This window comes from Kutzneria kofuensis (genome assembly GCF_014203355.1).
Taxonomy (GTDB): domain Bacteria; phylum Actinomycetota; class Actinomycetes; order Mycobacteriales; family Pseudonocardiaceae; genus Kutzneria; species Kutzneria kofuensis.
Window position 1 is genome coordinate 2746551 of sequence record NZ_JACHIR010000001.1, and the last position, 57671, is coordinate 2804221.

Consider the following 57671-nt stretch of genomic DNA (forward strand, 5'->3'; position numbering starts at 1 on the left):
CCGTTCGCGCAGCTCGCCGAACGCGCCGGCGTGCACTGGCGGGCGCATGGTGTACATCGAGTAGCCGCCGACGGCGGTGATGAGCCGCTTGAGCTCCGGCAGCACCTGTTCCCGCACCGACACCAGGAAGAAGTCCGTGTCCAGGTAGCCGGAGATGTCGTAGTACTCGTCACGTTCGGCCAGCTCGCACAGGAAGCGGTCCAGCTCGGCCCGCGGCGTGCGCATGAACGAGTGCGTGACCACGTCCTGGTGGTGGTTCTCGAAGAACTCCCGTTCCTGCCGGGCCATCTCGGCGGTCATCAGCAGCGCGTCGCCGAACTCCATGGCGCCGGAGTACACCGCCGCCGCCTTCTGCCCGAAGCTCATGCCCACGCACACCGCCGGCTCGGCCCCGCACTGGTCGACCGCCCGGTCGGCCAGGGCCAGCGAGTTGACCAGGAACGCCAGCTGGGTGTGCTCGGAGTAGTCGTCGACGGCCTCGAAGAGCCGGTCCAGCAGGCTGTGACCGAGCACCTCGTCGGCCTCGGCGACGCGGCGCCGCGCGAACGGGTCGAAAACCATGAACTTGCCCACCGCGGAAAAGCTGGACGGCCCCATTCCCGGAAACACGATCGCGGTTTCGCCAGACATGAACATCCCCCTGTTTTCTCTCCCCCGTACCGCCACGTCAGCACTGTCGACCCTAGGGACAGCGGCGTATCGGCCCCACCCCTAGCGGCCCCTCACTCCGACTCGGCCAGCTGGGCCGGGCTGACCTCGCGCAACGGCAGTTCCCGCATGGTCATCGCGTACAAGGTCGTGAGCAGCATCAGGACGCCGCCGACGAGGAACACCAGGCCGGTGGCCGAGCTGAAACCCTGCTCGAACGGCCAGGCCAGGCGTGGATCGAGGCGGTCCAGGAACGAGCTGTCCGACAGCATCGCCCGTGACCCGCGTAGGAACTGGAAGAACGCGGCGTTGTCCGGGTTGTTCACGACGGCGGTGTCATGCGTGGCGATCACGAAGTCCGGTCGCCCGGCGGCCTGCGGGAGGGCGTCGGTCACGGCCCCCGGCAGCGCGCCGAACAGTGCCGACAGCGCCGCGCCGACGCCGAGCGTGCCGGCGATCTGGCGGAAGAACATCACCGCCGCGGTCGCGGTGCCGATGTCCTGCAGCGGCACGGCGTTCTGCGCGGCCACGGTCAGCGTCTGGGTGCAGTTGCCCAGGCCGATGCCCAGCACGAACAGCAGCACCGCCGGCACCCACAGCGGCGTGTCCAGCGTGACCACGGCAAACCCGAACATGCCGACGGCGGTACACGCGCAGCCGATCACCGGCAGCATCTTGTACCGGCCGCTACGGGCGATCACCTTGCCGGACAACGCCGTCGACACGACCATGCCCAGCATCATCGGCAGCATCAGCAAGCCAGATCCGGTCGGTGACACGCCCTTGGCCAGCTGCGCGAACAGCGGCGCCGCCGACATGGCGCCGAACATGCCGGCGCCGACGGCCATCGACACGATCACGGACACCCGGAAGGTCTGCACGCCGAACAACCGCAACGGAATCAGCGCCTGCTCACCCAGCCTCCGTCCGAAGTAGACGAAAGCAGCCAACCCCAGCGCGGCGACCAGATAACACGCCAGCGCGGCCGGCGAGGCCCACCCCCACTGCTGCCCCTGCTCGGCGATCAGCAGCAGCGGCACGGTCGCCACGACCATCGCCAGCGCGCCGCCGTAGTCGATCCGCGCGACGCCATCCCGACCCGGCCGGGGCAGCCGCAGCAACTTCACCACCAGCGCCAGCGCCACCACACCGATCGGCAGGTTGACCAGGAACACCCAGCGCCAGCCGGTGATGCCGACGATGTCCCCCGAGCCGACGAGGATGCCGCCCAGCACCGGTCCCAGCAGGCTGGACGAGATCCACACGAGCAGGAACCAGCTCTGGTACCGGGCCCGTTCCCGCGGCGGGATCAGGTCGGCCGTGATGGCGAAGGCCAGTGTCATCAGGCCGCCGGCGCCGAGCCCCTGCAGCGCACGGAGCGCGGCCAGCTGGTACATCGACTGCGCGAAGGTGCAGGCCGCGCTGCCGACCAGGAAGAGCAGGATCGCCGCCAGGTACAGCGGTTTGCGGCCGTACAGGTCGGAAAGCTTGCCGTACAACGGCGTCGACACGGTCGACGTGATCAGGTACGCCGTCGCCACCCACGCCTGGAGGGCCAGGCCGTGCAGGTCGTCGGCGATCGTACGCATCGACGTGGCCACCACGGTCTGGTCCAATGCGGACAGGAACATGCCCATCAGCAGGGCCGGCAGGATCATGAGCACCAGTCGGTGCCGCCGCCGCGCCTCGTCGTCGGTGGTCACGGCCGCGCCGGCGGCTTCGTCCTGCGCGGTCATAGCGGGGCCACTCCTCGCCGTCGGGTGCATCGGGTCCACGGCGCAGCCTTGCCAGCGGCCCCCGGGCCCGACAACCCCAACTGCCTCCTACACGCGGTCACGCGGGCGGAAAACGGCGTAGGGGCGGGCAGGGGTGTCGGTCCGTCCCCGGCTGTCGAAGTATTTCCGTGCCGGATACCGGCCGTCGGCGCGCACCTGTCGTTGCGACCCACGACGGCCAGGTCAGACCTCGGGAGGCAGCGGGCACTCGCCTTGGTGGCTGCCTGTCGGTCACACAACAACTAGGCGGTCCTCGTGCACTCCTACCGTGTCGCCGTGATCGGCGCCGGCTACGTCGGGCTCACCGCGGCGGCGTGTTTCGCCTCGCTGGGCCATCACGTGGTCTGCGCCGACGTCGACGAGTCCAAGATAGCCAGACTGCGCCGCGGGCTGATCGACATCGTCGAGCCCGAGCTGGCCGAGCTGGTCGCCGAGTCGGTCGCGGCCGGCCGGCTCACCTTCGTCTACGGCGCGCCCGCCGCGGTGGTCGACGCCGAGGCGGTTTTCCTGTGCGTGCCGACGCCGATGGGCGAGGGCGGCATGGCCGACCTGGCCGCCGTCGAGTCGGTCACCGACCAGGTGCGTGACCTGCTGCCGGCCGGAACGGTGCTGGTGAACAAGTCCACGGTGCCGGTGGGCACCGCGGCCCGGCTGGCGGCCCTGGTCGGCCGGCCCGATGTCGCCGTCGTGTCCAACCCGGAGTTCCTGCGCGAGGGCAGCGCGGTCCGGGACTTCCTCAACCCGGACCGGATCGTCGTCGGCTCGGACGACCGGGTCGCCGCCGAGCGCATCACCGCTCTGTACGCCCGGCTCGGCGCGCCGACGGTGCTCACCGACGCGGCCAGCGCCGAGATGGTCAAGTACGCCGCGAACTGCTTCCTGGCCATGAAGCTGTCCTACATCAACGCGATCGCCGAGCTGTGCGAACGCCTGGGCGCGGACATCGGCGACGTCACGGCGGGCATGGGCTACGACCGCCGGATCGGGCCGTCCTTCCTGCGCCCCGGCCCGGGTTGGGGCGGTTCGTGCCTGCCCAAGGACGTGCACGCGCTGCTGCGCGTCGCCGACGCGACCGGCTTCGACTTCGACCTGCTCGACGCCACGCTCAAGGTCAACGACCGGCAGGTGGAGCGGGTGCTGGACAAGGTGTGCGCCGCCTGCGGCATCGCACCGGGCGGGTCGCTCGACGGCGTCCGGCTCGGGCTGCTCGGGCTCACCTTCAAGGCCAACACCAACGACCTTCGCGACTCCCCCGCGCTGGCCGTGGCCCGCGCGTTGCGGGAGCGCGGCGCGGAGCTGGTCGCCTACGACCCCAGCCAGGTCAACACCGACCCGGCCGTGTTCGGCGAGCTGCTGACGCTGGTCGGCGACCCGTACCAGGCGGCCAAGGACGTGACGGCGGTCGTGCTGCTCACCGAGTGGCAGGAGTTCCGGACCCTGGACTGGGGGCAGATCGCCGACTCGCTGGCCGAGCCGGTCGTGGTCGACACCCGCAACCACGTGGACCCGGACGTGCTGAGCCGAGTGGGCATCAACTGGTACGGCGTCGGCACCGCGCCGCGTCTCGTCGACACAGTGCCGGCGGTGACCCGATGAGCAACCCCGTTTTCGGTTTGCTGCCGGGGGATCGGGCCCTCGTGGTGGCCCCGCACCCCGACGACGAGACCATCGGTCCCGGCGGCACGATCGCCCGGCTGGCCGCCGAGGGCGTCGAGGTGCACGTGCTCTGCGTGACCGTGCGCACGGCCAAGATGTACGGCAGCGAAAGCGTCACCTCGGTCCGGGCCGAGGAATTCGCCAAGGCCTGTGCCGCGCTCGGTGTCACCGACAGCGTCATCGCCTGGCCGGACGAGACCGGCGAGCTGGACATCTGCAACCGGCAGCGGGCGCTGGTTGACCTGATCGAACGACACGAGCAGGTGTCGCTGGCCACGGTCCGGCCGAAGGCGCTGTTCATCCCGTCCGCGGGCGGATTCCACCAGGACCACCAGGCCGTGCACCGCGCGGCGTTCGCGGCCGCCCGGATGCACGGCCCCGGCGGCAAGCCGACCCCGAGCATCGTGCTCGGGTACCGCGGCGTCGAGGACCGGTGGTCGGCGTTGTCCGAGGAGTGGTGGGCGCACGTGGACACGTCCGCGCACTGGGAGACCAAGCAGGAAGCCCTGCGCGCCTACGGCACCCAGATGCGGGCCAGCGGCCCCCGCTCCGTCGAGCAGGTCCGCCTCATCGACGCCGCCGCCGGTTCCTCGCTGGCCGTCGACCACGCCGAGACGTTCGTCCCCTACCGGCTCGCCTACTGAACCAACTCTCACGTGAGGAGCTGTCACATGGACAGCCAGCATGTCGTCATGGTCGGCATCGGATATGCCGGCCTGCCCCTGGCCGTGGCACTCGCTCGCGCCGGCAACCAGGTGACGGGCCTGGACATCGACGCCGAGCGCGTCCGGCTGGTCAACGCCGGCGTCTCGCCGGTGGACACCGTGCGCGACGAGGACATCCGGGAACTGGCCGGGAACCTGCGCGCCACCACGGACTCCGTCGTCATCGCCGACTGCGACGTGGTCGTGGTGTGCGCGCCGACGCCGGTGGTGGGCAACACCCCGGACCTCGGCCCGCTCACCGCCGCGATCACCACCGTCCGCGACCGGCTGCGCCCGGGCCAGCTCGTCGTCGTGGAGTCCACCACCCATCCCAGCACCACCGACGGCCTGCTGCTGCCGATCCTGGAGCAGTCCGGGCTGCGGGCCGGGGTGGACTTCAACCTCGCCTACTCGCCGGAGCGCATCGACCCCGGCAACCAGCGGTTCGGCATCACCACCACGCCCCGCGTGGTCGGCGGCCTCACCGCGGTGTGCACGGAGCGCGCGGCCGCGCTGTACCGCCAGGTGACCGAGGTGCACGTGGCCAAGGGCATCCGCGAGGCGGAGGCCGCCAAGATCCTGGAGAACACCTACCGCCAGGTCAACATCGCGCTGGTCAACGAGTTCGCCCAGCTGTGCCACGGCATGGACATCGACGTGTGGGACGTGATCGAGGCGGCGTCGACCAAGCCGTACGGGTTCAAGACGTTCTGGCCCGGCGCGGGCGTCGGCGGCCACTGCATCCCGGCCGACCCGCTGTACCTGGTGCACCACGCCGCCTCGCTCGGCCTGTCCTTCCAGCTGGCCGAGATCGCCCACCAGGTCAACGAGAGCATGCCGGTCTGGGTCGCCGACCGGATCGTCAAGGACCTGTCCGACCGCGGCCTGCGGGTGGACGGGGCGACCGTGCTGCTGGTGGGCGTCGCGTACAAGCCGGACACCGCCGACACCCGGCACAGCCCGGCCGGCCCGATCGCCCGGTTCCTGCAGGAACGGGGCGTGCGGGTGGTGTTCCACGACCCGCTGGTCGACGAGTTCTCCTGGCCGGGCGGGCGCATCGAGCCGGTGGCCGACCTGGCCGCCGCGCTGGCCGAGGCCGACACGACCGCGCTGCTGCAACGGCACCAGGTGCTCGACCTGGACCTCGTCTGCGACCACGCGCGGCGGCTGTTCGACACCACCGGCGCCGCCACGACCGCCGCGATCAAGCTCTGACCAGGAAGGTCACCATGCGCGTCCTGTGCACCGTGCTCGGCTCCGTCGGGCACGCCAACGCCGTGCTGCCCATCACCCGCGCGCTGGTCGCGGCCGGGCACGAAGTCCTCTACGCCACCACTCGAGAGCTGTCCTCGCGTTTCGCCGACGAGGAGGGCGAGGTCGTCGCCGTGCTGCCCGGCGCGATGGAGCAGCTGGCGCCGCTGCTGCAGTACCTGCGGACCGGCGCCGGGATGTCCCGCGAGGTCGCCACCCAGTTCGGGGACCCGGCCTTCGACATGGCCTGGACGGCCACCGGCGAGCACCTGATCACGTCCTTCCAGGCGCTGCTGCCGATCGCCAAGGAGTTCGGCCCCGACCTGGTGCTGCGGGACGGCCCGGAGTACGCGGGCTGCCTGGTCGCCGAGGCGCTGGGCGTGCCGCACGTGTCGGCGCCGTCCGGCGACGGCAACATCCTCGACCCGCTACGGGTGATCGGTCCGCTGAACGAGCGGCGGGCCGCGGTCGGCCTGCCGGAGCAGGCCGACCCGCTGGCCATCTACCGGCACGGGCGGATCGACTGCGTGCCGGCGTCGTGCTCGTTCGCCGCCTTCCCGATCCCGGACGCCGTGGCGTACCAGCAGCCCGCGGCCGGCGCCGCCCAGCAGCAGAGCCTGCCCCGGGAGATCGGCGAGCTGTCCGCCGACCGGCCGCTGGTGCTGGTCACCGTGGGCAGCGAGTTCCAGGACGCCAAGGAGCTGATCGACACCGGCGGCCCGCAGCTGGCCAAGGGCATGTCCGACCCGGCCGACACCGTTCGCGCGCTGGTGGCGGCGATGGCCGAGCTGGACTGCCACGCGGTGGTCTCCACCGGCGGGCTGGACGTGCCGGACCTCGCGCCGGCCGACAACGTGCTGGTGTACCCCTGGATCCCGCAGTCGGTGCTGCTGCGCTGTGCCCAGTTGTTCGTCACCCACGGCGGCTACAACAGCATTCGGGAGTCGCTGCTCACCGGCACGCCGATGGTGGTGCTGCCGCAGTACGGCGACAACATCGCCAACGCGCGCCGCGTCGGCGAGCTGGGTGTGGGCGTCGGGCTGTCGGATGGTCCGGCCCGGGTGGAGGCGATCGTGGCGGCGTGCCGCCAGGTGCTGTCCGAGCCCGCTTTCACGGCCCGGACCAGGCAGGCTCAGCGCGCGATGCTGGCCCTGCCGGGCGTCGGGACCGTGGTCACGCACCTGGAGTCGCTGGCCTCGGTATGACGGCCGGGTCCACCCGGAATCCACCTGGGTTCCACCCGGCAAAGTGCCTGTTCGGGGGCCTGGAGCTAGTAGCGTTCATTGCATCGGAACACCGATAACAACGGACCGGTGAATCGGCGAAAGAAAGGTGGAGACGATGATTCTGGCCGGCGGTCTCGAAGCCTACATGACATACATGCTCATCAGGTTCGGCATCATCGCCCTCGGTGTCGCGGTCCTGGTCATCATCGGCTTCACGCTCCTGATGGTGCTCAAGCGGCGCGGGAAGATGCGGCAGACGAGGGATTTCATCGAGCCGCTGGCCCGGCGGCTGATGGACCAGCAGGACCGCAACAACAACCGATACGACGACGACCGGTACGACAACCGGTACAACAGCTCGTACAACCGGTCGAACCGCCCGGTGCGCAACAATATCAAGCGCAGCGCGGCCAAGGCCGTCGTGAATTACCTCAACCAGCAGGCCGACGACGAGCGTGGACGCAGGTGAACAAACGATGATCAACGCCCTGCTCGCCGACGGCGGCAGCGACTACCTGTCGATGCTGGTGACGGATTTCCTGTGGAAAGCGGCCATCGTCGCGGTGCTCGTCATCATCGTGCTGGTTTCCATGGTGATCATCTACAAGAAGGTCGGGAACCGGAAGTAGCACCCCGACGACGGACGGGACGCAGATGACAGCCCCGGTTTCGCGGCAGCACATCGTCGACCGGCTCGCTCCCAGCTGGCTGGTCATCCAGCTGCTGGGCTCCGGCATCATGATCGGCACCCTGGCCACGGCTACCGTGAGTAGTCCGTGGCTCTGGGTCGTCTACGGGGCGAGCCTGTTCTGCTGGGTGCTTTTTGTCGTGGTGGACCCGCGGATGCCCCGGCTCGGCGCCACCATGGTCGCGATCAGCGGGCTGCTGCCCGCGTTCGTCACCGGCCTGTCCACCGACGGCACCGCCAGCATCCTGGTCACGCTGGTGGTGGGCCGGTTCGTCATCCTCACGATCGTTCCCGGCTCGGTGCTGCTCGGCTACGTCGTCGCATGCGTCGCCGCCACCATGGGCAGCTGCGCGGTGCTGGACCGGCCGCCGGCCGAGCTGTTCGGCTATCCCGCGGTGATCCTGCTGCTGTTCCTGCTCGGCCTCAACCGCCGTGAGCAGGGATTGCGCACCGAGCAGGCCGAGCGGCTGCTGAGCCAGATCGCGCTCACCGAACGCGAGCGCAGCCGGGCGGCCGCGCTGGACGAACGCACCCGGATCGCCCAGGAGATCCAGGACGTGCTCGCGCACTCGCTCGGCGCGCTGAGCGTGCAGCTCAAGCTGGCCGAGGCGCTGATCGAGGGGCGGGACCGCCCCGGCGCGCTGCGCACGCTGCACCGCTCGGACCGGCTCGTCGACGAGGGGCTGCGCGAGGCCCGCAATGCGGTGGCCGCCCTGCGGGCCGGTTATCCGTCCCTGCCCGAAGCGCTGGCCCAGCTCGTCCAGGAGCACCAGAACGAGCACAGCGGCACGGTGGACCTGCGCACCGAAGGCGAGCTTCGCGCGACTTCACCGGCCGCCACCGTCTCCCTCGTACGCACCGCGCGCGAGGCGCTGACCAACGCCGCCAAGCACGCGCCGTCCGCGCCGGTCACGATGACCCTCGCCTACGACCGTGACAAGGTGCGGTTGGACGTGGTGAATGCGGTCAGAACCGACGATCAGCCGCCGGACGAGCGGTCGCCGGGATACGGACTGGCCGGCATGCGGGAACGCCTGGCCCTGTTCGGCGGCACGCTGGTGGCGGGGCACCACGACGAGGGCACGAGTTGGCGGGTCACCGCCGAGGTCTCGGAATAGCCCGTCAAAACCGGCGGCTCTCCCGCCGACGCCTGCGCGCGATCAGCCCGTCCACAGTGGAATTCCGTTTCCCACAGTAGGGGGCCCCTGGGGTTGTTGACCCTTCCGACCCGCTCATAAATTGGTTCGGCCGCTCACGGAATGCGCAGTGTCCTCCACGGCAAGGGACATCGCTTCTCCGCACTGTCCACCCTGGATTGGAATTGGCGGCCGAACCAGAGAGCGAGTTGACGCATGTCTCAGTACATGGCCATCTACGAGCGTGGGCTGTCGGACTCCACCCTGCGCCGGCGGGACTTCCTCGAGGTCGGCCGGCACGCCGGCCGCTTCCCGGCGGCGACCACCAGCGGCCGGCAGGACGAGGACGGCGAGATCAGCGTCTGGTGCAGCAACGACTACCTCGGCATGGGACAGAACCCGAGCGTGCTGGAGGCCATGAAGCAGGCCATCGACGAGCACGGCGCGGGCGCCGGCGGCTCCCGCAACATCGCCGGCACCAACCACTACCACGTCGCCCTGGAACGGGAACTGGCCCAGCTGCACGGCAAGCAGGACGCGCTGCTGTTCACCTCCGGCTACACCGCCAACGACGGCGCGCTGACCGTCCTGGCCGCCCGGCTGGACAACTGCGTCGTCTTCTCCGACGCGCACAACCACGCCTCCATCATCGACGGCCTGCGGCACAGCGGCGCCGAGAAGCGCGTGTTCCGGCACAACGACGTCGAGCACCTCGAGGAGCTGCTCGCGGCCGCGGATCCCGACCGCCCCAAGCTGATCGTCTTCGAGTCGGTCTACTCGATGGGCGGCGACGTGGCGCCCCTGGCGGAGTTCGCCGAGCTGGCCCGCCGCTACGACGCGATGACCTACGTCGACGAGGTGCACGCCGTCGGCATGTACGGCCCGCAGGGCGCCGGCATCGCCGCCCGTGAGGGCATCGCCGACCAGTTCACCGTGGTGATGGGCACGCTGGCCAAGGGCTTCGGCACCATCGGCGGCTACGTCGCCGGCCCGTCGGTGCTGATCGACACCATCCGCACGCACGCCCGCTCGTTCGTGTTCACCACCGCGCTGCCGCCGGCCGTGGCCGCCGCCGGCCTGGCCGCGGTCCGCCACCTGCGCTCCTCGGACGTGGAACGGGCCGTGCTGCACGAGAACGCGGCGCTGCTGCACCGGCTGCTGCGCGAGCGGCGGATCCCGTTCCTGTCCGACGAGTCGCACATCGTCTCGATCTTCGTCGGCGACGACGACCGCTGCAAGCAGGCGTTCCAGCTGCTGCTGGAGCGGCACGGCATCTACATCCAGTCGATCAACGCCCCCAGCGTCCGGGTGGGCGAGGAGATCCTGCGCTCGGCGCCGTCGGCCGCGCACACCACCACCGACGTGGAGAAGATGGTCGAGGCGCTGGACCAGGTCTGGTGGGACCTCGACCTGCCCCGGTCCTGACCGGCCGAGACCAGGCAGGAGAAGCCATGTCCGTCTCGCTGGCCGCCGTGCTGGCCGACTCGGCGCAGCGGCACGCGGACCGCACGGCCGTCGTGTTCAACGACGAGCGAGTGTCCTATCGCGACCTTTGGGCGGGCGCCCGGCGCTACGCGGCGGCGCTGCGGGAGCACGGTGTCGGACCGGGTGACCCGGTCGCCGTGGCGCTGCCCAACTCGCCGGTGTTTCCCATGGTGTACTTCGGGGTGCTCGCGCTGGGCGCGGTGATGGTCCCGGTGCACACGCTGCTGGTGGCCGACGAAGTCGCGTACATCCTCCGTGACTGCGAGGCGAAGGCGTTGGTGTGTGACGCCTCGCTGCTCGGCACCGCGGGCAAGGCCGCCGACCTGGCCGGGACGGCGCTGCTCACCGTCGGCGAGCAGCGGGACACCGGGCTGCCGCGGTTGGACGTGCTCGCCGGCAAGGTCGCGCCGGTCGACGGGTACCTGCCACGCGAACCCGACGAGCTCGCGGTGATCCTGTACACCTCGGGCACCACGGGGCGGCCGAAGGGGGCCATGCTCACGCAGCTCAACGTCGTCATGAACGTGAGCACAACCATGTTGTCCCCCTTCGACTTCAGCGTCGACGACGTCCTGCTCGGCTGCCTGCCGCTGTCGCACACCTTCGGCCAGACCTGCGGGATGAACACCTGCTTCCGGGCCGGCGCGACGATGGTGCTGATGGACCGCTTCGACGCCGCCCGGGCGATGGATCTCATGGTGGACCACGGCTGCACGCTGTTCCAGGGCGTGCCGACGATGTACACCGCGCTGCTGGACGTCGCCGCCTCCGACCCGAGGCGGCCGCCGCTGAACCGCGCCTACTCCGGCGGCTCGTCGCTGCCGGTGGTGGTGCTGGAGAGGTTCCAGGACACCTTCGGCTGCCCCATCTACGAGGGCTACGGGCTGACCGAGACCTCGCCGGTGGTGGCGTACAACCAGAAGGACTGGCCGTGCCGGCCGGGCACCGTCGGCCGGCCGATCTGGGGCGTGGACGTGGAAATCGCCCGCGCCGACGTCGAGGACCGCGTCGAACTGCTGTCCGCCGGCGAGCGCGGCGAGATCGTCATCCGCGGTCACAACGTGATGGCCGGCTACCTCAACCAGCCGGAAGCGACCGCGCAGGTGATCGTGGACAGCTGGCTGCGCTCCGGCGACATCGGCGTCAAGGACGCCGACGGCTATCTGTCCATTGTGGACCGTAAGAAGGACATGGTGCTGCGCGGCGGGTACAACGTGTACCCGCGCGAGGTGGAAGAGGTGCTGGCGCGCCACCCGGCGGTGGCCCAGGTCGCCGTCATCGGCCTGCCGGACGAGCGCCTCGGCGAAGAGGTCTGCGCGGTCCTGGTTCTCCGGGACGGCCACCAGGCCGGCGAGGCGCTCGCGGCCGAGATCATCTCGTGGTGCAAGGAAAGGCTGGCCGCCTACCGCTACCCGCGCGTGGTGAAGTTCGTCGACGCGATGCCGCTGGGCAACAGCGGCAAGGTGCTCAAGCGCGAGCTGCGCGACCACTTCACCGCCCGCTGAACAACTCCGGCCGCCGGTCGGTCAGATAGGTGGTCTCGGCCCTGGCCTTGGCCAGCACGGTCGGATCGACGTCGGCGACCAGGAGCTCCTCCTGGTCGCCGGCGTCGACGAGCACCTGGCCGTCCGGCGCGACGACGCGGCTGAGCCCGCAGTAGCGCAGCGTCCCCTCGCCACCGATCCTGTTGGTGTACGCGATGAACAGCTGGCTCTCGAACGCCCGCGCCCGCACCAGCAGCTCGGCGACGATCTCCCACGGCCGCATCAGCGCCGTCGGCACCACGAGCAGTTGCGTGCCGGCGAGCGCGTGGGCGCGGACCGCTTCGGGGAACTCGACGTCGTAACAGATCAGCAGGCCGACCGTGAGCCCGTTCAGCTCGGCCTGCACGACACCGCGCTCGCCCGGCGTGAATGCCTTGTCGGCGGCGCCGTACAAGTGGGTCTTGCGGTACGTGGCCAGCGCCGCGCCATTGCTGTCGACCAGTTGCACGCTGTTGTACACGGCGTCGCCCACGGCCTCCGGCCAGCCGAACACCACGGCTATGCCGCGCCGCTGGGCGATCTCTGCCACCGCGCGGCACATCGGCCCGTCGGCCGGCTCCGCGCTGCGCAGCAGCCGGCTGCGGCCGATCTGGTAGCCCGTCAGCGACATCTCCGGCGTCACCAACAACTGCGCGCCCTGCGCCGCGGCCCGTTCGGCGACGCGGTCGAGCGCGTCCAGGCCGGCGTCGACATTCTCCGCGCCATTGCTTTGCCAGCAGGCGATCCTGACCGTGCGTTCCCCCATGCCCTAACTGTACGGGGCGAACCCGCCGCTCAGGTGGAACTTGTAGGCGAGGTCCCGGCTGCTGCGCACGTCGAGCTTGCGATAGACGGCGGCCAGGCACGCCTCCACCGCGCGCACGGCGATGGCGAGCTGGTCGGCGATGCGCTGATCGGTGTGGCCGAGCGCGGCCAGCGCCGCCACCTGGCATTCGACCGCACTTAACGACGTGATTTCGGTGTCGCGCCAGCGGATCCCCATTCCCACGAAAAGAACGTAGCATTGCGACGGTTCGAGCCGAGTTTGATAGCGAGGTTGTCTCAGGTGGATGGAGCCGCCTCCACCTGACGTCAACCTGAGATCCACCCCGAGGTTGGCGAGTTGGCTCGCCGCCGGCTTTATGGTCGAACGGTAATCGATTGTGGAGGGTGAACGAGACCGACGACCGGCCGCCGGCGGGCGGGAATTCGCGATTGCTCGTCGATCGAACTTGGGGGGAAGTCAAGGTGCCGACTGCTGTCGGGAGGCGCTCCGGTGCGGCGAGGCTGTGGTCTCGTGTCGTGCGAAGGCGCGGCGCGGTGGCCATGACGCTGGCCGGCGTCGCGGTGAGCACGGCGTGCTCGGTGCTGGCGCCGCTGATCGGCCAGCGGGTCATCGACCGGGTGATCGTCGCCCATCTCGATCCGCTCACGCCCTACATCGTGCTGCTGGTGCTGGCCGGCGTGATCCGGTTCGCGGCCGCGGCGACCCGCCAGTACTTCGGCGGCCGGCTCGCCCTCGACGTGCAGCGCGAACTGCGCGCGGACGTGTTCGCCGCGACGCAGCGGCTCGACAGCGCGCGCCGGGACGAGATGTCCAGCGGCCAGCTGCTCAGCCGTGCGTGCACCGACGTCAGCCTGGTGCAGGGCCTGCTGGACGGCCTGCCGATGGCGGCGGGCACCGTGCTGCTCTTCGGCGGCTACCTGATCGTCATGCTCTGGCTGTCGCCGCTGCTCACCGCCGTCGCGCTATTGGTCGGTCCCGGTTTGGCCATCGCCGCCCACCTCAGCCACCGCACGCTGTTCCCGGCCAGTTGGGCGGCGCAGCAGCAGGCCGGCGAACTGGCCGGCATCCTCGGCGAGAACACCGCGGGCGTACGGGTGGTTCGGGCCTTCGGACAAGAGGAGCGGGAGCTTTCCCGGTTCGTGGCGGCGGCCAAGGTGCTGTTCGCCCGGCGGCTGCGGCTGGTCCGGCTGAACTCCGTGTTCAACCCGTTCCTGCAGTCCATTCCCGCGCTCGGCCTGGTCGCCGTGCTGCTCGTCGGCGGCTGGCTGGCGCTCACCGGCCGGGTCAGCCTCGGCGTCTTCGTCGCCTTCGCCGCGTACATGACCCAACTGGTCGTGCCGGTGCGCTACCTGGCCGGTGTGATCACGTACGGGCAGCAGGTGCTGGCCGGGATCACCCGCGTGTTCCAGGTGATCGACGCGCGGCCGGTGGTGCGGGACCGTCCCGACGCCGAGCCGCTGCCGTCGCCACGCGGCCGGATCGATTTCGACCGGGTGAGCTTCGGCTACGGCTCCGGTTCGGTGCTGGCCGACGTCAGCCTGCGCGTCGACGAGGGCGAGACGATCGCCGTCGTCGGGCCGTCGGGCTCGGGCAAGTCGACGCTCGCGCTGCTGCTGAGCCGGTGCCGCGACGTCGACTCCGGCGCGGTCCGCCTCGACGGGCAGGACGTCCGCGACCTGGAGCTGGACTCCGTGCGCAGGGCCGTCGCGGTCGTCTCCGAGGACCCGTTCCTGTTCCACGACACCGTGCGCGCCAACATCGCCTTCGGCCGTCCCGACGCCGACGACGCCGAGATCACCGCCGCCGCCCGCGCCGCCCAGGCCGACGAGTTCGTCCAGCTGCTCCCGGCCGGCTACGACACCGTGCTCGGCGAGCAGGGCATGGCGCTGTCCGGTGGCCAGCGCCAGCGCATCGCCCTGGCCCGCGCGCTGCTGGCCGACCCGCGTGTGCTGGTGCTCGACGACGCCACCAGCGCGGTGGACCCGGTGGTGGAGGCCGAGATCCACGCGGCGCTGCGGGAGCGGCGCGGTCGCGGCACGACGGTGGTGATCGCGCACCGGCCGTCCACGCTCAACCTCGCCGACCGGATCTGCGTGCTCGACGCCGGCGCCGTGGTCGACACCGGTACCCACGCCGAGCTGCTCGAACGCTGCCCCGACTACCGGCGGCTGATGGTGGACGAGACCACCGACCAGGACTTTCCCGACCCGTGGCGGCAACTCCCCGTGACCGCCACTGCCAGAGGCGACCGCCGGTCACTCCCCTCGGTTCCCCACCAGGCCGGTGGTCGCCTCGAATCCTCGCCGGAGTCGCTCGCGGCGACGTCCGAACTGCTGGCGCAGGTCGCCGCGCTGCCGCCGGAGACGGATGCGCCGGCGGTGTCCGACGCGGCCGCCGCGGATCCCGGCTTCGGGCTGCGCAGCCTGCTCCGGCCGTTCGCCCGCGGCCTGCTGCTCAGCGTCGCGCTACTCGGCTTGGTGTCGGTGACCGAGCTGGCGCTGCCGGTGATCATCCGGTACGGCATCGACCACGGCGTCACGGCCCACTCCGGCGGCGTGCTCACGGCCGCAACGGTGATCGCGCTGCTCGCGGTGGCCGTCGGGGCCGGGCTGTCCCTGCTGGAGACCCGGGTCACCGGCCGCACCAGCGAGCGGATCCTCTACACGCTGCGGGTGAAGATCTTCGCCCAGCTGCAGCGGCTCGGCCTGGACTTCCACGAGCGGCAGCCGGCCGGCGCGCTGCTGACCCGGATGACCGCCGACGTCGACGCGCTGGCCAACTTCCTGCAGAACGACCTGCTCAACGCCCTGGTGTGCGGCGCGACCTTCGGCGGCGTGTTGATCGTGCTGTTCGGCCTCGACGTGCGGCTGACGCTGGCCCTGCTCTGCGTGCTGCCGGTGCTGGCCGTGGCCGCGGTGCTGTTCCGGCGGCGCGCGCCGCGCCTGTACGGCCAGGCCCGTGACGAGATCAGCATGGTGACCGAGCGGATCCAGGAGAGCCTGGCCGGCCTGCCCGTCATCCAGGCGTTGCGCCGAGAGGACAGCGTCATCGCGGCGTTCACCGCGGTCAACGACCGCTACCGGAACACCCGCGTGCGCACGCTGCGCCTGATCGCCACCTACTTCCCGTTCGTCGAGCTGATCGCCGAGATCGCCACCGCCATCGTGCTCGCGGTCGGCGCCGGCGCGGTGGCCGCCGGCACGCTCAGTACCGGCACGCTGGTGGCTTTCCTGCTCTACGTCACGATGTTCTTCGGCCCGTTGCTGCAGCTGTCCCAGGTCATCGACGGCTTCCAGCAGGCGTCGGTCGGCCTGCGCCGGACCGCCGGCCTGCTGCGCGAGCCGACTCCACCGGCCCCGGCCCATCCGGTGCCGGTACGGCGGCTGCGCGGCGAGGTGTGCTTCGACAACGTCGGATTCCGGTACCAGAGCGCCGAGCGCGACGCCGTGCGTCACCTCAGCTTCCGCGTGCGGGCCGGCGAGACCGTCGCCGTGGTGGGCCGGACCGGCGCCGGCAAGTCCACCCTGGTCAAGCTGCTGACCAGGGACTACGACGCCGTCACCGGCGCGGTTCTCGTCGATGGTGTCGACGTCCGTGACTACGACTCGGTCGCCTACCGCCGACGGCTCGGCGTCGTCCCGCAGGAGCCGTACCTGTTCGCCACGACCGTGCGGGACAACATCGCCTACGGCCGGCCGGACGCCACCGACGCGCAGATCGAGGACGCCGCGCGGGCGGTCGGCGCACACGCGGCGATCAGCCGGCTGCCCGAGGGCTATCGCACCGAGGTCGGCGAGGGTGGCCGGGCGTTGTCGGCCGGGCAGCGCCAGCTCATCGCGTTGGCCCGGGCGTACCTGATCGACCCCGACCTGCTCGTGCTCGACGAGGCCACCGCGAGGTTGGACCGCGCCAGCGAGTCCGCCTACCTGGCCGCCACCGCCTCCCTCGCGGGCAGCCGGACCTGCGTGCTCGTCGCGCACCGGCTGACCACCGCCGCCCGCGCCGACCGCATTCTCGTCATGCGCGGCGGCCGGATCGTCGAGGAAGGCTCCCACTCCGAGCTGCTGGCCGCCCACGGCGAATACGCCGCGATGTGGCGCGTGTTCACGGTCAGAGCCGGCGCCGCCGAGAACGTTTCGGTCAGCGGCTGACGCCTTTCCCGCGCCACCCGCACCTTTCCTTCCGTCACTTCGCTTCGCGCCTTCTGTTTCCTTCGCTTCGAGAAAGTAGAACCATGCCTGGGATTCCCCTTGCGTTCGTGCACCACGCCAATCAGTTGGTCATCACCGACGGGTACGAGGACCGGGACGGCATCACCAGAATCTGCGAGGGGTACACGGCCGCCCTCGAACTGCACGCCGAATTGGGGATTCCGGCCGCGCTGCACCTGTCGGGCACGCTGGTGGAGGCCGTGGCCTGGCACCACCCGGAGTTCCTGGCCAAGGTGCGGGAACTGGTGGCCGCCGGCGTGCTGACCCTGCTCGGCGGCACCTACTCCGAGCCGATCATGCCGCTGGGCAGCGCGGCCATCAACCGCCGGCAGGTGCGGACGATGGCCGAGTTGCTGGAGCGTCACCTCGACGTGCCCGGCGGCGCGCTGCCGACGGCGTGGCTGCCGGAACGGGTCTGGCACCCGGACCTGCACGAGGTGCTGACCGACCCGACGCTGCCCGGCGGCGGGTTCAAGCGGGTGCTCGTCGACGACCGGCTGCTGTCCCCCGCCGTGCCGCAGGACGGTTATCCCGCCGACTGCCGCGGCGGCGTCGACCTGCGTGGCCCGTACACCTGGGACCCGCAGCGCCCGCCGGCGTTCACCCCGGGCCTGGCCGACCCGCGCCTGTTCGTACCGCGGACCGTCGAGCAGCCGCGGCCGCTGTCGTTCGTCCCGATCTCGGCGCACCTGCGGTACCTGATGCCGCCGCCCACCAGCGCGCACCTGCACCTGCTCGACGCGCTGCTGGACGACCTGGCCACCCGGTCCGACGACCCGGACTCGATGATCGCGGTCTACGCCGACGACCTGGAGCGCACGGTCGGTGTCGCCGGCTGGCAGCCGGCGCTGGACCGCTACGCGGAACTGCTGCGTTGGGTCGCCGGAAACGGTGGTGTGCGGCCGGTTTCGCTGGACGCCTGGCTGGACGAGCACACACCGCAGCCGGGGCCGGTCGTCGAGGCCGGCGCCTACTACGAGCTGGAGGTCCAGTGGCGGGCCGGCACCGACTACCGGGGCTGGTCCGACCAGCCGTCCTGGCGTCCGTACGCCGAGCTGCTCGCCGCCGTCGAGGACGAGGTGGACGCCGCCCGCGCGCCCGAGGTCGCCGAGCAGTACGACCAGCGGCTGGTCGACCTGGCCGACCGGCTGTTGATGGTCGGCAACCACGAAACCGCTTGGCACGACCGGGAACACGGCAACCCGACCGGTGTGCTGGCGCCCTGGGTCCGGGCCGTCGCGTCGCACACCAAGCTGGCCCGTCCGCTGCTGGCGGCGGCCCGGTGGTCGGCCGGCCCGGCCTACAGCCCGGCCGCTGGGCTCTGGGACATCGACGGCGACGGGGCCGAGGAGCTGATGCTGGTCAGCAACGACATCTGGGCCGTGGTGTCGCCGCAGCACGGCGCCCGGGTCAGCATGTTGGTGCACCGCCGGCCGGGCGACGTCGTCACTCAGCGCTCGTCGACGCCGGCCGGTTCGGCCCTGATCGTGGGAAACCCGTTGGACCACTGGAACTTCCAGGAGGAGCTGCACCGGTTCATGGACACCCCGCCCGGGCATCCCGGCGCGATCACCGACTCGCAGCGGCCGCACCTGCCGTGGGTTCCGTCGGTGGCGGTGCACCGTCCCGACGCGGTGGCGGTGGACCTGTACCCGCGCGACACCGATCCGTCGGCCGAGGTGCGGCGGTACTCGCTGATCGACGGTGTGCCGGGACTGGTGGTGTGTGTGCAGCTGCCGGCGTACGGCGACAGCACGATCGAGAACGCGCTGATCCCGGACTACCTCGGCTCGCTGGTGTCGGGCCGGGACGGGATCACGGAGATCGGCGGCGACGCGTGGCGCGGCTGGAACTGGCAGGGCCACCAGTGCTGGCTGGGGTTCGACCCGAGTCAGGCCTCGATCACCACGCCACGGTGGCAGGCCGCCGGGCACTGCCTGTCGCTGGCCGTCAAGCCGCATGACCGGCACGTCGACTTCATCATCGGCGCCGGGCCGGTGCACGACTCGTTCGTGCACCGCTGGCTGGCGGTGGCGCGCGACGTGCTGCACCTGACGCCCGAGTTCGCCCACGCCGGGCACCGCTGAGCCGAGATGGGGCCTCGTCCGCGAGGCCCCATTCGCTTGCCCGCCAACGGGTTCAGCCGGCCACCCGGTGCCAGCCCGCGTCCTCGGTCCAGCGCCGGACCGGGCGGGCCGGCACGCCGGCCAGCACGCAGTGCGAGGGATAGTCGCCCTTGCGCACCACCGCGCCGGCGGCGACGAGCGTGTTCGGCCCGATGTTGGCCCCGGCCAGGACGGTGACATGAGTGCTGATCACGCTGCCGGCGCCGATCCGGACCGGGTGCACGTCCTGCGGGTCCTGGTAGGCGATGGGCTGGTCGACCATGTCGTAGCGGTGGTTCTGGTCGGTGATGTAGATGCCGCCGGGCGCGGTCCAGACCTTGTCCTCGATCACCACCGAGTGCAGGGCCACGATGTCGGTGTGCTGGCCGAGCACGACGTCGTCGCCCAGCCGGATGATCGGCTCCGGCGTGTCCGGCCGGGCGAAGATCGGCCCGGCGGCCAGCGTGACGTGCTCGTTGACCCAGCAGTTGCGGCCGATCTCGATGTGCGACTCGCCCCGGATCACCCCCTGCGGAAAGGCCAGGAAGCTCTCGTCGCCGAATGCGCCGAACTCGGCCGCCTCCGCCGTGTCCGCGGTGATGGCGGCGCCCCGCTTCGCCCAGCGCCAGAATTCCCGTATTTCCGCGCCGGCACGTTTCGGGTCGGCGCGAACCAGGTCCATCAACGAAAAACGAGGATCTGTCATACAGCAAGGCTAGCAGCGACCAGGGGAATTGAGACCAAGAATTGCGGGAATTCCGGAGGACGTTATTCGGGCACCTCGGCGGTGACCTGCCAGTGCCCGTCGGCCTGCTTGCCGGCCTCGATGGTGCCGTGCACGAGCGCCAGCCGCTCCCGCATCCCGGTCAGCCCGTGCCCGCTGGACCGACCGGACGGGCTGGCCGCCGGCACCGGGTTGCGCACGACGATCCGCACCGCCTTCTCGGCGAACTCCAGGCGCACGGTGACCGTCTCGCCCGGGGCGTGCTTGGCGGTGTTGGTCAGCGCCTCCCGGGTGGCCCGCAGCAGCGACAGCGCGGCGGCGGGCGGGATCGGCCGGGAGTCGCCGACGATGGCCAGGTCCACCTCGCCGTGGTGGTGGCGGTGCTGTTCGACCAGGTCGGTGAGGGCGTCCGGCAGCGCCGGCACGTCGGCGCGCAGCGCGGACACCGCGTTGTGCGCCTCCTCCATGCCGTCCTGGGCCAGCTGGTTGGACTTGCGCACGGTGGCCAGCGCGCCCTCCTGGTCGTCCTGCTCCAGCAGCGCCTCGGCCAGCTTGATCTGCACGCTGAGCGTGCCGAGCGAGTGCGCGAGCACGTCGTGCAGCTCGCGGGCGATGCGGGCCCGCTCGTCCAGCGCGGCCGCCCGGACCTGCTGCTCCTGCGCCAGTTCCCGCTGGACCAGCAGTTCCTCGGCCTGCTCGGCGCGCAGCTGCTGCTGGCGCTGGTTGAGGCCGAGAAGGGTGACCAGCACGATGAGCACGAGGTAGCTGGCCAGCGCGGTCGTGGAGTGACCGGTCACGATCGTGCTGACGGCGGTGGCGGTCAGGCAGGTGCCGAACACGCCGAGCAGGGTGTAGCCCGAGGGCAGCACGAGCGACATGTACCGGCCGAGCAGCACGCACGCCGTCACGACCGCGGTGGCGTCGTTGGCGGGGCCGGCCACCGCGGCGGCCACCACCGCGCTGATTCCCAGCATGGTGGTCGCGACGCGCGGATACCACGGTTCCAGGAATGCGAAGATCAGCCAGCTGATCATGCACGCCGCATAACAAGCCCAGATCCACGGACTGGGTTCCTCGGCGAGCGCGAAAGCGGCGGCGAGAATGATCGTGCCGAGAATTTGGGCGATGAGCCAGCTCGGCGCCATTCGATCGACGAAATTGCGGCGCCTCTGTGTCTCCGCCACCGACTTCCCCCCAGTTGGCCGATCCCCTCGCGCCCGACAGCGTACAGGGCCGGTGTCCAGCGCGAGGGTGACCATCAGCGCGTGGCCAGCGCGGCCAGCCACGCCACGGCGGTGTCGATACCGGGCAGGGCCAGCATTCGACGCCGTGCATGGCGGGCACGTGCGGTGTACCCGGGCTCGGCCAGCACCGCGCGGCACGCGGCGGCGATGAGCTCGGGGTCGGTGGTCGCCACCGGCAGCCGGACACCGAGGCCGAACTCCACCACACGGTCGGCGTTGTGGTCCTGGTCGCCGAACTGCGGCAGCACCACCATCGGCACGCCGGCGAGCAGCGCCTCACGGATACCGTTGTAGCCGCCGTGGGTGATGAACAGGTCGGCGCAGCGCAGCACCAGCGGCTGCGGCACCCAGTCCGCCACGCGCACGGATTCCGTCGACTGCAGACTGTCTACATACAACCGTCCGGTGGATACCACCGCGCTGCAGTCCAGTGTGGACACAGCGTCGACCAGCGCCCGCAACGTGTCGGCAGGATCGGCGACGCCGAGGGACAGACCGCCGCCGATCGTGGCGCCGGCCTTCGGCAGCTCGCTGCCCACGGAAGCCAGCACCAGCGGGCGGTCACCGGGCAGCTCGGCGATGTCGGCCGGCAGCACCCGCTGGTCGGCCGGCGGTTCGGCCTGCTGATAGACCAGCGCGCTGGGGATCTCGTGCGCGGTGAACGAGTACCGCGCCGGCACGCAGTCCAGGCGGCCGTGCCGGTGGATCGACATCGGGTCCCGCAGCTCGGGCAGGCCGAGCTCGGCCCGCCGCCGGTCGAGCGGCTCCGAGACCAGGTACGGGTCGAGGATGTTGCCGGCGCCGGAGGGCGCCGAGACGTGTGGCACGCCGAGCTGCTCGGCGATCAGGCAACCGGCCAGTTCGGCGCCGTCACGGAGCACCACGTCCGGCGCGAACTCCTTCATCGTCGGCAGAACTCCGCGCACGGCGGCCGACAGGTGCGGCCCCGTGCTCACGGAAGCCAACGCGTACGCCTGATCCTTGAAGCGCTGCGCCTCATCGACGGTCATGCCCTGGCCGGTGCGCATGAACGTGAGCAGCGGCTCGATCCGCTGCCGGGTGTTGGCCAGCGCGGCCATCACCTGTCCCGGCTCCCGGGCCAGCCGCGCGGCCAGCTCGTCGGTGGTGAGGAACAGCACCTGGTGACCGGCCTCGCTCAGGGCCCGGGTCAGCGGCACGATGTTGTGGACGTGTCCGAGCGATCCGGAGACCGTGCACAGAACTCGCATGGTGGGCTCTCCCGTCCCGGCTCAGGCCGTGGCGAGGGACTCGAGGTGCCGCACGGCGGCCTGGATCGGCGGCAGGCCGAGCAGCAGCCGCTGCACCGTGCGGACCGAGGTGCGGACCTTGTCGTCGGCCAGCAGTTGCCGGCACGTCGCGGCCACCGCCTCGGCGCTGACGACCGGAACGCGCGCGCCGAGGCCGAGTTCCGCCGCCCGGTCGGCGTTGTGCGGCTGGTCGCCGAACTGGGGCATCATCATCATCGGCACGCCGGTCCGCAGCGACTCGCGCAGGCTGTTGAAGCCGCAGTGCGTGACGAACAGGTCGCACGACTGCAGCAGCAGCGGTTGCGGAACCCGGTCGACGATGTGCACGTTCGGGCCGGCATCGACGCCGTCGAGCGCAATGCCGCCGGTGGTGACCACCGCGTGACAGTCGACAGTGGACAGACCGGCGACGAGCGCGCGGAGCGTGTCCACGGGGTCGGCCATCGCCTGGGCCAGGCCGGCGTCGGACAGCCGCATCCCCGCCACCGTCGGCAGCGCCGTGCCCATGGACGCCAGCACGAGCGGCCGGTCGGCGGCCAGTTCAGCCAGCTCAGCCGGCAGCGGGTCGTCGGTCATCGGCATCGGCGGCAGGTAGCGGACCGGTTCCGGCATGTCGTACTGCGCGAAGGAAAAGCCGACCGGCAGCGAGTCCAGCCAGCCGTTCGGGTACATCGACCAGGCGTCGTCCTTCTCCGGCAGGCCGACGTCCTTGCGCCGCTCGTTGAGCAGCAGGTTGAGGCCGGCCGGGTCGAGCACGTTGCCGACGCCGGTCGGCCCGGTGATGTGCGGGATGCCCAGCTTCTCCGCGATCAGGCAGCCGGCCAGCTCCGAGCCCTCCCGGTAGACCAGGTCGGGCCGCAGCTCCTCGGCGATCGGCAGCAGCGCCTCGTACGCGGTGGTGACCTGCGGGCCGGCGGCGAAGGCGATCAGCTCGATCCGCGGGTCGGCGGGCCCGCCGTCGGGCTCGTAGCCGGGGAAGCCGGTGGTGCGCAGGGTCCGCAGGTGCTCGGTGGACGCCAGGAAGTCCGGCATCGCGTCGACGACCTCGGCGCCGGTGCCGGCGAAGACCGGCGCCAGGTGCGGGCTGGGCGCGACCACGACGTGGTGGCCGGCGGCGACCAGGGCACGCACCATCGGCAGTATCTCGTGGGCGTGCCCGACCGAGCCCGTGACGGTGGACAGAACGCGCATCTAACAACACCTTTCGTGGGTCATGACTCCGGCAGTCGCACCGGTGCGATGCGGTCGAACACGTCACCGGGTCCGGGATTGTCGGCCGGGCTCGCGCCGCCGAGCTGGGCCAGCACGCCCCACACGGCGTTGAGCGCGGTGGTCACCGCGCCCTCGGCGAAGCCGCCGGTCCAGGACACGTCGTCGCCGGCGAGGAACAGTCCCCGCTCGGCGCGGGCGAAATCATCCTGGACGAAGTGCGTGAACAGGCGGCGCTGGTAGCGGTACTGGCCGGGCAGGTTGGCCTTGAACGCGCCGAGGAAGTCGGGCTCGGTCTCCCACGTGATCGTGATGGGCGACCCGATGACGTGCGAGCGGATGTCCACCCCGGGATAGATCTCGCGCAGCGACGACAGCACGACCTTGAGCCGCTCGTCGGCCGACAGCGCGGCGAACTTCAGCGAGTCGTCGTTCCACGTGTAGGACAGGCACATCACCGCCGGGCGGTCCGGCCCGTCGTCGAACAGATAGACGCCCCTGGGCATCCGGTCGGTCAGCGTCATGCTCATCACGTGCCGACCCGTCGCCGGGTCCAGGTCCAGCCAGAACGGGCGGTCCACGATGACAAAGAGCTTCGAGGAACCCATGTAGTGCGTCCGCTCCACCGCTGTCCAGTGCGGCTTGGACAGCAGCGACTCGTCGGTGTCTATTTTGGACAGCAGGGTCCACAGCTGCGGCGTGAACACCACCGCCGGGTAGGTGCGGATGTTGTTGTCGGCGTCCTCGACGGTGATGCCCTGCCCGGTGCGCCGCAGCCGTCGCACGGCCGGCCGGGGCCCTCCACTGTGGAGCGACGCGAGCGAGGTGCCCGGCGCCCAGCCGTCGATCCGGTCCGGCTCGTGGTCCCAGAGCCGGAGCGGAAGCTGTTGGCAGCCACCGATGATCCGCTGCTGGTCGCTGTCCGCGCCGGTGTAGACCACGCGCAGGATCTCCAGCATCGAGTTCGGGAAGTCGGTGTCCCAACCGCCGGTGCCGAAGCCGACCTGACCGAAGATCTCGCGGTCGTGGAAGGAGGAGAAGGCCGACGCCGAGGCGAGGAAGCCGTAGAAGGACTGGTCGTCGAACTCGCGCACCAGCCGGTTCCAGATCGACTTGATGGTGGCCACGTCGCGGCGCCGGATCGCGTCGTTCATGGCGACCACCTCGGCGCCCTCGCGCAGCGCCTTGTCCCAGGCGTCGCCGACCTGCTGGTAGGACGCCGGCAGGTCGGACGGCACGCGGGCCCAGTGGCTGACGCCCTTGAGGTCCACCACGGTGCTCGGGGTGTGCGGCGCCAACGGGTTCGGGAACGGCTCGGTGCGCAGGCCGACCGTGTCGATGTAGTGGAACAGCGTGGTGGCCGAGCGCGGGAAACGCATCGCGCCCATCTCGGCGACCGACCCCGGGTGGCCGTCGAAGGTGATCGAGCGCATCCGGCCGCCGATCTCGCCGGCCTCGTACACCACCGGGCGCAGCCCGAGGCGCATCAGCTCGTACGCGGCGACCACACCGGCGATACCCGCGCCGACCACCGCCACCTCGGTGCCGTGCCGGCTCGTCGGCAGCGTGCCGAGGCCGGCCGGATGAAGCAGCCAGTCGTCGTAGGCGAAGGGGAAGTCCGGGCCGAACATGGTGACCGCGTGGAGCGGCCGGACGGCGTGAACACTGGTGTCGGCAATGGTCAGGCTCATGAGTGGTCCCCCGGGATTCCAGCCGGCCGCGGATACCGGCCCGATGCAACGAGGTTCGGGCGGCCGCTCAGGTCGCAAAGGTGACGGGAACTACGCTATTTCCCGGGTCGTTCCCACTCAACCCCTAGGTTCCCCTAGGGAAAGCCGCCGCCGAGAGTCCTCAGTGGACACTCGGCGGCGGCGCCGCTCACGCCGTGTCGGCGATGCTCGCGCTGAACTCGCTCGGCAGGTCGCTGCGGCCGCTGACCTTGAGCTTGCGGTAGACCCGCGTCAGGTGCTGCTCGACCGTGCTGACCGTGATGTAGAGCTGGCCGGCGATCTCCCGGTTGGACTGGCCGAGCGCGGCCAGCTTGGCCACCCGCCGTTCGGCGTCGGTCAGTGCCGCCAACGCCTCCGGGCTGGTCAGCTGCGTCGGCCGCGGCAGCTTGGGCAGACCGCCGTCGGGCAACAGGATCTGGCACAGCGCATCGGCCTGGCACGTCTTGGCCATGTGCCACGCCTTGCGGGCCAGCGTGCGGGCCTTGGTCGGCTCGTCGAGCGCCTGGTACACATCGGCCAGCTCGGCCTGCGCCCGGGCCAGCTCCAGCCGCCCGCCGCCGGCCTGCAGGTTGTCGACGGCCTCGCGCAGCAACTGCCGGCGGCGCTTGAGACCGCTGGCCCGCGCCTTGACGCACAGGGTGATTCCCCTTGTGCGGGACGGCCCCGGCGGCAGCAGCGCGAGTTGCTCGTCCAGCAGTCGCTGCGCCTTGTCGATCTCCCCCAGTCGCAGGTAGACCTGCGCGGCGTCGGAACGCCACGGCACCAACGTCGGCCGGTCGATGCCCCACATGGCCATCAGCTCGCCGCAGGACAGGAACTCGCCGAGCGCCGCGTGCAGCCGTCCCGTCGACAGCTGGTAATGCCCCCGGGCGTGCAGGTAGTGCAGCCCGAAACGGGTGTCCAGCAACGCCTGCGGCACCGGCTGGTTGAACCAGTACGCCGCCTCCTCGTGCCGGCCCATCTCCGTCGCCGCGAGGATGAGGTTGGCCAGCGGGAAGCCGATGCCCACTCCCCAGCCCGGCGCGGACAGCCGCTCCAGCGCCAGCCGCGCGTTGGACTCGCACACGGCCAGTTCCCCCTGCCGGAACGCGACTTCCGCCCGGCAGGCCGCGAAGCGCGCCTCCCAGCCCGGCGCCTCACGCAGCTTCGCCTCGGCCAGCAGGTGGTCGCACCACACCGCCGCCTCGTACAGCCGGTCGGCGTAGATCAGCGTCATCAGCGCGGCGGCCAGCGAGTCGGCCGTGCCGTGGGTCAGTTGCGTGTTCTGCAACAGGTGTTCGGCGCTGGCGATGGCCTCGTCGTGCATGCCCGCGGTGAGCACCGCCGCCAGCGCGGTCGCGCCGCCGAGCCGGGGCTGGTTGATGACCGTGGTCGGCACGACCCGGTCCTCGGGCCCGCGCGCCGCCGGCACGTGCACGTCGACGCCGGGGTAGGTCGTGGCCAGCGTCAGCTCGGCCAGCCGCAGCTCGCTGGTCGCGCCGTCGGCCGCCAGCTGGTCCAGCGCGATCTTCGCCTCGCCGGCCCGGCCCTGCCACAGCAGCCGGGTCATCGCCACGCCTGCGGCCTTGCCCGACAGGTGCCCCGCGGAGATCGCCTCGGACAGGTGGCCGCCCCGGCGGGCGGTCGAGCCGTGGTTGGCCCACCACTCCAGCTCCATCAGCGCCGCCATGACGCTGGCCCGCTCCTGCTTGTCGTCGCAGACGTCCGCGGCCAGTTCCAGGCACCGGCCGGCGAGTTCGACCCGGTCCTCGCCGAGCGCCTGCTCGGCGGCCTCCCGCAGCACCGGCGCCATCGCCGGCTCCACGGCGCCGACCGCCACCAGGTGTTCGGCGACGGTGATCGCCGGCATGCCCTTGGCCCACAGCAACCGGGCGGCGCGGCCGTGCAGCTCGACCAACTCACGGCCGGGCACGTCCGCCAGCACCGCCTCGCCCATCGCGGGGTGGCGGAATCCACAGCCGTCGAGCAGACCGGTCTCCGCCAACGCGCCGACCGCCGCCGAGACACGCTCATGTTCCACTTCGGCCAGTCGCGCCACCAAGGTGGTCGATCCGGCGGCGCCCAGCACCGCCATCGAGCGTGCGACCTCCGACAGGGTCTTGTCGTCGCCGTGCAGGCAGCTGAGCACCGCGTGCTGGTAGGCGGTGCCCGTGACCAGTCGGGGCTGGTCGACCGCGCCGGGGACGGCCGTCAGGCTGTCCCTGACCAGTGCGCGCACCAGCAGCGGGTTGCCGCCGGTGAGCCGGAAAGCGGTTGCCGCCAGCTCGTCGCTGACGCCCGTGCCGAGCTGGTCGGCCAGTGCCTGGCCGACACCGTCAGCGGAAAGCGGAGTCAACCTCACGTAGCGCACGTGCGGCTGCCGCTGCAGTTCGCCGCGGAAGCGCTGCCACTGCCGCCGCGTTCCGGTGCGCTGCGTCAGCGCGACGGAGATGCGCGCCTTCCGCATCTTCCGGATCAGCTGCAGCAGGCACTCCAGCGACGCGGCGTCGGAGTGCTCGACGTCGTCGACACAGATCGCCAGCGGCGTGTCCTCGGCCAGCTCCAGCAGGATCGCGGTCAGCCCGTGCAGCACGTGCGGCTGCGTCCGGCTGCCGTCCGCGGTCATGCCCGCCGACAGCAGCGCCGCCGCCCTGGCCGCCGCCGACACGGGCAGGCCCACGCTGTGGAACAGCTGGTAGAACGTGTCCAGCGGCGCCGCCTCGTCCTCGGCGGGCGAGCCGCTCGCGCTGAGCACCAGCGCTCCCGCCCGGGCCGCCTGCTCGCCGAACGCGTGCAGCAGCTCGGTCTTCCCGGTCCCCACCGCACCGGTGACGAGCGTGGCCACGCCGCATTCACGCGAACCTTCGAAAATTTGTTCTGTAAATACAGACAGTTGTCGTGCGCGTTCGAATAAGACCATTCTGGTTTCCCCCCTAGCCGGTCGGTCCTTCGCCACCCCGCGAGACCGACCGTTCCCTCCTAAGAGTTTCCGTCCGAACCGTACCAGTACTCGACTTCGCGCAACCCGATGTTGTGGCGATTGAACGGGACTCTTGCGGCCTTGAGTGCGTAGGGGTGCCTAGGGGTCAGGGCCGTGACCGTATTCGAACGTGACCGCCGCCACGATGGCGTGGAACGCGCGTATCCGCAGTTCGATGCGTTGTTCGGCGCTCCACCACCCGTCGAGCCCGTCGACTGTGACCGCATCGCCGCACGTCAGCGACGTGACAATCGGGTTGAACCTGGGTGGAGACGGCCTCCACCCAGGTTCAACCCGACTCATTCCGGGCCGGTCGGCCGTGGCGCCCGATCAGACTCGGACCGGGACGCCTTCGGCCGCTTCGGCACGCTTGATGGCCGCCTTGCGCTTCCACACCTCGATGGTGCGGACCACGATCATCGACAGCACCACGAACAGGAAGAAGTTGAAGAACTGGTCGGCGCCGAGGTCGACGGCGGCGCGGAAGCTGTTGTAGCCGTCGGCGATCGGCTTCACGGTGTCCATCAGGTACTGCAGGCCCGCGCGGACCGCGAAGACGCCGACCCAGATCGACAGGTAGACCAGGCCGCACCTGGTGTAGAACTTGCCGTTCTTGGGACTGCGCTCGACCTGCATCTTCGTGATGAGCCAGCGGCCGATCAGGGCTCCGACGGCCAGCGCGACCAGGGTGGCCAGGACGTTCGCCACGGTCAGCTTCATCTGCACCAGGGCGGCGACACCGCCGGCGGAGCAGGTCAGGAACGGCAGGATCAGAATCCAGTTCCAGGCCCGGTGCCGCCCGATCTGCGTGGTGAGGACGATGGCGAGGATGATGCCGGACAGAAACAGTCCGTCCCTCATGTCGGTACTCAAGGCAAACCTCCGATAGAAGCTTTCTCAACCGGCTCGGATGCCTGAAAGACTATGGGCGGACGAGTTTGAATAGCGTCCACCTAAGGGTTGACCGCGGTTGGACCTCGGTCCTACACCCGCGAAGTCAACCCGGTGATTTCGGCGTTTCCCGGTGTCGCCGCGACCGTCCGGTGGTACACCGGGATCTGGCCGTCGACATGGCGATGACGGCCGCGAAGGTCCGCCGCCGCCATGGCATCACAAATGGGGTCGGCCGTTCAATCCGCCCGGCCCGAATTGGACTGTTCGGGTGATCGCCGCTCCCCTCGGACGGCGATCACCCGACCAGCCGACACGTGCGCGCCCGCCATTCGTCAGGCAGTGGTGGCGCGGCGACACGCTCTCGACGATCTCGCTCCACGGCCCGCACGCGTGTCCAGGATTACGAGCATCACTCGCCCGCGGGCGTCACAGTGCCGCACTGTCAAGGTTCCCCCCTTGGTTCGACGTCGGACGTCGACGAACCGGAGTGTTGCACACATCCCATGGGCGTTCAACCACTGTGAACAACTACAGCGATTGATCATTTTCATGGGTAGACCGGGCCATCCGACCTCCCGTCCCGTGCTCTAGACTCACGTGCAGACGGGGCCTCCGGCGTTGTTCGCAACGGTTGTAAGCCCAGGTCGGAAGCCTAGGGCGGGTAGGAGGCCGGAATGGGCGAGTCGCGCCCGCGTCGCAGTCTGGCGGACAAGCTGGACGCGCTGTTCCTGCGCGTCACGCGTCCCAACGGCCAGGAATTCACCTACGAGGAGGTCGCCACCGCCATCCAGACGACCGGCGTGACCATCTCCCAGAGCTACATCTGGCAGCTCCGCAAGGGCAAAAAGGACAATCCCACCATCAAGCACGTCCAGGCCCTCGCCGATTTCTTCGGCGTCCCGCCCGCCTATTTCTTCGACGACGAGGCCACCGACCGCGTCACCCAGCAGCTCGACCACCTGCGGGCCGAGCAGGAACGCCTCCGCGAGATCACCGCCGACGACGACGTCCAGCTGGTGGCCATGCGTGCCAGCCAGATGGACCCCGCCACCCGGCAGATGTTCGCCGACCTGATGCTGTCGGTCGTTCGCGGCCAACAGGCGCAACGCGGCCCCGAGGTTCCCTGACACGCGGGAACGGGCTTTCCGCCGCCAGCCCCGGTACCGGCCCACAAATCCGCCCAGCATCGAGGACAGGGCCTGTCCGCAATGGGGCCTACCGTGGCCGTCATGGATATCAAGCTCGAACTCGTGATCCTGCCGGTGTCCGACGTGGACCGGGCCAGGGACTTCTACGTGGACAAGATCGGGTTCCACCTCGACCACGACCACACGGTCAGCGAGGAGATCCGGTTCGTGCAGCTGACGCCGCCGGGGTCGGCGTGCTCGATCGCCTTCGGCAAGGGGCTGACGACGGCGGAGCCGGGGTCGGTGCAGGGGCTTCAGGCGGTGGTGGCGGACGCGGACGAGGTCCACGCGGAGCTGGTGCGCAGGGGCGCGGAGGTGAGCGAGGTCCAGGACCTGGCCTGGGGCCGCTTCGTCCACTTCGACGACCCGGACGGCAACCACTGGGCGCTGCAGCAGATCGTCCGACCGCAATAAAGTCCCCCTGTAACAACGGAAACAGGTGGTTCATCGGGTAAACAGGAACCACCTGTCTCGGCGAGCCGCCACGGCGAGGCACCCCACGAACCCCTGCCACCGTGGAAGGCCTCATGAAGACTCGCTACGTCACAAGAACGCTCGCCGTCGCGGCGGCGACCCTCGCGGTCGCCGCGCTCGGCGTCCCGGCCGCGGAGGCGGCGACGGGGACGATCACGGGCATCGGCGGCAAGTGCGTCGATGTCACGGACGGCAACAGCGCCAACGGCACCCGCGTGCAGCTGTGGTCGTGCAACGGCGGCGCGGCCCAGCAGTGGACGGTCGCCGACGACGGCTCGATCCGCGCGCTGGGCAAATGCCTGGACGTGGCCGGCGCATCCACCCTGAACGGCGCCAAGGTCCAGGTCTACGACTGCAACGGCTCGGGCGCGCAGCGCTGGACGGCGTCGGCCGGGCGGCTGGTCAACGCCGGCTCCGGCAAGTGCCTCGACGCCACCGGCGTGAGCAGCGCCGACGGCACGCCGCTGCAGATCTGGTCCTGCTCGACCGGCGCCAACCAGCAGTGGACGCTGCCGTCGACCGGCACGACCCCGCCGGGCGGCCCCTGCCCCACCGGCCCGTTCGGCAACCCGCTGCCGTCGTCGAACCCGACCGCCACGAAGATCAAGGACGGCTACAACTTCCTCGAGGGCCCGGTCTGGGACGCCGCCAGCCAGACGCTGCTGCTGACCGACATGCACGACGGCTCCGGCCCGCAGAACGTGCAGTCCTCGGACATCCTCCGCTTCACGCCGTCCACCAACACCTTCGCGACGTTCATCGCCAACGCCGGCAGCAACGGCCTGGCCCTCAGCCGTGACGGCAAGTCCGTCATCGCCGCCACCCACGACCAGCGCAGCGTGTCCGCCTACGACCTGGTCACCCGGCAACGCACCACGCTCGCCGCCGACTACCAGGGGCATCTGTTCAACTCGCCCAACGACGTCACGGTCGGCGCCGACGGCACCGTCTACTTCACCGACCCCGACTTCCAACGCGCCGACCGCCCGGACCAGATGTCCGGCCACACGGATGTCTTCCGGGTCAAGGACGGCGTGGTCTCGCTGATCGACGACTCCATCCGCGAACCCAACGGCATCGAGCTCTCGCCGGACGGCCGGACCCTGTACGTCGGCGGCAACGCCACCGGCAAGATCTACCGGTACCCCGTCGACGCCGACGGCAGCACGGGTCCGCGCAGCGACTTCGCCTCGCTGGGCGGCACCGACGGCGGCACCGTCGACTGCGCCGGCAACGTCTACCAGATCACCTTCAGCGACGGGAAGATCCACGTGTTCTCCCCGTCCGGCCAGGCCCTCGGCACGATCAGCGCGGGGCGCAACGCCACCAACGCGGCCTTCGGCGGCCCGGACGGACGCACCCTCTACATCACCTCCGGCAACCCGTCCGCGGGTGGCGACACCGGCAACTACGGCCTCTACAGCATCCGGCTGAACGTCCCTGGTTGGCCGTACTGACCCATCCGCCTCCCACGCACGCCCCGGGCAGTGCTGAGACCCGGTCAGCGAAACCCGTCCTGCCCCGGCGGCCGGAGCCGCCGGGGCAGGACGGGTGCGGGGTCAGAAGTAGCCCATTCCAGTCATGGTGTTCGAGGCTGCGCCGACACCTTCCGCGTCGGCGTGAACATCGACGTCACCGCGATCGGCTGGTTCTGCCGCTTCGCCGCGGCGAACGCCACACCCGGGTCCGCGGCCTCGGTGATCGGCCGATACGGATCCACACCGACCTGTGTCGCCATGTCGGCGCCGCGGACGGCGACAACGACCGTCGCCACCACCAACAGCACGATCGCCGCGATCGCCCATCTCAGACCGCGTACGGAATTCCCCAGCATCGGGCCCCTCCCCGTCGCCCTGGACCATGCCTCCACGACGGTAGCGACCGGTGAGGACGCCGAGCGGCCGTCCGGCGACCACGGCACCAATGGTGTTGACCAGCGAAAACGCGTGAGGTGACCGGATTTCAGCGGTAACCGGAGCGGCGGTTCTGCCGCTGTCGACCCGTATCGGACGGTGCTGGGTCAGCCCGCAGGCGGCGAACAGGGCGACGGGGGCCGCAGTCGTGTCCGCCCGGTCAGCGCAGTTGCACGCCGACGATGCAGGTGTCGTCGTCGGTGTCGGCGTTGCTGTGGGTCAGCATGTGGTCGAGCCGCTGCTCCAGCGCCTGATGCGACCGTTGCGCGGTTTCCAGCAGCTGCTGCAGCGAATCGTCGAGCTCGTGGCCTTTGCGCTCGACGAGGCCGTCGGTGTAGAGCACGAGAACGTCGTCGAGCTCCAACTGCACCTCCGCCTCCTCGTAGTCGGCTTCCGCGCGGGCGCCCAGCATCAGGCCGCGGATCATCGGCAGGGTGGTCGCCTCCTGGCGGCGCACCAGCAGCGGCGGCAGATGCCCGGCCCGCGCCCACCGCAACACCCGCGTCCGCGGGTCGTACAGGGCACACACCGCCGTGGCGAGGACGTGGTCGGTCAGGTGGTGCGCGACCTGGTTCAACCAGGACAACAGCTGCGCCGGTCCGGCACCGGTCGTGGCCAGTCCGCGCAAAGCGTTGCGCAGCATCACCATTCCGGTGGCCGCGGTGATGCCGTGCCCGGCGATGTCACCGACGGACAGCAGAACCTGCTTGCTGGGCAGCACAACGGCGTCGTACCAGTCGCCGCCGACGAGGTTCTCGGATTCGGCCGGACGGTACCGCACCGCGATGTGCAGGCCGAACGCGTCGATCGGTCCCTGGGCGGCGGGCATGATCGCGCGCTGGAGCTGCAGCGCGAGCCGGTTGCGCTCGGCGGCCTGCTGTTCGGCGTGGGCGAGCTGGTCCTGGGTCGCCGCCAGCGCCACCTCCGTCCAGTGCTGGGCCGAGATGTCCTGGTACGCCCCGCGCACGCCGATCGGGCGGTTGTCCTGGCCGAGCACCGGTTCGACGATCACCCTGATGTGCCGGGCCACCCCGTCGCGGCGGTGCAGCCGGAACGCGGCCGAGCCGGAGCGGCGGTGGTGGAGCACGGTGCGCAGCAGGCGGCCGATGCCGTCGGTGTCGTCCGGGTGCACGTGGTGGCCGAGTTCGCCCAGCGGCACGGGACGCGCGCTCGGCGGGAGGCCGTGCAACGCGAAAACCTCGCTGTGCCAGGTGACTTCGCCGGTCAGCAGGTTCTCCTCGAAGCCGCCGACCCGGCCGAGGCGCTGGGCGTGGTGGAGCAGGCTGGCCAGCCGGGCGCTCTCGTCCTGGATCCGCCAGATCAGCAGCACGTGGTGGCCTTGCCGGGTGATGCTGACCGCGGCGGTTGAGGTCAGCCGGATCTGGTCCACCAGCGTCGTCAGCACCATCTTGTCGGCGCGGAACGGCTCCCCGGTGGCGTAGACGTGTTCGACCTTGTCGAACAACCCGCCCTCGCCCGCGGCGACCGGGTAGGCCTCCACCAGCAGCGAGCCGACCACGGCCCCTCGGGGACGCCCGGCCGGATCCTGGAACGGCCGGTTGGCGTGGAGGATGCGGAAGTCGGCCAGCGCGCCGGCGCTGTCGAGGTGAGCGCCGAGGACGAGCGCGGGATCCATGATGCCGTCGGCAAGATCGATCAGCTCGGTGGCGTCGTGTGCGGGCAGGACCACCGCATCGGAGCGCGTGCCGGCGTCCAATGTGGACGCGCAGAGCTGGGCCAGCGCCTCGATCTGCCGCTCGATCCGCGGCGGCTGCGGCGGAACCGGTTGGGGCCAGCCGACTTCGAGCACGCCGATGATGCGCCCGCCGCTGCCGACCGGGCACACCACGCGGCCGCCCGCGGGGCTGTCCTGGGTCGCCACCGAGGGCAGCCCCGACTCGCCGAGATCGCCGAACCACACGATGTCCCGGTGGAGCAGGGCCCGCCGGGCCGGCGTCGCGACACCGGGCGGCACGTGCCGCCACCGGTGCGCCTCCGTCGGCGCGATGCCGGCGTACGCGGACAACGCCAGCGAGCCGTCGGGGGCGGCGGCCCAGATCGCCACAGTGGTGGCGCCGAGCGGACGGAGCGCGTGCGCGAGCAGGGCTTCCGCGACCTGTTGGGCATCCGCGGCGGCCGCCGCGCCGCTCTCCGCCGTGCGCAGCCGCACCGGCGCCTGGCGGTCGTCGTCCTCGGGTTGCACCAGCTGCTGGGCGGCCGCGCTGAGCCGGTCGTCGGCCGCCTTGTTGATCACCTGCACGGCCAGTTCGAGCAGCGACTGGCCGGACTCCTCGGCCAGGGCGGCCAGCTGCTCGGCCGCCTGCTGGGGACCGCAGCGCAGCCGTTCCACCAGCACGCCCTTGGCCAGCTCGATCAGTGCCCGCCCGTCCGCGGCGGCCTCGGCCCGCCGGATCTCCTGGCGGAGCCGGTCGACGGTGCGGGCGAGCCGCCCGGCGTCGGCTCCCGCCCGGACCGGTGTCGTGTCCTCCACCCGGATCAGTCCTGCAGCCAGCGGTGAATGCGCGCGATCACGTCACTGGTGTCCACCGGCTTGGTGACGTAGTCGTTGGCGCCGGAGGCGAGGCTCTTCTCCCCGTCGCCGGGCATCGCCTTGGCGGTGACCGTGATGATGGGCAGGTCGGCGTGCTCGGGCATGGCGCGGATCGCCGCCGTGGCCGTGTAGCCGTCCATCTCCGGCATCATCACGTCCATCAACACCAGCTCCACCTCGGGGTGGGCGGCGAGGGTCTCGATGCCCGACCGGCCGTTGTCCGCGTGCAGCACCCGCAGGCCGTGCAGTTCCAGGATGCTGGTCAGCGCGAACACGTTGCGGGCGTCGTCGTCGACCACCAGCACCGTCCGGCCGGCCAGCCGCTCGTCGAGACCCTCGTCCGGCACCGCGGCCGGCGCGGGGTCGTCGCCGCGGACCAGCGGCAGCACGTCCCCGGGCTGGTCGGCGCTGAGGTGCAGGGCGATCCGCTCGCGCAGCTCGTCCAGGCTGGCGATCAGCTCCAGCGGCTGCGCCGCGGCCTGCGCGGCGACGGTGTGCTCCTGTTCCGGGGACACCAGCCGGGTGCTGTGCGCCAGCACCGGAACGCCGCGGAGCCCGGGGTCCCCGTCGAGGGCCTGCAGGAAGCGGACGCCGCCGTTGTCGGGCATGTCCAGCTGCAGCACGACGCAGTGGTACGGCTGCGCGGCCAGTTGCGCCGCCGCTTCCTCCGGGCCGACGGCGGTCGTGACCTCGACCGGGGCCTCCTGGGTCAGCACCTGCCCCTGTCCGAGGTCGGCCAGCGCGCTCTGCGCCACCAGCGACAGCAGGCCCTGCGGGCGTTCCTCGATCACCAGCAGCCGCTTCTGCGGGCGGGCGGAGCTGGCCGGGGTCGACGCCACCAGCTCCGGCACGGCCACGGCGCGGTCCGGCGCCGGTCGCGCGGCGGTCTCGGCCGGCGCGGCCTGGAAGTCGGGCCGCGCCACCGGCAGGTACAGGGTGAACGTGCTGCCCCGGCCGAACCGGCTGTCCGCGGTGATCGCCCCGCCCAGCAGCTGCGCGATCTCACGGCTGATCGACAGCCCCAGGCCGGTGCCGCCGTACTTGCGGCTGGTGGTGCCGTCGGCCTGCTGGAAGGCGCCGAAGATGGTCTCCAGCTGCTGCTCGGCGATCCCGATGCCGGTGTCGACGACGTGGAACGCCAGCGCGGAACCGTGCCGGCGGACGGCCGGCGGCAGCTGCTCCGGGTCGGCCGGTTCGATGCGCAGCTCGACGCTGCCCCTCTCGGTGAACTTGACCGCGTTGGACACCAGGTTGCGCAGGATCTGCCGCAGCCGGGAGTCGTCGGTCAGCACGTCGGCCGGCACCCCGGCGGCGGTGGTGATGTGGAAGCCGAGGCTCTTCTCGGTGGTCAACGGCCGGAACGTCGCCTCGACGTAGTCCAGCAGCTGCCGCAGCGGGACCCGTTCGGGGCTGATGTCCATCTTGCCGGCCTCGACCTTGGACAGGTCGAGGATGTCGTTGATCAGCTGGAGCAGGTCCGAGCCGGCGGAGTGGATGATGGTGGCGTACTCGACCTGCTTGGGCGTCAGGTTGCGGGACGGGTTCTGGGCCAGCAACTGGGCCAGGATGAGCAGGCTGTTCAGCGGCGTGCGCAGCTCGTGCGACATGTTGGCCAGGAACTCGGACTTGTACTTCGACGCCAGCGCCAACTGCTGGGCCCGGGTCTCGAGCTCCTGCCGGGCCTGCTCGATCTCCAGGTTCTTGGTCTCGATGTCCCGGTTCTGGCTGGCCAGCAGCGCGGCCTTCTCCTCGAGCTCGGCGTTGGAGAGCTGGAGCTCCTCCTGCCGGGCCTGCAGCTCCTCCGACCGCGTCTGCAGCTCGGCGGTCAGCCGCTGGGACTGGTCCAGCAGCTCGTCGGTGCGGGCGTTGGCCATGATCGTGTTCAGGTTGACGCCGACGGTGCCCATCAGCTGTTCGAGGAAGGCCCGCTGGATCGGGGTGAACTGGTGCGCCGAGGCCAGCTCGATCGCGCCGAGCACCTGGCCCTCGACCAGGATCGGCAGCACGATCACCGTGCGGGCGGCGGTCCGCCCCAGCCCCGAGGAGATCGTCACGTAGTCGGCGGGCGCGTCCTCCAGCGCGATCGTGCGCTTGCTGCGGGCGGCCTGCCCGACCAGCGACTGGCCCCAGCGGAACCGCGTCGGCTGGCCGCTGGTGCCGTGGTCGTCGGGGTGGCCGTAGGAGCCGATCAGCCGCAGGTACGGGACGGGGTCGCCGTCCTCGGTCAGGTAGAAGGCGCCGTACTGGCAGCCGACCAGCGGCGTCAGCTCGTCCATCACCAGGTCGGCGACGACCGCGAGGTCCCGTCGGCCCTGCATCAGCTCGGAGATGCGGGCCAGGTTGGACTTCAGCCAGTCCTGGTCCTGGTTGGCGCGGGTGGTCTCGCGCAGCGACTGCACCATCGAGTTGATGTTGTCCTTGAGCTCGGCGACCTCGCCGGACGCCTCCACCGAGATGGACCGGGTCAGGTCGCCGGTGGCCACGGCGCTGGTCACCTCGGCGATGGCCCGCACCTGGCGGGTGAGGTTCCCGGCCAGCTCGTTGACGTTCTCGGTGAGCCGCTTCCAGGTGCCGGACACGCCCTCGACCTCGGCCTGGCCGCCCAGCCGCCCCTCGGTGCCGACCTCCCGGGCGACGCGGGTCACCTCGTCGGCGAAGGCGGACAGTTGGTCGACCATCGTGTTGATGGTCGTCTTCAGCTCCAGGATCTCGCCGCGGGCGTCGACGTCGATCTTCTTGGACAGGTCGCCCTGGGCGACGGCGGTCGTCACCTGGGCGATGTTGCGGACCTGGTTGGTGAGGTTGTTCGCCATCGAGTTGACGTTGTCGGTCAGGTCCTTCCAGGTGCCCGCCACGTTGGGCACGCGGGCCTGGCCGCCGAGCATGCCCTCGGTGCCGACCTCGCGCGCCACCCGCGTCACCTCGTCGGCGAACGCCGACAGCGTGTCCACCATCGTGTTGATCACGCCCGCCAGCGCGGCGACCTCGCCCTTGGCCTCGACGGTGATCTTCTGCGACAGGTCGCCACGGGCCACCGCGGTGGCCACCTGGGCGATCGACCGCACCTGGCTGGTCAGGTTGGACGCCATCACGTTGACGTTGTCGGTCAGGTCCTTCCAGGTCCCCGACACGCCGCGGACGGTCGCCTGGCCGCCGAGGTTGCCCTCGGTGCCGACCTCGCGCGCCACCCGCGTCACCTCGTCGGCGAACGCCGACAGCTGGTCGACCATCGTGTTGATGGTCTCCTTGAGTTCGAGGATCTCGCCGCGGGCGTCGACGCGGATCTTCTGCGACAGGTCGCCGCGGGCCACCGCCGTGGTCACCTGGGCGATGGACCGCACCTGCGCGGTGAGGTTGTCGCCCATGACGTTCACCGATTCGGTGAGCGCTTTCCACGTGCCGGAGACGCCCTTCACGTCCGCCTGCCCGCCGAGCCGGCCCTCGGTGCCGACCTCCCGCGCCACCCGAGTGACCTCGTCGGCGAAGGCCGACAGCTGATCCACCATCGTGTTGATGGTGTTCTTCAACTCCAGAATCTCGCCCCGCGCCGTCACCGTGATCTTCTGCGACAGGTCACCCTTCGCCACGGCGGTCGCGACCTGGGCGATGGACCGCACCTGGTCGGTCAGGTTGCCGGCCATGAAGTTCACCGAGTCCGTCAGGTCCCGCCACGTCCCCGACACACCCTTCACGTCCGCCTGACCGCCCAGGCGGCCGTCGGTGCCGACCTCCCGCGCCACCCGAGTGACCTCGTCGGCGAAGGCCGACAGCTGATCCACCATCGTGTTGATGGTGTTCTTCAACTCCAGAATCTCGCCCCGCGCCGTCACGGTGATCTTCTGCGACAGGTCGCCCTTGGCGACGGCGGTGGTCACCTGGGCGATGTTGCGGACCTGGTCGGTGAGGTTGCCGGCCATGAAGTTCACGGAGTCGGTCAGGTCCCGCCACGTGCCGGACACGCCCTGCACGTCGGCCTGGCCGCCGAGCTGCCCCTCGCTGCCTACCTCCCGCGCCACACGGGTCACCTCGTCGGCGAAGGCGGAGAGCTGATCCACCATCGTGTTGACGGTTTCCTTCAGCTCCAGGATCTCGCCCTGGGCATCCACGTCGATCTTCTGCGACAGGTCGCCGCGGGCCACCGCCGTGGCGACCTGGGCGATGTCGCGGACCTGGCTGGTCAGGTTGCCGGCCATCGCGTTCACCGAGTCGGTCAGGTCCTTCCAGGTGCCCGACACGCCCGGCACCTTGGCCTGCCCGCCCAGCCGCCCCTCGGTGCCCACCTCGCGGGCCACCCGGGTCACCTCGGACGTGAACAGCGACAGCTGGTCGACCATGCCGTTGAAGACGCCGGCGATCTCGCCGAGCAGGCCCTCCGAGTCGTCCGGCAGGCGGGTCCCGAAGTCCCCGTCCCGCACCGCCGTCAACCCCGCCAGCAGCTGGCGCAGTTGCGGCTCGCCCACCTGCGAGACCTCGATCGTCGCCGTGTCGCTCATCGCCGACCCCGTTCCGCTCGTCCGCCGACAACGCCGGAATCCTTGCCGGAGAAGGGAAGCCCAGGTCTACCGGGCACGGGATTCCCCGTCCTCCCCAGCCGCGGCGGCCGCGCCGCCGGTGGCCATCGCGACGAATCTGCGGGCCAGGACCCGCAGCTTCACGTTGTCCCGCTGGGACTGCGACACCAACTCCTGAAACGCCTGGTCGTCGGTCAGCCCGCGGACGGCCATCAGAATCCCCTTGGCCTGCTCGATCACGGCCCGGCTGGCCATCGCCGACCGCAGCTGCTCGACCTCCTCGGCCAGCCGCGCCTTGCCGACCGAGTGCATGGCCGCCTGCGCGACCACCGTGTACAGCCGCAGGAACTGCGCGTCGAGCTCCTGGAAGCCGTGCGTGCCGAAGCTGAACAGGTTCACCGCGCCGGCCGCGTGCCGGTCCACGGTCAGCGGCGCGGCCAGGAAACTGCCGACCCCGACTTCTTCGGACACGCCGGCGAACGTCGGCCACAGCTCCGCGGCCGTCGACACCTCGATGCGCACCAGCGCCCCGGTTCGGGCGGCCCGCAGGCAGGGACCGTCGTCCTCGGCGTACTGCGCGTCGTCGATGCGCCAGGCCCGCGGGTCGGTCGAGGCGCTGGTGTACGGACCGGCCTCGCCCAGGATGGTGATCGAGGCCATGTCCGCGCCCGGCACCACGCTGACCACCTGCTCGGCCACCGCCTGGAGGATCGTCTCCTTGTTGGTGGTCCGCGCGAGCACGGAGGTGAGCTCCTCCACTGCGCCGGCGATCTCGGCGATCTGGGCGGCCGGCGGCAGCACTTCGTCCGTCAAGGCGAGGTTCTCCCTCGGTATGGCCGGCCCAGGCTCGCGCCATGACCAGCGGTGATCGTAAGGCTTCTACGACGGCCGCTGGTTGCTCAACGCACCTGAGCGGAAATAGTACCCAGCCAGTCCGACAGTCTCGCCGGACCTGGTTTCGCCAAGATCAGGACTGGTTACCCCTGCCGCCGGGGCGGTCCGGGTTTCTAGAGATCGGCCCGCTCCAGGCCCCGCCGGTTGAGATCCGCAGCCGGCGGGGCCGCCCTCGTCCCGGCGTTCACGGGACCGAACCACTGGTCTCCTCGGACACGCGCGGGATGCCCGACGCGCGGCGCGCGTGTGGTCGATGCGGGATTATTGCCCGCGCACCCGGATACCCCGATCCGTGCACAGCCCGTGACCAACAGCGGAACGCGAACAGGTGATGCGTGTGGTCGCCCCGACGTCAGGCGATGAAGCCGGCCATGCCGGTCCGGACCTGCGGCTGACCGACGTGCCGGCCGTCGCCACGGCGCTCACCCGAGCACGGGAACGGCTGACCAGCTGGGCCCGGACGGCCGGACTGGAGGAGCTGCAGATCGGGGACGTCACGCTGGCGACGTACGAGGCGATGGCCAACGTCGCCGACCACGCCTACGACCAGCCGGGCGGCGTGTTCGACCTGCACGCCTGCCGGCGGGACGGCGTCGTCACCGTCACCGTGACCGACCACGGTCGGTGGAAGTCGCCGGGGCGGCCGCCGGGCTGGCGCGGGCGCGGCCTGCTGATCATCGAGCGGGCCGCCGGGCAGTTCGAGCTGACGCCGCACGCGCGGGGCACCACCGTCTGCATGAGCTGGCCCGTCCGTGCCGACGAGCCCAGCCGCCCCTAGCTCAATCGGGCGACACGTGGGCCGGCCGGCCTGGCGTGGGATCTCGACCAGCGCTTCCGCGAGGTTGTCCCGAACGTCGAGCAGGCCGTCGAGGCCGGTGAACTGGATCGGGCGCAGCACCACGGGCTTCGCGGCCACGATGCGGAGCTCGAAGCCGGTGCGCAGGGCCCGTCCGCGGAGCTCGGCGAGGATCTTCAGCCCCTGCGACGCCAGGAAGCTCACGCCGGCCAGGTCCACCACGACGGCCGACGGCATCCGCGTGAGGACGTCGTCCAGTTCCTGCTCGACCGACGGGGCGGTGGCCATGTCCACGTCTCCGCCGAGGCGAACCACGGCGACGCCGTCGATCCACTCCGTGGCCGCGGACGACGCCGGCGGGCTCACGGCGCCCCGGGTGCGGTGTCCCGACACGCGGCTTCTCCCTCGAACCGGTCGCACCCGGGTCCCGGCCGAACCCGCACCCGAGCCGATCATGACCTCGCTGACTTGATCCCAGCGTAGGCACGTCGCGAAGCACCGTGCAACCGCACGCCGGCCTCGACGCATGGGGAGCAACCGAGCATCACTCGGTTGTGACTCGGGATCAGCTGCGCGCCGCCGTGTCGTCCACTCGCGGTTCCGCCAACGTCAGCTCGACACCGCCGGCAAGCTCGGAGCAGTAGTTGTAGGCGAGCACGCAGGCGCCGACGAAGCCGGCGAACAGCACGATGGTCAGCAGGCCGACCGCGGCGCCGGCCAGCAGCACGCTACCAAAGTTGATCACATTGCCCACGTCGTGGCCGCCACCCCGGACCAGGTCGTTCAGCGTGCCGTTCAGCCGGTCCCAGACGCCCGCCCGCTGCAGGACGGCGTAGAGGGTGACGAGGCCGATCATCCAGGGCACGAACAACGCCGCCCCGATCGCGATCGCCAACCGGAACATGGACCACGAACTGATCCGGTCCACGTTGAACGTCGCCCGGCGCTGACCACGGGACCGACGCCGCCTCGGCTCGTCCGGGATGTTGTCGGGCACAACCGGTGCGGACACCGCCGGCAGCGCGGTCGTCTCGGCCACGTCGTCCCGACGCTTCCCCGCGCGCTCCTCTGGACGCCGCTGCTCGGGAACCCCGTCCACGATCGGCCGCGGCCGCGTGGCGCCGACCCGTTCCGGCTGAGCCTTCCTCACGTCTTCCGAGGCTTTCATGGCGCTTCCTTCGGTCTCGTGCCGTCTTGCGCACGAGGTCGTCGGCGACAACCGACCATACGCAGGCCATGCTGTGTTCCCCGTCCGCCGGCGCTCCACGCCCGAGCCACCCCATCGAGTGAGCCCGCCGGCAAGCTGTGGCGCAGTCGTCGCGACCGGCAGCTGCGCCACCGCGCTGATGTCGCTCACCACCATGCCCGAGACCGGCAACTACACCGCCGTCGTCGACTGGTCGGGCCTGGGCGCCAACACCGTGACGGCCACGTTCCACCAGGACACCACGGCCAAGTCCTGACCGGACCCGCAGCCGGGGCGTCGCGGGACGGGCCGTCCCACCCGCGACACCCCTCACAAGCCGGTGGTGGGCTCTTTCCGCCCTAGGTCGTGTTTCAAAGGTCAGGGGCCATACAGATGATCACGTCGGCGTGTCGGTGATCAGATAAGGGAGGTCTCCGGTAGACGGGTTAGCGACCAAGCAAACCTGAAACACCGGAGACCTCGTGCCCAGCGTAGCGGCCACGGGGCGGTTCGATCTGACCGACGCGCAGTGGGCGGTGCTGCAACCGCTGCTGCCCGTCGGTGTGAAGCCGGGCCGCCCGCCGAAATGGACCAAGCGACAACTCATCGACGGGATCCGCTGGCGGGTCCGGGTCGGCGCGCCGTGGCGGGACGTGCCGCCGGTCTACGGTCCTTGGCAGACCGTGTACGGGTTGTTCCGCCGCTGGCAGCGGGCCGGGATCTGGCAGCGCATCCTGACCGTGTTGCAGACCCACGCCGACGCCGCGGGGCTGATCAGTTGGGATGTGAGCGTGGATTCCACGATCGCGCGGGCGCATCAGCATGCGGCGGGTGCGCGGAAAAGGGGGATCTGCAGGTCGAACCGCCGAGTAGCGAGACGGGCGGTGTCGAGCTGGACGATCACGGGCTGGGCCGGTCCCGGGGCGGGTGGACCACCAAGCTGCACCTGGCCTGCGAGCAGCGGCGTAAGCCGTTGGCGCTGGTGGTGACCGCGGGCCAGCGTGGGGACAGCCCGCAGTTCACGGTGGTGCTCGGGCAGATTCGGGTGCCCCGGCTGGGGGCGGGACGGGCGCGGTGTCGGCCGGATCGGGTGTTAGCGGACAAGGCCTACAGCTCGCGGGCGAACCGGGGTTATCTGCGTCGGCGTGGGATCAAGGCGACCATCGCCCAGCCTCGTGACCAGGCCGCCCACCGCCGTGCCAAGGGGTCACGGGGTGGGCGGCCGCCGGCGTTTGATGCGGAGGTCTACAAGCAGCGTCATGCCGTGGAGTGCGGGATCAGCCTGCTCAAACAGCATCGGGCGGTGGCCACGCGCTATGACAAGCTGGCTGTGCGATATCAGGCCACGGTCACCATCGCAGCGATCAACGTCTGGCTACGCCGCATCTGAAACACGACCTAGTCCGGCAACAGGTGGCCGTGGGATGTCGCTGCGGTCGCCGCAACGAGCGACGCCAGAACCAGTGCCGTGAGGAGCGCGGGCAGGGGCGTGAACGACATCGCGATCACGAGCACGGCGGCGACCGGGTACCCGAGGGCGACGGTGCGGTGCGCGTTGCGCGGCCCGATGTGCAGCAGCCAGACGCTGAGCAGGTACAGCGCGATGGGCACCGTCAGCGTGAACGCGGTCGCCGCGGCGCCGAGGTGACCGGCGTGCGTGGCGTCGTCGATCACCAGCTCCAGGCCGACGCCGACCGCGGCGGCGGAACCGAAGATCATGTAGTGGCCGTAGCCCCAGGTGTAGCCCTGCCGGAACTGGGCCAACCGCACGTGCCCCGGCTGGTCGAAATACAGCCACCACATCCCGAAGACGATCACCAGGCCGGCCACCCCGACCGAGACCAGCTCCCCGAGCGACTGGCCGCTGCCCAGCGCCGCCTGCAACGCGTTGCTGGCCGCGAGCACCGACTCGCCCAGCACGATCAGGGTGAACAGGCCGTACCGCTCACTGATGTGACGCGCGTGCCAGGGCCAGGTGGTGGCGATGGTCCGCTCCGCCCACACGGGCACCACCAGCTCGGCCACCAGCAGCGTCAGGAAGCTCGGGACGAACCAGGGCTCCGGCACGGCGAGCCGCAGCACCCACCCGACCTGGACGACGGTGATACCGACCGCGGACCGCAGCGCGGGCGACCGGTACAGCGGGTCCTGCCTCGCCACCCGCAGCCATTGCCCGACGGTGGACAGCCGCATCAGCAGATAGCCGACGACCATGGTCGTCATGTCGTCGTGCCAGGCCGCGGGCACCCCGGCCGCGACCACCAGCGCGCCCAGGATCTGCACGAAGGTGGCGATCCGGTAGGGCACGTCGTTGGTGTCGAACGCCGACGCGAACCAGGTGAAGTTGACCCAGCCCCACCAGATCGAGAAGAACACGACCAGGTAGAGGACGATGCCGTGGCCGGCATCGCCCTCGCCCAGGGAATGGTGCAGCTGCACGCCGGCCGCGCTGACGGCGACCACGAAGCACAGGTCGAACAGCAGCTCCAACGGGGTGGAGACCCGGTGCCGCTCGGCGGTGTCACGGGCGAGCATCGGCCGGTGCCACCGGCGGGTGGTCCGCGGTTGCTCAGACATCAGAGTGCCCCGACAGGTCGAGCACGACACGGCCGCCTCCGCCGACGCGGGTGACTTCGTCATGCGCATCGGCGATTCGGTCGAGGGGAAACCGCGCCGCGACGGGATAGCGCAGGTCACCGTCGACGAGTGCGGCCGTGAGGTCGGCGGCGGCCTCCTGGTTGGCCGTCTCGGGGAAATCGTCGTTGCTGAGGAACCGAACGGTCACGTTCTTGAACGCCAACGGCCAGAACGGAACCGACGGCCCCGGCTCGCGGGTGGCGTACGTGGCGATGACGGCGTGGTAGGCGGCCAACTCCACGTAGGTGGCGATGGCGCTGTCGAAGGCCAGGTCGGCGATGCGGTCCACGCCGTGCCCGTCGGTGAGGTCCTGGATCTCGGCGATGAGGTCGCCGGTAGCTTGATCACCGCGTACGACGTGGTGGGCGCCGGCCGCGAGGGCGGTGTCCACGTCGGCGGGATTGCGCACCAGGCCGATGACGGTCGCGCCGGCGCGCCGGGCGACGGCGACGCAGGCCCGGCCGACGGCTCCGACCGGCCCGGCCACCAGCACGCGCAGACCGTCGACCGGCCCGTCGGCCATGATCGCGCGGTGGCCGGTGATGCCCGGGATGCCGAGCACCGCCCCCTGCTCGAACGGCACCTTCGCGGGCAACGGCACCGCGTGGCCGGCCGGAACCGTCACGTACTCGGCCGCGGTCCCGAAAGGACGGTAGGACTGGGCCAGGTACACCCACACCCGCTCGCCGATCCGGTCGGCCGGCACACCGGGGCCGACGGCGTCGATGACGCCGGCGCCGTCGCCGTGCGGCACCACGCGCGGGAACGCCATGGTGGAGCCCCACCAGCCCTGGCGCTTGCCCAGGTCTCCGACATGGATCCCGGACACGGCCACGCGGACGCGAACCTCGCCCTCGGCGGGTTCCGGCGTCGGCAGTTCACCGACCCGAAGCACCTCGTGCGCCGGCCCCTGCCGGTCGCACCACGCCGCGCGCATCACGCCAGCCCGGCCAGGACCTCGGTGAACGCCTCGGTCGACGACGGATGGGTGTAGATGGTGTCGCGCAGTTCGGAGGCGGTGATCCCGTGCCGCATCGCCAGCGCCACCAGGTTGATCAGTTCCTGGGCGTCCGCGCAGAGCAGGGCGGCGCCGAGGATCTGGTCGGTCGCGGCGTCCACCACGAACTTCATCAGCCCACGGGTCTCGTGGACGATCTTGGGCCGCGGCGACGCGGCCAGCTGCGCGACGAGTTTGCTCGCGACGCGGATCGCGTGGCCGGCGGTCCTCGCCTGGGTCTCGGTGAGGCCGACGCGGGCCAGCGGCGGGGTCAGGAAGACCGTGTTCGGCACGGCGACCCGGTCGGCGGTGCTGCGGGTGCCGGCCCCGACGAGCTGGTCGAGCACGATGCGGTGGTCGTCGAGCGAGACGTAGGTGAACTGCGGCCCGCCGTTGACGTCGCCCACGGCGAAGATGTGCCGCTGGCTCGTGCGCAGGTGGTCGTCGACGGCGACCGCGCCGGTCGCGGTGACCTGAACCCCGGCGGCGTCGAGCCCGAGGTCTGCCGTGGCGGGCTTGCGGCCCAGCGCGACGAGCACGGCATCGGCATCGATGGTGGTCGAGACGCCGTTCTGCCGGTAGGTGACGGCGGCGTGGCTCCCCAGGTCGGTCACGTCGGTGACATCGGCCTCGCCGACCAGCGTGATTCCCTGCCCGCGGAGGATGTCCGCCGCGACGGTCGCGACGTCGCGGTCCTCGCGGTGCAGGATGTGCGGCGCGTGGTCGAGCACCGTGACCTCCGCCCCGAACCGGGCGTACATGGCGGCGAACTCGACACCCACGTAGCCGCCGCCCACGACCACCAGCCGCCGGGGCAGCTCGGGGGTGGCGATGAGTTCGGTGCTGGTGACCACCCGGCCGCCGATGGCGAAGCCGCCGGTGACGGGCTCGGCGCCGGTGTTGATCACGATCGTGTCGGCCCGGACCGTCAGGCGGTCGGCGCCCGCGGTCACCTCGACCGTGTGCGGGTCGGCGAAGCGGGCGCGACCGGTGATCACCGTGACGGTGTCGAGGGTGTCGAGCATGCGGAAGTTGTTGCCGCGCATCAGGCCCGTCAGGTCGCTCGTGTTCTTGACGGCATGTCGGTACCAGTCCTCGGCGTCGTCCTGCGGACGGCGCAGGTCCGCCTCGTGCACCAGCGCCTTGGTCGGCACGCACCCGATGTTGATGCAGGTGCCGCCGTACATCTGCTCGGACCGCTCGACCATCGCGACCTGGAAACCGCGCTTGCCCATGGCCGCGGCGAGGGTCTTGCCGCCCTTGCCGAAGCCGACCACGAGGAGGTCGACCCTCATCTGCGACGCCGTCATCCGTTGCCCTCCCTGCTGTGTCGTCGACAACATCGATAGTCACCAACAATGATGGTCACTATATTTGACTAAGTCCACTGCCGGAGCACCCGGCGACCGGTCGTCGGAGGAGGAGGTCGGACCGTGCGCACGACGCGATTCGGCGTCTCGATGACGCCGACCACGGACGTGGTGGCGACCCGCGAGCCGGCCGTGGCGGCCGAGGAGAGCGGGCTCGCCCACGCGGCACGCCGAGCACCGTATGCCGGCGACGCGAGAACCGGGAGGGCGACGGCGGCCATCCGACGGGCTTCAGCGGCCATTCCACCCAGCATCCTGCGCACCCTCACCGCTTTCACCGCGCGGTCCGGCGTGGACCTGCGGCCGGCGCTGGCCGCCGTCGGCCTGCACGAGGACGTGATGGCCAGCACCTCGCTGCGCGTCTCCTACCGGCAGAGTTGCGCCGTGATCCGGCGCGCGCTGGAGCTGACCGGGGACGCCCGGCTCGGCCTGCGGGTCGGTGTGGCCGAGCAGATGACGACCTGGGGGCTCGCCGGGTTCGCCGGAATGGCCGCGGAGACGTTGCGGCACGCCATCGAGACCGGCGTGCGCTACCAGCGGTCGATCGGGTGGATGGTGGTCTGGTCGGCCGGCGAGGAACGCGACGGCTACGTGGCGCGCGCCGAACTCCCCGACCCGTCGGTGGATCCGGAAGTGGCGGCGTTCCTGCACGAGAAGGCGTTCGCCACCGCCGTGAACCAGACCAGGCTGGGGTTCTCACCCGAGTTCCGTCCCGTGCGGGTGGAGTTCAGCCATCGGGCCCCGGTCGACACCACACCGTACGACCAGGTTTTCGGCTGCCCCGTGGTCTTCGGCGCGCCGGCGAACCGCCTGGTATACTGCCCGACGCTTGTGCACAGCCCGATGCCCGGCGCGAATCCGGCCACCTTCGCCTCGGCGACCGAGTGCCTGGAGGCCCAGTTGTCGGCCGGGCGGGGCGCGCAGGAGCTGTCGGAGACGCTGGAGATCTCGATCGCGCAGAGCCTGCCCGAGGTGCCGTCCTTCGCCGAACAGGCGCGTCGGCACGCCCTCAGCGAGCGCACCCTGCGCCGCCGGCTGGCCGTCGACGGAACGAGCTATGAGGCCATCGTGGACGGTGGACGCCGGGAGCGGGTCGAGCACCTGCTCAGGGACGGAGATCGCACGCTGCGGGACATCGCGCACCAGGCCGGCTTCGCCGACGAGCGGGGGCTGCGCCGCGCGATCCGCCGGTGGTACGGGATGTCCTCGGCGGAACTGCGTCGGCACCTGGCCGACAACGCCGGCTGAAGCCACCTGGCGGCGCTTCAGCCGGCGCGTCCTCGGCTGCCTACTGCCGTTCGGTCAGCAGGTGATGGAGCCCTTGCGCAGCGCGTGGCCGCCGTCATTGCTGTCGTCGGACCAGTAGACGGGCTTCGTACCGCCCACGCACTCCTCGGCCCCGGCGACCGAGAAGCCCTCGTTGTTGTAGTTGGACATGCCGGCGGGCCGGTTGTAGACGGCGGTGGTGGCGAACGCGCCGGCGGCGTTGATCTTCATCGTGCGGTGCTGGCCGTTGCAGGTGTTGTCGCACACGACCCACAGGCGCGACGCCTGCGGCTCCCACTGGAGCTCCATCACGCTGGTCATGCCGCTGCTGATCGACGCGACGCGGGTGAAGGCGCCGGAATCCTGCAACACGTAGCCGTAGATCATGCCGGTGCCCTCGACACCGACGAAGAACACGCCGCCGGTGTGGGCGCCGTAGCGGCTCGGGTCGTAAGCGGCGCCCGTCGAGGCGTCCGTGAAGGCGGCGGCGGTGAGCGTGGCGTCGGGGATCCAGGTGATGCCCTCGAAGCCGAGATTGGCGCCGACCGGCGGCAGGTCGGAGGTGAGGTTCCATTCCCTGGTGGCGGTCAGCGTGGAACCGGTTCCGGACACGTCGTAGCGCAGCACCGAGGTGCGGCTGGTGCCGGAGGCGTCGCCGTTGCGCTCGCTGGCGACGAACACGCCGCCGGCGGAACCGGATCCGGTGAGGGTCACGCCCTCGTCGTCGGGGGTGCCGGAGCCGCCCGGGTAGCGCAGCGACTTGCCGGACGACCATCCCGTGTCCGGCGTCCACCCCGAGCCGTTGCGCACCAGGCGCCACAGCTTGCCGGAGTTCTGCGCCGCCCACAGCACTCCGCCCTCCTGGTACAGGCCGCTGACGTCCTCACCGAAGACGTTCGCCGCGTCCGCGGTCGTCACCGAACTGCCGCCGGGCCAGGCCACCGGCGTCGTGCCCGAGCCGCCGCAGCTGTTCGGCGCGCCGAGCGTCACCGCCGCCGTGCCGAAGGAACCCGTGCCGTCCGGGCAGCGTGACCAGGACGGATCGGACGGCTTGCTCCAGCTGAAGCTGTCCACCAGCGTGCTGCCGTCGGGCCGGTAGAGGCGGGCCTTGTCGTTGTCCCCCAGGCCGAACGCGTTGTGCACGTCGAACGCTCGGGCCGCCCCAGCGGCCAGGGTGGTCCCCGAGGCGATCTTGTACTTCGAGCTGTCCTTGTCGTCCTTGAGGATCCACCCCGAGATGTCCACCGCCGCGGCGCCGGTGTTGTACAGCTCGATCGAGTCGTTGACGTTCCCCGTGGTCACGACCTCGTTGACGCGGACCGTCTCCGCCGCCGTGGCGGCGTGGGCAGGAGCACCGGTCAGGACAGCCGCCACCAGCGCCGGTCCGGCGATGAGGCATAAGGCACGGCGGCGTTCACGCGATTCGCTCACGAAACCTCTCCCAGGTTGAGGACAGACGGCGCCTACATGCTTCCGGATTGGACCGAATGACCGCTCTCCGCCGAGTGGGTTTTTGTTGAACGACAGCCCAACGTCCGGCGCTCCCGCTTGGAGGGCAACAGCCGGCGGTTTCGTTCTGGCGCATGACTCGGATTAGGACCGTCCTCGGTGCTGTCACTCTGGTTGCGACCGCCGTCGTGCGGCTGGCCGGCACTGAGCTTCCTCAACGCCGCCAACGGTTCCCATTTGCGCACCACCACGTGTGCCTCCCGCGCCGGTCCGGCACACCGACACGACCTGGTGGCGGTTCCTGCCTCGACAATGCCGGCCTGGCCCCGTCAGCGCCTGAAACCACCAATGCGAGTTCGGCGCACATGCGGCCGTCGGCCGTCGTGGTGCTGGACGTACTCGGTGAGGATGGCGTGCAGATGCGCCGCTGGCTCAGGACCAGCATGCGTTCACAGCGCGCGGGAGAGCGCGATGATGGCTTGAGTATCGCCTTCCATGCCCGGTTCCCGGGGTGGGGCGATGACAGTCGTGGTGGTGGGATCGGTGGCATCGGCGCGGCGCCTGATGGCCGCACGGACCAACTCCGCCTGTTCTGCCGGCGTGTGGGAGGGCAGCACGGAAACGGACATGTAGGAGCTGAGGCAGACGAGCCCGTCGCGGCACTCGATGACCCGCCGGTAGTAGCGCATGCGCATGCGGCGGACGGTGAACCAGTCACGCCTCGGGCTGCGGTGCGGAAGCAGGGCGATGGTGGGGAACTCGCGGTACAGGAGCTCCCACAGCGGCCGGAGTTCGTGGTAGCGGCGCTTGGCCTGCGCCCACAGGCGGATCTTGACGATCGCGGTGCGAGCACCGGGATAGCCGACCCCGAGGAAGAACAGGGCCACGCCCGTCGCGAGCATGGTGGAGGTCCAGGCCGAGGTGGCGGGCAGGACGGGATCGCCGATGGTGAGGCGGCCGGCCATGGCGATCACGCGGGGCACATGATTGCCGAGACAGGCGATGGCCAGTCCGACGGCGGCGACCCTGAGTCCCCTGCGGGTGTGGGCAAGGGCGTGCCGCGCCGCCGTCCACGAGAGGTAGGCGCCGCATGCGGTGGCGTAGGCCATGAACAGGTTGCCCACCAGGTGGAAGACGAGCACCCCCGGCGGCCCGGACGCCTCGGTGTAGTCCCCGTACTTGGTCCCGGCGCTCGACGGATCGGTGACCGCGAAGGCGACGACCAGGATGGTGCCGGCCGCGACCGCCAGTGCGAGATCGGCGAGGAAGGGACCGCGGGAGATGCCGAACCGGGCTCCGCTGGTGCGCAGTAGACCCAGCAGCAGCACGAAGAAGAAGTTGAGCAGGATGAACTCGACCAGCACCGGCGTCTGTTGAGGGAAGTGGGTGCCCGGCAGCGCGACCACCAGTTGGGCGGTGAGCGCGACGAGCACGAGCACCGTGCACGTGGTGACGATCTGCAGGCCACGGTCGCGCGGGACCCTGGCCAACTGCGATCCTTTCCACACCGCTGCGACGGCCGCCGCACACCACATGATCCCCAGTACGACCATCGCTACAGCCATCCCTCATGGGCGTCGAACGCGCCACCGAGCCGTCGGCCGGCGGCGGAGGTTGACCGGCTCCCGGCGCCGAGCCCGTCAAGCAGGACGGCCCATTCCTTGATGACGGTGGCCACCATCTCCGCCTCGCGTTCGGCGACGGCGCTGTAGCCCTCCCGGCGCAGCGCGCGCAGCACGACGTCGGTGGGGATGTCGGGAAAGATCTGCTTCCACAGATCGTCGTCGTCCTCGTCGCCGCCGTGGTCGCTGATGATGTGGCCGAGCTCGTGCAGGATGATGTGCTCCTGGTGCGCCGGGGTGGTGTCGCGCTGGTACAGCACGAAATCCTCGGTGCTCGTGCCGATCCACAGCCCGAAGGCGCCCGGGGTCGGCAACGGGTAGGGAACGAGCTTGATCGGTCGGCCCCGGTGCTCGGACAGCCGCTCGCACAGCAGGCGCACGTCCAGGGGAGCGCCGATGTTGAGCTGGCGCAGCAATTGCTTCACCCCACGGCGCAGGTGCGCCTCGCCCCGCCAGTGCCGGCGGCCGGTGTTGTCGGCCCGCACCCGGTCACCGCCGGGCTGCGGCGAGGCGGCTGATCGCCGCCGCGGTGCTGCGCGGGTGGGTCGCCGGGGCTTCGTGGCCGCCGTCGATGCCCACGAACTCCACGCCGAGGTTCTGGGCGAGTGCGCGGGCGCAGCGGTACTCCCAGCGTTCGCTGCCGCCGGTTCCGCCGGTCAGGATGACGGGAACCTTCGGGATGACGGGGCGGACACGATCGGCGTCGACACCGCTGGTGCGCACCGCGGGGAAGTCATGGGCGAAGAACCGGGTCAGCGTGGCGTTGATGTCCCCGCGCGGTCGGCTCGGCGCGGCGCCGGGCTCGAGTTCGGGCTGCTCGCCCGCGAGGCCGGCCATGTGGCGGATCGCGGCGCGCACGTCGGTGCGGGCGAGTTCGGCGACATGGTCGAGTTCACGTTCGCGGTCCGCCTCGCGCACCACGTCCGGCAGCGGCGGTTCGTGAGCGATCACCGCGGCCACCAGGTCCGGGTGGTCGACGGCCAACTGGAGGGCGATCACCGCGCCGATGCTGGCGCCCGCCACGACGGCCGGTTCCGGGGCGACTGCCGACAGCAGCGCCGCCGCGTCGGCGGAGTGAACGCCGATCGTGGTGGCCGCCGCGTCGTCCACGACCGAGCGACCCAGGCCGCGTCGGTCGTAGGTGATCACACGCGCGCCGTCGGCGACGAGCTGGTCGACCAGCTGAGCGGTGGCGTTGGCGTCGCCGATTCCGCCCTGAACCACCAGGACGTTCCAGCCGGTCCCCCGGACCTCGTAGTACAACGAGCCCCCCGCTACGGGTACCGTCCCGGACTGGGAGTCGGTCATGTGTCGTCTTCTCCTTGTCGGGCCTGGAAATCCATGAACTCCAGCACGCTACGCAGGCGCTCCGGGGACAGCTCGCTGGCCCGGGTCGCCAGGCGGTGGACCTGCTGTTCCCCCAGCTTGGCCAACAATTCGTACTGCCGTGTCAGCTCCCGCGCGCGTGGCGAGTCCGCGAAGTACTCCAGGTCTACTTCGAAAAATCGGGCCAGCTTGACCACCAGAGAGTAACCGGGCTCGCACTGTCCGGCCAGCAGCATGTACACGTACGACCGTGACACGCCCAGCGCGTCGGCCACCCCGGCCTTGCTGTGCGGCCGACCGTCGGGTTGGCGGACGCTGTCGAACAGCAGTCGCAGCTTCTCGGCGAATGCCGCGGCTCCCGGAGTCGCGCCGTCGGTGTCGGACAAGTCCGCACTCCCCTCCCTCGTGCCAAGTATATTGGACAGCAACCTCCTGGCGGCAAGAGTTGTTGACAACCTCGTCAGGGAACTCTACGGTTGAGTCACGTTGTTCAGTTTACTGTACACCGACCATCCAGTGTCGGTGCGGTTCGGGCGGCAGGGGGCATTCCGCCTGCCGCGCGTTCAGGGGGGACGGGGGGCGTGGTGGGGCGGTGGCGTGAAACCCGCCGCCCCACCACAATCACACAGGCTGCCGTGGCGATTGGGTGGGTCATCGCGTGTAGTGCCTCATAGTCGGCGGGCGGGACGTGCCCGAGCTCGACGTGTCGGTTGGACCGAGCAGGACAGTCCTCTTTGGACTGCTTTCCACGCTGGTGGACACCTCGGTGCTGGAGGGCCCGATCCGTCAATGTCCCACCGCGTTATCGGCTATCCACAATGGACATCGTTCAGAGCATGTCGTTCCGCTGGCGCGCACATAGCCACGCCGCGCACCGGCGTGTGCCGGGCGGTGTCTCGGTGTTCGGGTGATCGGCGCCAGAGGGGAGCGCCGATCACCCGAACACCCTCCACGGGTCCGTGCGCGTCGAAGCCGTGGCGTCAACGCCCAGCCGCGTTGATGAAACTTCAGGCGCGTCGCCGGCTGGCGATCTCTTCGCCGGCGAAGAACTCGGTCTCCGTCTCCGGCGAGATGAGGATCCCCTCGGGGGGCAAGATACCGCCGTCCGTAACGCAACCCGGCGAACCGGGCGTACATGGACGTGGTTTTCGGCACGCACGACTCTGCCTGTGTTCACTCGGCTCAGACAGCCGATACGGTGGTGAAACCGATCACTCGGGGGAACACCCGGCAACCGGTCGCGGCCTGCGAACGTTGCCAGTCACATGTGGGAGCACAACAAGGATGTCATTGAGGAGTTCCGGGCCAACGGCGGACGGGTCGGTGGTCGCTTCGCCACCGTCGACCTCGCACTGATCACCACCACGGGCGCTCGAAGCGGGCAGCCGCGCACCAGCCCGGTCGCCTACTTCACCGACGGTGACAGCATCTTCGTGATCGCTTCGGCGGCGGGCTCGAGTCGGCATCCGGCCTGGTATCACAACCTGGTCGTCCATCCTGGACTCACGGTCGAACTCGGTACCGAGACCTTCCCCGCCAAAGCCGCCGAGGTCCTCGACAGCGACGAGTACGAACGACTCTTCTCTCTTGCCATCGCGGCTCAACCGGGATTCGCGGGGTACCGACAGAAGGCCGGACGACACATACCGGTCATGCGGATCGACCGTGGCATCGGGCACGAATCCGCCTCGCCGACCGGGCCGGCGGATGCCGGGGAACGCCCTAGTTCGCGACCTTGAACCTCCAGCGGAAGCTGGACCTGAGGTGCCCTACAAGGACCAGACGGAACTCCGTTGCCACAGGCGTCGTTGCCCCAACAGTCCGCTCCGCCACGACTTTCCTGCCGTCTGCCGCGTTCATGGGACCGGTTGAGCCGGTCCATCCTCTCGTCGAGGCCGGTCGCCGGCGCACGCACCGATCCCGTGATCCCTCCGCACTCCACTGGGCGGACCGTTGTGTTGTCGCACCGACGCCGCGTGAACACACTTCACAGTGGACCACGCAGGGACGGCGATCTGACAAGGAGGACACGATGGCCGAAGTCCTGGGCTTCGGTGCCACGCATTGGCTGTGGCTGAGCGGAATCGCCGACAACCTCTTCGCTGTATACCGCGGCGTGCCAGTCAACCCGGAACACCCGCAAGGCTTCGCGGAACGTGCCCATGACGCGCCCCGTCTCGACCACTCCGCGGTCGAGCTCTTCCGGGTGGGACGCCTTTCCCTCCGGAGCAGATGAATGCTGAGCAGCAGGCGCCGCCGGGCCGTCGCGTGGGCGGCGCTGCTGCTCGTCCCTCTTGTGGTGCTCCAACTCCGTTTCCCGGAGCCGTTTCTGACCCCGAGTATCGCGGCGACCGTAGCTACCGCATTGCGCGATCCGATCCGCTACGGTCGCGACTGGCGGAGGATCACTGTGTCCTATGTGGTCGCGGCGGCAGTGGTTGTACCGCTTTCCGTGGCCGGTGCCCTGCTGGCACTGCCGGTCGCCGCAACCACCGGGGTGGCTGTTGCGATGGCGATGAGCATCCATCGGGTTCGATTCCATCCGCCCGCTGTCGGCCTGTCCTTGTCGGTCGGGACGGCTCAGGTCGGGCAGGTCGGTGTGGAGTGGTCGGTGATCACCCTGGCCACGGTGTACATCGTGCTGGCGCTGGCGTGGTCGACCCGAGGACTCAAGCCTGCGACAGTAATTCGGCCGCCCGTTCCGCGATCGCGACCACGGTGGCATTGGTGTTGGCCGAGACTATCGTGGCCAGCACCGAAGCGTCGACGACTCGCAGACCGTCGAGACCGTTGACCCGAAGTTCGGTGTCGGCAACGGCCCCCGGGTCTGAGCCGAGTCGGCAGGTGCCCACCGGATGGAAGTACGTACCGGTGGCCTCGTTCCCGTCCTGCTCGCCGATCTCGCTCCCGCGATCGTGTTCCTCCTCGTGCCGGACAGCACCGTCCGGGCGCCCGGCACCGTGGACTGGACCGGCGCACTGGCCATCAGCGTCGGACTTGGCTCACTGCTGTGGGTTCTCGGCGGCGCGAATGGCAGGCCGCTCGCGATGACCCTCGGGTTGTTGGCCGGCTCCCTCGGCGTGCTCGCGGTCTGGGCCAGGATCGACCTGGAACAGCCGGCCCTGGATCATCGACGGTGGGACCGTGTCTCCCAGCTTGACAACACCGGCCGCGGCCTGAAAATGCAAAGCCGCCCAGAGAATATAGAAGAGAGCACCGATTATCGACAGTATTCGCGCCGCCATGACAAAACCTTCCATGCAGGAGGGAGAACGGGCTGACCGCGGTGAGTTTCGACGGTCACACCATGCGGCGTGGTCACGAGGTGTGGTGGGCCGCTTCCTCGATGACGTACTGCACGGTGCCGGGGTGGGAGATCATCGACAGGTGGGAGGCGTTGATCTCGGTCACGGTCGAGCCGGCGCGCTTGGCCATGGATTCCTGCGCCGCGGCGGGCAGGGCGTGGTCGGCGGTTCCGATGACGTCCCAGCTGGGAATGCCGCTCCAGGCCGGCGCGCCGGACGGTTCGCCGAGCGCGGAGGCCGCGATCGGGCGCTGGATGGCGGCGAGCTCGGCGGCCTGCGCGGCCGACAGGTCGTTGGCCAGGATGCTCCGGAACTGCGCCGGCGTGATGTAGGCGTCGACGACGCCGTCGGCCGACGGCACGAAGGTGAGCGCGTCCGGGGTGACCTGGCTGCCCGGGAACTGGGTGGTCAGCCCGTTGAGGGTGTCGCCCTGGGCGGGGATGTAGGCGTCGACGTAGACCAGGGCCTTGACGTTGGTGTTGCCGGTGGCGGCGTTGGTGATGACGAAGCCGCCGTAGGAGTGTCCGACCAGGACGATCGGTCCGGGGACGGTCTTGAGGTAGCTGGCGAGGTAGGCGGAGTCGCCGGCCACGCCGCGCAGCGGGTTGGGCGGTACGTCGACGGTGTAGCCGTCGCGTTGGAGCCGGCTGACGACACCGTTCCAGCTCGAACCGTCGGCCCACGCGCCGTGGACGAGCACGACCGTCGGCTTGGGCCCGTGGCCGTATGCCTGGCTGGTGGCGGCGGACACGGCCGCGCCGGGGATGAGCCCGGCGGCGACGGCGATGGCCGCGCCGACCAGGGCGAATCGGACTCCGCGCGAGCGCGGTGGGCGTGCTGTACGCATGGGTTTTCCCTTCCTAGGTGATGGAGCGGGGTACGGCAGGGGGGTCAGAGGCCCAGATGCCGCAGCCAGGCGAGGGTGTGGTCGGCGACCTCACGCCAGCCGTGGTCGAAGACCAGG

The 57671-nt window shown here is 70.5% G+C and carries 47 protein-coding genes and 2 pseudogenes (2 of these 49 cut by a window edge); 21 read left to right on the forward strand and 28 right to left on the reverse strand.

What is annotated here, in order from left to right; translation table 11 throughout:
- Both BJ998_RS12490 and BJ998_RS12495 read right to left on the reverse strand, forming a co-directional pair.
- Nucleotides 1–630, reverse strand: partial view of an ACP S-malonyltransferase gene (locus tag BJ998_RS12490; protein ID WP_221337982.1) — the 5' portion only. Its footprint begins 306 nt before the window's first position; 630 of the gene's 936 nt are visible here — the first part of the coding sequence; the start codon lies at nt 628–630; the stop codon falls past the left edge of the window.
- Between the two features lie 92 nt (nt 631–722).
- On the reverse strand, nt 723–2384 hold the full coding sequence (locus BJ998_RS12495) for an MDR family MFS transporter (RefSeq protein ID WP_184861357.1): 1662 nt from the start codon (nt 2382–2384) through the stop codon (nt 723–725).
- A gap of 294 nt (nt 2385–2678) precedes the next feature.
- Between BJ998_RS12495 and BJ998_RS12500 the strand changes: the two genes are divergently transcribed.
- From BJ998_RS12500 to BJ998_RS12540, 9 genes are all read left to right on the forward strand, one after another.
- Nucleotides 2679–4019 (forward strand): UDP-glucose dehydrogenase family protein, encoded by a 1341-nt coding sequence (locus BJ998_RS12500; RefSeq protein WP_184861359.1) that lies wholly within the window; start codon nt 2679–2681, stop codon nt 4017–4019.
- Nucleotides 4016–4723: a PIG-L deacetylase family protein gene (locus BJ998_RS12505; protein WP_184861361.1), complete on the forward strand. Its 708-nt coding sequence runs from the start codon at nt 4016–4018 to the stop codon at nt 4721–4723. The genes BJ998_RS12500 and BJ998_RS12505 overlap by 4 nt, the downstream gene beginning before the upstream one ends.
- Before the next feature lie 27 nt (nt 4724–4750).
- Nucleotides 4751–5998, forward strand: a complete 1248-nt coding sequence (locus BJ998_RS12510; protein WP_184861363.1) for a nucleotide sugar dehydrogenase — start codon at nt 4751–4753, stop codon at nt 5996–5998.
- A gap of 14 nt (nt 5999–6012) precedes the next feature.
- Nucleotides 6013–7239: a glycosyltransferase gene (locus tag BJ998_RS12515; protein ID WP_184861365.1), complete on the forward strand. Its 1227-nt coding sequence runs from the start codon at nt 6013–6015 to the stop codon at nt 7237–7239.
- Nucleotides 7240–7414: 175 nt separating this feature from the next.
- Nucleotides 7415–7729 (forward strand): hypothetical protein, encoded by a 315-nt coding sequence (locus BJ998_RS12520; RefSeq protein WP_184861367.1) that lies wholly within the window; start codon nt 7415–7417, stop codon nt 7727–7729.
- A gap of 7 nt (nt 7730–7736) precedes the next feature.
- Nucleotides 7737–7889 carry a hypothetical protein gene (locus BJ998_RS12525; protein ID WP_184861369.1) on the forward strand — a complete coding sequence of 51 codons (153 nt, stop codon included), beginning with the start codon at nt 7737–7739 and terminating at the stop codon, nt 7887–7889.
- 25 nt (nt 7890–7914) lie between these two features.
- A complete protein-coding gene (locus BJ998_RS12530; RefSeq protein WP_184861371.1) occupies nt 7915–9066 on the forward strand; it encodes a sensor histidine kinase in 1152 nt (383 codons plus the stop codon).
- A gap of 234 nt (nt 9067–9300) precedes the next feature.
- Nucleotides 9301–10509: a 5-aminolevulinate synthase gene (hemA, locus tag BJ998_RS12535; RefSeq protein ID WP_184861373.1), complete on the forward strand. Its 1209-nt coding sequence runs from the start codon at nt 9301–9303 to the stop codon at nt 10507–10509.
- Between the two features lie 26 nt (nt 10510–10535).
- The gene (locus BJ998_RS12540) at nt 10536–12074 is read left to right on the forward strand and encodes a long-chain-fatty-acid--CoA ligase (RefSeq protein ID WP_184861375.1); all 1539 of its coding nucleotides are present in this window, start codon (nt 10536–10538) and stop codon (nt 12072–12074) included.
- Here the strand turns inward: BJ998_RS12540 and BJ998_RS12545 are convergent.
- Together BJ998_RS12545 and BJ998_RS12550 are read right to left on the reverse strand one after the other, a co-directional pair.
- Nucleotides 12061–12858, reverse strand: coding sequence for a carbon-nitrogen hydrolase family protein (locus BJ998_RS12545; protein WP_184861377.1), 798 nt, complete (start codon nt 12856–12858; stop codon nt 12061–12063). The genes BJ998_RS12540 and BJ998_RS12545 overlap by 14 nt on opposite strands.
- A 3-nt stretch (nt 12859–12861) precedes the next feature.
- On the reverse strand, nt 12862–13095 hold the full coding sequence (locus BJ998_RS12550; protein WP_246489162.1) for a helix-turn-helix domain-containing protein: 234 nt from the start codon (nt 13093–13095) through the stop codon (nt 12862–12864).
- 299 nt (nt 13096–13394) lie between these two features.
- Between BJ998_RS12550 and BJ998_RS12555 the strand changes: the two genes are divergently transcribed.
- A complete protein-coding gene (locus BJ998_RS12555) occupies nt 13395–17030 on the forward strand; it encodes an ABC transporter ATP-binding protein (RefSeq protein WP_221337983.1) in 3636 nt (1211 codons plus the stop codon).
- 83 nt (nt 17031–17113) lie between these two features.
- The gene (locus BJ998_RS12560) at nt 17114–19177 is read left to right on the forward strand and encodes a polysaccharide deacetylase family protein (protein ID WP_184861381.1); all 2064 of its coding nucleotides are present in this window, start codon (nt 17114–17116) and stop codon (nt 19175–19177) included.
- 52 nt (nt 19178–19229) lie between these two features.
- Here the strand turns inward: BJ998_RS12560 and BJ998_RS12565 are convergent, their stop codons facing one another.
- The 7 genes from BJ998_RS12565 to BJ998_RS12595 form a co-directional block, all read right to left on the reverse strand.
- Entirely contained in the window at nt 19230–19901 is a 672-nt protein-coding gene (locus BJ998_RS12565; protein ID WP_184861382.1) for an acyltransferase, read from the reverse strand.
- A gap of 62 nt (nt 19902–19963) precedes the next feature.
- Nucleotides 19964–21064, reverse strand: a complete 1101-nt coding sequence (locus BJ998_RS12570; protein ID WP_184861384.1) for a sensor histidine kinase — start codon at nt 21062–21064, stop codon at nt 19964–19966.
- 113 nt (nt 21065–21177) lie between these two features.
- Nucleotides 21178–22392, reverse strand: coding sequence for a glycosyltransferase (locus tag BJ998_RS12575; protein WP_184861392.1), 1215 nt, complete (start codon nt 22390–22392; stop codon nt 21178–21180).
- Nucleotides 22393–22413: 21 nt separating this feature from the next.
- Nucleotides 22414–23622 carry a glycosyltransferase gene (locus BJ998_RS12580; protein WP_184861394.1) on the reverse strand — a complete coding sequence of 403 codons (1209 nt, stop codon included), beginning with the start codon at nt 23620–23622 and terminating at the stop codon, nt 22414–22416.
- Between the two features lie 20 nt (nt 23623–23642).
- A complete protein-coding gene (locus tag BJ998_RS12585; protein WP_221337984.1) occupies nt 23643–25331 on the reverse strand; it encodes a flavin monoamine oxidase family protein in 1689 nt (562 codons plus the stop codon).
- A gap of 187 nt (nt 25332–25518) precedes the next feature.
- A complete protein-coding gene (locus BJ998_RS12590; protein WP_184861396.1) occupies nt 25519–28269 on the reverse strand; it encodes a helix-turn-helix transcriptional regulator in 2751 nt (916 codons plus the stop codon).
- Between the two features lie 390 nt (nt 28270–28659).
- Nucleotides 28660–29190 (reverse strand): CcdC protein domain-containing protein, encoded by a 531-nt coding sequence (locus BJ998_RS12595; protein ID WP_184861398.1) that lies wholly within the window; start codon nt 29188–29190, stop codon nt 28660–28662.
- 707 nt (nt 29191–29897) lie between these two features.
- Here BJ998_RS12595 and BJ998_RS12600 point away from each other — a divergent pair.
- From BJ998_RS12600 to BJ998_RS12610, 3 genes are all read left to right on the forward strand, one after another.
- Nucleotides 29898–30350, forward strand: coding sequence for a helix-turn-helix domain-containing protein (locus tag BJ998_RS12600; protein WP_184861400.1), 453 nt, complete (start codon nt 29898–29900; stop codon nt 30348–30350).
- 102 nt (nt 30351–30452) lie between these two features.
- Nucleotides 30453–30824 (forward strand): glyoxalase superfamily protein, encoded by a 372-nt coding sequence (locus tag BJ998_RS12605; RefSeq protein WP_184861402.1) that lies wholly within the window; start codon nt 30453–30455, stop codon nt 30822–30824.
- Between the two features lie 113 nt (nt 30825–30937).
- Nucleotides 30938–32341 (forward strand): SMP-30/gluconolactonase/LRE family protein, encoded by a 1404-nt coding sequence (locus tag BJ998_RS12610; RefSeq protein ID WP_184861404.1) that lies wholly within the window; start codon nt 30938–30940, stop codon nt 32339–32341.
- Nucleotides 32342–32463: 122 nt separating this feature from the next.
- On the opposite strand, the gene BJ998_RS12615 is transcribed toward BJ998_RS12610, so the two are convergent.
- The 4 genes from BJ998_RS12615 to BJ998_RS12630 form a co-directional block, all read right to left on the reverse strand.
- Complete coding sequence (locus BJ998_RS12615; RefSeq protein WP_184861406.1) at nt 32464–32718, reverse strand: hypothetical protein; 255 nt, start codon at nt 32716–32718, stop codon at nt 32464–32466.
- A 239-nt stretch (nt 32719–32957) separates the two neighbouring features.
- The gene (locus BJ998_RS12620) at nt 32958–35288 is read right to left on the reverse strand and encodes a GAF domain-containing SpoIIE family protein phosphatase (RefSeq protein WP_312890073.1); all 2331 of its coding nucleotides are present in this window, start codon (nt 35286–35288) and stop codon (nt 32958–32960) included.
- Nucleotides 35289–35293: 5 nt separating this feature from the next.
- Nucleotides 35294–39841: a HAMP domain-containing protein gene (locus tag BJ998_RS12625; RefSeq protein WP_184861408.1), complete on the reverse strand. Its 4548-nt coding sequence runs from the start codon at nt 39839–39841 to the stop codon at nt 35294–35296.
- 66 nt (nt 39842–39907) lie between these two features.
- Nucleotides 39908–40672, reverse strand: coding sequence for a GAF and ANTAR domain-containing protein (locus BJ998_RS12630; protein WP_184861410.1), 765 nt, complete (start codon nt 40670–40672; stop codon nt 39908–39910).
- Between the two features lie 418 nt (nt 40673–41090).
- Here BJ998_RS12630 and BJ998_RS12635 point away from each other — a divergent pair, with 418 nt between their 5' ends.
- Nucleotides 41091–41531, forward strand: coding sequence for an ATP-binding protein (locus BJ998_RS12635; protein WP_184861412.1), 441 nt, complete (start codon nt 41091–41093; stop codon nt 41529–41531).
- Nucleotides 41532–41594: 63 nt separating this feature from the next.
- Here the strand turns inward: BJ998_RS12635 and BJ998_RS49535 are convergent.
- Nucleotides 41595–42077, reverse strand: a pseudogene (locus tag BJ998_RS49535) (STAS domain-containing protein); the annotation flags it as partial.
- A gap of 37 nt (nt 42078–42114) precedes the next feature.
- On the reverse strand, nt 42115–42699 hold the full coding sequence (locus BJ998_RS48600; protein WP_184861414.1) for a DUF3566 domain-containing protein: 585 nt from the start codon (nt 42697–42699) through the stop codon (nt 42115–42117).
- A gap of 136 nt (nt 42700–42835) precedes the next feature.
- Between BJ998_RS48600 and BJ998_RS12650 the strand changes: the two genes are divergently transcribed.
- Nucleotides 42836–43012, forward strand: coding sequence for a hypothetical protein (locus tag BJ998_RS12650; protein WP_184861416.1), 177 nt, complete (start codon nt 42836–42838; stop codon nt 43010–43012).
- 205 nt (nt 43013–43217) lie between these two features.
- A pseudogene (locus BJ998_RS12655) lies at nt 43218–44125 on the forward strand (IS5 family transposase).
- Between the two features lie 8 nt (nt 44126–44133).
- On the opposite strand, the gene BJ998_RS12660 reads toward BJ998_RS12655, so the two are convergent.
- Genes BJ998_RS12660 through BJ998_RS12670 form a run of 3 tightly spaced genes read right to left on the reverse strand, consistent with a single transcriptional unit; the run spans nt 44134 to nt 47679 of the window.
- Nucleotides 44134–45312, reverse strand: a complete 1179-nt coding sequence (locus BJ998_RS12660; RefSeq protein WP_184861417.1) for a low temperature requirement protein A — start codon at nt 45310–45312, stop codon at nt 44134–44136.
- Nucleotides 45305–46309 carry an NADPH:quinone reductase gene (locus tag BJ998_RS12665; protein WP_184861419.1) on the reverse strand — a complete coding sequence of 335 codons (1005 nt, stop codon included), beginning with the start codon at nt 46307–46309 and terminating at the stop codon, nt 45305–45307. Before BJ998_RS12665 ends, BJ998_RS12660 begins: the two co-directional genes overlap by 8 nt.
- The gene (locus BJ998_RS12670) at nt 46309–47679 is read right to left on the reverse strand and encodes an FAD-dependent oxidoreductase (RefSeq protein ID WP_184861421.1); all 1371 of its coding nucleotides are present in this window, start codon (nt 47677–47679) and stop codon (nt 46309–46311) included. The genes BJ998_RS12665 and BJ998_RS12670 overlap by 1 nt, the downstream gene beginning before the upstream one ends.
- A 123-nt stretch (nt 47680–47802) precedes the next feature.
- Between BJ998_RS12670 and BJ998_RS12675 the strand changes: the two genes are divergently transcribed.
- Nucleotides 47803–48987, forward strand: coding sequence for an AraC family transcriptional regulator (locus tag BJ998_RS12675; RefSeq protein ID WP_221337985.1), 1185 nt, complete (start codon nt 47803–47805; stop codon nt 48985–48987).
- Between the two features lie 54 nt (nt 48988–49041).
- Here the strand turns inward: BJ998_RS12675 and BJ998_RS12680 are convergent, their stop codons facing one another.
- The 5 genes from BJ998_RS12680 to BJ998_RS12700 form a co-directional block, all read right to left on the reverse strand.
- Nucleotides 49042–50436 (reverse strand): lamin tail domain-containing protein, encoded by a 1395-nt coding sequence (locus BJ998_RS12680; RefSeq protein ID WP_221337986.1) that lies wholly within the window; start codon nt 50434–50436, stop codon nt 49042–49044.
- Between the two features lie 467 nt (nt 50437–50903).
- On the reverse strand, nt 50904–51944 hold the full coding sequence (locus tag BJ998_RS12685; RefSeq protein WP_246488575.1) for an MAB_1171c family putative transporter: 1041 nt from the start codon (nt 51942–51944) through the stop codon (nt 50904–50906).
- Between the two features lie 65 nt (nt 51945–52009).
- Nucleotides 52010–52561, reverse strand: coding sequence for a hypothetical protein (locus BJ998_RS12690; RefSeq protein ID WP_312890075.1), 552 nt, complete (start codon nt 52559–52561; stop codon nt 52010–52012).
- 4 nt (nt 52562–52565) lie between these two features.
- Entirely contained in the window at nt 52566–53384 is an 819-nt protein-coding gene (locus BJ998_RS12695) for an alpha/beta fold hydrolase (protein WP_184861425.1), read from the reverse strand.
- The gene (locus tag BJ998_RS12700) at nt 53381–53788 is read right to left on the reverse strand and encodes a helix-turn-helix domain-containing protein (RefSeq protein ID WP_184861427.1); all 408 of its coding nucleotides are present in this window, start codon (nt 53786–53788) and stop codon (nt 53381–53383) included. Before BJ998_RS12700 ends, BJ998_RS12695 begins: the two co-directional genes overlap by 4 nt.
- A gap of 879 nt (nt 53789–54667) precedes the next feature.
- Between BJ998_RS12700 and BJ998_RS12705 the strand changes: the two genes are divergently transcribed.
- Together BJ998_RS12705 and BJ998_RS12710 are read left to right on the forward strand one after the other, a co-directional pair.
- Complete coding sequence (locus BJ998_RS12705; RefSeq protein WP_184861429.1) at nt 54668–55141, forward strand: nitroreductase family deazaflavin-dependent oxidoreductase; 474 nt, start codon at nt 54668–54670, stop codon at nt 55139–55141.
- Between the two features lie 293 nt (nt 55142–55434).
- Nucleotides 55435–55638 carry a hypothetical protein gene (locus BJ998_RS12710; RefSeq protein ID WP_184861431.1) on the forward strand — a complete coding sequence of 68 codons (204 nt, stop codon included), beginning with the start codon at nt 55435–55437 and terminating at the stop codon, nt 55636–55638.
- A gap of 433 nt (nt 55639–56071) precedes the next feature.
- On the opposite strand, the gene BJ998_RS12715 is transcribed toward BJ998_RS12710, so the two are convergent.
- On the reverse strand, nt 56072–56254 hold the full coding sequence (locus BJ998_RS12715) for a GMC oxidoreductase (RefSeq protein ID WP_312890076.1): 183 nt from the start codon (nt 56252–56254) through the stop codon (nt 56072–56074).
- A gap of 3 nt (nt 56255–56257) precedes the next feature.
- On the opposite strand from BJ998_RS12715, the gene BJ998_RS12720 reads away from it, so the two are divergent.
- Nucleotides 56258–56683, forward strand: coding sequence for a hypothetical protein (locus tag BJ998_RS12720; protein ID WP_184861433.1), 426 nt, complete (start codon nt 56258–56260; stop codon nt 56681–56683).
- A gap of 37 nt (nt 56684–56720) precedes the next feature.
- Here BJ998_RS12720 and BJ998_RS12725 read toward each other — a convergent pair whose 3' ends face one another.
- A complete protein-coding gene (locus tag BJ998_RS12725; protein WP_184861435.1) occupies nt 56721–57554 on the reverse strand; it encodes an alpha/beta fold hydrolase in 834 nt (277 codons plus the stop codon).
- A 44-nt stretch (nt 57555–57598) separates the two neighbouring features.
- Nucleotides 57599–57671: the final stretch of an alpha/beta hydrolase gene (locus BJ998_RS12730; RefSeq protein WP_184861437.1), read on the reverse strand. 725 nt of this gene lie beyond the right edge of the window; 73 of the gene's 798 nt are visible here — the last part of the coding sequence; the start codon falls outside the window, past its right edge — the gene reads right to left on this strand; its stop codon occupies nt 57599–57601.

Bases quoted from the DNA above. Each gene is read 5' to 3' on its own strand.
- BJ998_RS12495 (WP_184861357.1), bottom strand. From the start codon at position 2,384: ATGACCGCGCAGGACGAAGCCGCCGGCGCGGCCGTGACCACCGACGAC.
- BJ998_RS12505 (WP_184861361.1), top strand. From the start codon at position 4,016: ATGAGCAACCCCGTTTTCGGTTTGCTGCCGGGGGATCGGGCCCTCGTG.
- BJ998_RS12510 (WP_184861363.1), top strand. From the start codon at position 4,751: ATGGACAGCCAGCATGTCGTCATGGTCGGCATCGGATATGCCGGCCTG.
- BJ998_RS12515 (WP_184861365.1), top strand. From the start codon at position 6,013: ATGCGCGTCCTGTGCACCGTGCTCGGCTCCGTCGGGCACGCCAACGCC.
- BJ998_RS12520 (WP_184861367.1), top strand. From the start codon at position 7,415: ATGCTCATCAGGTTCGGCATCATCGCCCTCGGTGTCGCGGTCCTGGTC.
- BJ998_RS12525 (WP_184861369.1), top strand. From the start codon at position 7,737: ATGATCAACGCCCTGCTCGCCGACGGCGGCAGCGACTACCTGTCGATG.
- BJ998_RS12530 (WP_184861371.1), top strand. From the start codon at position 7,915: ATGACAGCCCCGGTTTCGCGGCAGCACATCGTCGACCGGCTCGCTCCC.
- hemA (WP_184861373.1), top strand. From the start codon at position 9,301: ATGTCTCAGTACATGGCCATCTACGAGCGTGGGCTGTCGGACTCCACC.
- BJ998_RS12540 (WP_184861375.1), top strand. From the start codon at position 10,536: ATGTCCGTCTCGCTGGCCGCCGTGCTGGCCGACTCGGCGCAGCGGCAC.
- BJ998_RS12545 (WP_184861377.1), bottom strand. From the start codon at position 12,858: ATGGGGGAACGCACGGTCAGGATCGCCTGCTGGCAAAGCAATGGCGCG.
- BJ998_RS12550 (WP_246489162.1), bottom strand. From the start codon at position 13,095: ATGGGGATCCGCTGGCGCGACACCGAAATCACGTCGTTAAGTGCGGTC.
- BJ998_RS12560 (WP_184861381.1), top strand. From the start codon at position 17,114: ATGCCTGGGATTCCCCTTGCGTTCGTGCACCACGCCAATCAGTTGGTC.
- BJ998_RS12565 (WP_184861382.1), bottom strand. From the start codon at position 19,901: ATGACAGATCCTCGTTTTTCGTTGATGGACCTGGTTCGCGCCGACCCG.
- BJ998_RS12570 (WP_184861384.1), bottom strand. From the start codon at position 21,064: ATGGCGCCGAGCTGGCTCATCGCCCAAATTCTCGGCACGATCATTCTC.
- BJ998_RS12575 (WP_184861392.1), bottom strand. From the start codon at position 22,392: ATGCGAGTTCTGTGCACGGTCTCCGGATCGCTCGGACACGTCCACAAC.
- BJ998_RS12580 (WP_184861394.1), bottom strand. From the start codon at position 23,622: ATGCGCGTTCTGTCCACCGTCACGGGCTCGGTCGGGCACGCCCACGAG.
- BJ998_RS12585 (WP_221337984.1), bottom strand. From the start codon at position 25,331: ATGAGCCTGACCATTGCCGACACCAGTGTTCACGCCGTCCGGCCGCTC.
- BJ998_RS12590 (WP_184861396.1), bottom strand. From the start codon at position 28,269: ATGGTCTTATTCGAACGCGCACGACAACTGTCTGTATTTACAGAACAA.
- BJ998_RS12595 (WP_184861398.1), bottom strand. From the start codon at position 29,190: ATGAGGGACGGACTGTTTCTGTCCGGCATCATCCTCGCCATCGTCCTC.
- BJ998_RS12600 (WP_184861400.1), top strand. From the start codon at position 29,898: ATGGGCGAGTCGCGCCCGCGTCGCAGTCTGGCGGACAAGCTGGACGCG.
- BJ998_RS12605 (WP_184861402.1), top strand. From the start codon at position 30,453: ATGGATATCAAGCTCGAACTCGTGATCCTGCCGGTGTCCGACGTGGAC.
- BJ998_RS12610 (WP_184861404.1), top strand. From the start codon at position 30,938: ATGAAGACTCGCTACGTCACAAGAACGCTCGCCGTCGCGGCGGCGACC.
- BJ998_RS12615 (WP_184861406.1), bottom strand. From the start codon at position 32,718: ATGCTGGGGAATTCCGTACGCGGTCTGAGATGGGCGATCGCGGCGATC.
- BJ998_RS12625 (WP_184861408.1), bottom strand. From the start codon at position 39,841: ATGAGCGACACGGCGACGATCGAGGTCTCGCAGGTGGGCGAGCCGCAA.
- BJ998_RS12660 (WP_184861417.1), bottom strand. From the start codon at position 45,312: ATGTCTGAGCAACCGCGGACCACCCGCCGGTGGCACCGGCCGATGCTC.
- BJ998_RS12665 (WP_184861419.1), bottom strand. From the start codon at position 46,309: ATGCGCGCGGCGTGGTGCGACCGGCAGGGGCCGGCGCACGAGGTGCTT.
- BJ998_RS12670 (WP_184861421.1), bottom strand. From the start codon at position 47,679: ATGACGGCGTCGCAGATGAGGGTCGACCTCCTCGTGGTCGGCTTCGGC.
- BJ998_RS12695 (WP_184861425.1), bottom strand. From the start codon at position 53,384: ATGACCGACTCCCAGTCCGGGACGGTACCCGTAGCGGGGGGCTCGTTG.
- BJ998_RS12705 (WP_184861429.1), top strand. From the start codon at position 54,668: ATGTGGGAGCACAACAAGGATGTCATTGAGGAGTTCCGGGCCAACGGC.
- BJ998_RS12710 (WP_184861431.1), top strand. From the start codon at position 55,435: ATGGCCGAAGTCCTGGGCTTCGGTGCCACGCATTGGCTGTGGCTGAGC.
- BJ998_RS12720 (WP_184861433.1), top strand. From the start codon at position 56,258: ATGGAAGTACGTACCGGTGGCCTCGTTCCCGTCCTGCTCGCCGATCTC.
- BJ998_RS12725 (WP_184861435.1), bottom strand. From the start codon at position 57,554: ATGCGTACAGCACGCCCACCGCGCTCGCGCGGAGTCCGATTCGCCCTG.